Origin of the sequence: Nocardioides caldifontis (assembly GCF_008087345.1) — a bacterium.
Taxonomy (GTDB): domain Bacteria; phylum Actinomycetota; class Actinomycetes; order Propionibacteriales; family Nocardioidaceae; genus Marmoricola_A; species Marmoricola_A caldifontis.
Genome location: NZ_ML701736.1, coordinates 57,672 through 115,342 on the forward strand (window position 1 = coordinate 57,672; position 57,671 = coordinate 115,342).

Consider the following 57,671-nt stretch of genomic DNA (forward strand, 5'->3'; position numbering starts at 1 on the left):
TGCCGTCCTCGCCGGCCTCCACCGTCCCGCCGTACGGCGCCACCCGCTCCTGCATCCCGACGAGCCCGTGCCCGGAGCCCGGCCGGGGGACGGTGCGCCGCGGCCCCGGGTCGACGACGGAGCACCGAAGTGTGCCGGCGGAGGCCGTGACGTGGACGGACACCGCCTCCGCGTGGCTGTGCCGCAGGACGTTGGTGAGCGCTTCCTGCACCAGCCGGTAGACCGCGTTGCCCAGCCCCGGCGGCAGCACGGCGGACGAGGGGACGTCGAGCTCCAGCGAGACGGAGAGCCCCGACCCGGACAGCAGCGAGGTCAGCGCCGGCAGCTCCGACAGCTCGGGGGCCGGCAGGTCCAGCTCGTCCTCCCGGAGCACGTCGATCAGCCGCCGCAGCTCGGCGAGCCCACGGCGTCCGGCGTCCTGCACGTTGGTCAGGGACTCCCGGGCGCGGTCCGGCGAGTCGAGCAGCTCCTCGGCCTCCTCTGCCTGCCAGACCATCACCATCACGGTGTGCGCGAGGACGTCGTGCAGCTCGCGTGCCAGCCGGATACGCTCGCCCGCCACCGCCAGCCTCGCGGTCGTCTCCTGGTCGCGGGCGAGCACCTCGTTGTAGCGGCGGAGCTGGGCGCTCCGCTGCTCGAGCACCCGCAGCGCCCGGCCCAACCCCCAGGCGGCGGAGGTGTAGAAGAGCGGGAAGAAGAGCTCGGCCGGCTCCTCCCCGATGCTGGACGCCATCGCGACGGCGCCACCCGCCAGCACGGGAAGGGCTCCAGCCAGGGCGTCCGGGGTGCGGGCGACGTGCCGCCCCACGCTGAACAGCGCGACGAGCCCGGCGAGGAACGAGCCGAAGCCGACCGTCCCGCCCAGCCACGCCTGCGCCACCAGCGCCGCCCCGACGAGCACCGCCGCCAGCACCGGCCGGGTCCGGCGTACGGCAAGGGGGAGTGCGAGCGCGAGCCCGGCCACCGCGAGCGACCAGCCGCTGCCGTCCCACGGCTGCTCCAGCCCCAGCCCGGTGCTCGCGACCGCGGCGACCCCGAGCACGACCAGCCAGTCGACCGTCGCCGCGACCACCGGGTCGCGCGCCGCGCCGGGCGCGGGCGCGGTGCTGGTCAAGGGAGCCACCCGGCACAGCGTAGGGCGCGGACGGCCCCCGGGGACCGTCCTCAGGTACCGGCAGGTCGGCACCTGAGGACCACCCGACGGCCCCCGCGGCCGAGGCGGCGGGACGGGCGCGGCCGCGAGGGTGGTCACGTCGGCTCCGCAGGGGAGCCGGGACCAGGAGGACCCAGATGGACACCAGCACCGTTCCCGCACGTGCCGCAGCCCTCGCCGGCGCGCTGGCGACCGTCGGCGTCGTCGGCGTCGTCGCCGGAGAGGTCACGATCGGCACCGACTTCATGGAGACCACCGCAGCCCAGCTGCTCGGCTGGTGCGGCTTCGCCGCTGCCTGCGCCCTGGTCCTCGGGGTGGCCGGGCTCCGCGACCACCTCACCGATGCGCGGGAGCAGGGGTGGGCGGCCGTCCTGCTCCTCGGCACTGCCGCCACCACCGGTGCCGCGGCCACCCTGGCGTTGGTCGTGCCCGCTCTCGCCGAGCGGGCCCCGGACGTCGCCACCGACCCGCCGGCCGCGGTGCCGGCGACGTTCATCCTCAGCGGCGTGGTGATGGGGATCAGCGGGATCGCGATGACGCTGCGGATCCGGTCGGCGGTGCCGTCGCTGCCCCGGCCGGTGTTCCTGCTGATGCTGGTCGGCTCGGTCGTCGCGATCCTCCCGCTGCCGTCGCGGTTCTTCCTGCTGGCGTTCGGGATCGCGGCCCTGCTCGGCCACCTGGGGACTGTGCATGGGACGCACCTCACGTCGGGTGCGCGTGTCCACCCGGACACCGCGGGCACGCTCGCCCCATGACCCACGACAAGGACACCGCAGCAGAGGCACGCGAGGGGCTCTTCGACAGCGTCGCCGGCAAGGTCAAGGAGGTCGCCGGGGCCGTCGGCGGCAACAGCGACCTCGTCCAGGAGGGCCAGCTCCAGCAGGAGGAGGCCCGCAACCGCAAGGAGGCCGTCGCCGAAGAGGCGATCGCCGACGCCAAGCGCGAGGAGGCCACCGAGGAGTACCGCCAGGAGGCCCGCGAGGCCGCCGGGACGAGGGACGCCGCGCGCGCGCACGCCGAGCGGGCCGGGGCCGAGGCCGACCGGCAGCGCGCCGCCGACCAGCAGGCCGCCGAGCGCGAGGCGACGCTCCAGGAGGCTGCGGGACGCGAGGCGGCCGAGGAGCGGGCGGACGACCTCGCCGAGGCACGGCTGCGCGAGGCGGAGCGGATCGAGGCCGGCGCCGACCGCACCGCGGCACAGGGTGCCGCCGAGAGCGGGCGCCTCGAGCGCGAGGCGGCGGCGGCCGAGCAGCAGGCGGCGCGACTCCGCGCCCAGGACGGAAAGTGAGCACCCAGATGATCAGCAACCTCATCGCCCTTCCCTACGAGATCGCCCGCCGCCCGGTGGCGGCCGTGGGGGAGCGGCTCCCCGAGACCGTCGCGAACCGGGTCGGGCTCGCCCTCGGCTCCGCCGACAAGGTTGCCGGCGCCCTGCTCCGCAACCCCGCGCTCACGCGCCGAGGCGGCGAGGAGATCGACCGGGCGAGCCGGTTCCTCGAGGCCACCCGCCTCGAGGAGGAGGCAGAGCGGAAGCGTGAGCAGGCGCAGGAGACCGCGGCAGCGACACGCAGTGAGGCGGCCGCGAAGCGCGCGAGCGCCCAGGAGCGCGCTGCGGACGGGCTCGAGGACGCCGACGCCGTCGAGGCCCGTGGCAAGCAGGAGGCCGAGCGGCGCGCCGACGAGGCCGCCGCGAGGAAGAAGGCCGCCGCCGCGAAGCGGGCCGCCGCCCGCAAGACGGCAGCCGAGCAGCGCCGACAGTCCGCCGAGTCGGCCGCCGACGCGAAGCAGAAGAGCGCCCAGCGGCGCGCGACGGCCCAGCTCGACGACGCCCGCGAGGACCAGCGCAGCGCCCAGGAGACGCGGGCCGAGGCCGACCAGCTCGACGAGCTGGTCGACGCCAAGAAGGGGGAGCGCCGCCAAAGGTGAGCTGAGCTGACCGACAGTCAGATCCGACCGTCAGCCCACCGAGCGCCCGTGCCACACTCACGCCGTGGCCATGGCACTACGGGAGGTGCTCGACCTGCCGGTTCTCAGACGAGCCAGCCCTATCGTCGTGGCCGGCGCAGACCGGCTGGACAATGCGGTCCGCTGGCTCCACGTCTCTGAGCAGGTGGACGTTGCAACCTTCCTCTCCGGCGGAGAGCTGCTGCTGACTACCGGGATGCTGCTGGGCCACGACCTAGACCTGCAAGAGCGGTTCGTCACGCGCCTGGCCGAAGCGGGAGTCGCCGGTGTTGCGGTCCGCCTCGGGGGCGCGCTTCATGACGTGCCGTCCCTCATGCGCGAACGTGCCGATCAACTGGGGGTGCCGCTCGTCGTCTTGCGGCACCGCATCGCGTTTGCCGACGTCATGGAAGAGGTCCACCGAGCGCTCGTGGGCGAGCAGGCCACGCTGCTACGTCGTGCCGCCGACCTCCGGAACGAGTTCAACGACCTGGTGCTGCAGGAACGCAGCGTCGAGGAGGTGATCGATCGGCTCGTGGAGCTGGTCGGGGGGAGCGTTGTCGTCGAGGATGCGGCCCGCCGGCCCCTGCACGCGGCGGGGAACCTCGGTCGGGAACTGGACCCTGACTTCTGGAGGCGGCACTCACGGGTGGGGCACGCAGACGATCCGGCGCCGCTCACGGTGTCCATCGTCGAGGAGGACGGAGGCTGTGTCTGGGTGCCGTTGCAGATGCGGCAGGAGGAGCCCTGGGGTCGGCTCCACCTGCTTCGTGCCGGGCCTCCTTTCGACGAGCTGGACCGGATGGCTGTCGAGCGCGCCGCTACCGCCGTGGTGCTCTCGGCGAGCTCTGCTCGCACGACGGTCCTCGGGCAACCGGCGGCAGACGCCTTGTTCAGCGACCTCATCGATCACGGTCGCGGCGGCGCCGAGCGGTTCAGGCGACGGGCACGGAGCCACGGCTTCTCACTCGACGCAGCGACGGCTGTGCAGGCTCTGGCCATGACACGCGTCGCAGGCGCCCGGTGCGCCGCGACGTCCGCGGACGAGACTTCACCGAGCCGGGCCCTCGAGGCTGCGGCCAGGTCGTTGCCCGGCGACGAGGAGCGGCTGACGGGCTGGTACGGCGACACGCTGGTCGTTCTCACGGCCGACCCAGCCTCGGGCGACATCACATTTCTGGACGATCTCGAGGGGGCCCTCGGTCAGAGGATCGGCGTCGGGATCAGCGACATTCTCCCCAACGGATCTGCCCGTGAGGCGGTACTGCAGGCGTTGGAGGCCTCGCGGGTAGCGGTCCAGCCGCTCGCCGGCTCGCGGCTGCGGCGCTTCGGTGACCTGGGCCTCGACGGGCTTCTCTCTTCCGCGGGAAGTGACCCTGCCCTGGCCCGTTTCGTCGAGGGCGAGCTCGGTCCTCTGCTCGCGTGGGACGCCTCTCGAGTAGACGGGGAAAGAGCCACCGCCGAAAGACCACTCCTGCCCGTGCTCGACGCCCTCCTGCGCGCGAACGGTCGAGTGGCTCGCGCCGCGGCGGAGCTCGGCGTGGACCGCCGTACGCTGGCGTCCCGGGTGCGGGTGCTCGAGGAGCTCCTTGACGCAGACCTCGAGTCCTACGACTGTCGGCTCCGGCTGGGCGTCGCCCTCCGCTCCCTCCGGATGCTGGAGACGCACGACATGCCGCAGGGGGGCCAGCCGCCTACGACGTGACCGCGGTCACGAACGTGACGCGGCGGGCGGGCACCTGTCACACCTGGGTCATCTCGGGCAGGTCGAGTCACAGGTACGGTTCCGGCGGAACCGACGACCGGCGCCCTTCGGAAGGGCGAGACGCTGGGGCGTCGCGCGGGAGAGGAGAGCTCGTGACGGGTGCACAAAGGCGAATGGTCAACCGGCGGTCCGTCCTCCTGGGAGGGCTGGCGGCAGCGGCCACCATGGGGCTGGCGGCGTGCGGAGACGACACCAAGACGGCGGCCGCAGGGAAGAGCGCGAAGGCGACTGTGAAGCCGAAGCCCGACGGCGACCTCACCTGGTTCAGCTGGGCCGACTATGTGGCACCCGAGGTCGTCGAGGGCTTCGAGAAGGAGTATGGCGTCAAGGTCACCTTTGACGCCTTCGACTCCGACGACACCATGCTGCAGAAGCTCGCCGCGGGGCTGCCGTACGACCTGGTGACCACCAACAGCGCCTACATGTACCGTGCGATCCAAGGTGGGCTGCTCCTTCCTCTCGAGATCTCGGCCCTCAAGAACGGCGGCGAGATCCTCCCGTACTTCGAGAAGCCGGCCTACGACAACGGTGATCAGCTCCACTCCGTGCCCTACAGCGGTGGACCGACCGGGATCGTGTACCGGACCGACCAGCTCACCGGGACCGAGTCGTGGGACGACCTCTGGGAGCTGGGCGAGGACGGCAAGGTGTTCGTCCTCGACTACGTGGAGGATGCGATCGGCGCGTCCTTGCTCCGGCTCGGCTACGACCTCAACTCCGCCGACGCGGCTGAGGTCGAGGAGGCCACCAACGAACTCGTCGCGCTGAAGCCGCGACTCGGCGGGATCTCGAACGACACGCGCAACAACATGAGCACCGGCAACGCCTATATCCACCAGGCATGGTCCACCGACGCATACGCGGTGATGACCGACGGCAAGTACGCCGACAAGATCGCCTTTCAACAGACCACCGAGGACGGCGTGCCGTTCGGCATGGATCTGTTGTCGATCGGCGCGAACGCCAAGGCGCCGGGAACTGCGATGGCGATGATCGACTGGCTGCTCCGTCCGGAGAACCAGGAGAAGAACGTCACCTACATCGGTCAGCTCGCCGGCACCCGGACCGGTGACGAGGTCTACCGCGACGTCGTCAAGGACATCCCGAGCCTGCAGGTCCCCGAGAACTTCTACGAGACGGCTCAGTGGCGCGACTCGTTGGAGGGCGAGCGCCTCCAGCTCTGGACCCAGAGCTGGAACCGGTTCAAGGCTTCCTGACCGGTCTTGACATGACGAGGCGTGACGGGAGGGGACTCTGGGCCGCGATGCTGGCGCCGAGCTCCCTCGTGCTGCTCCTGCTCTTCCTGGCCCCCTTGGCCATGCTGGCGGCGTACTCGTTCGGCACCGTCGACGTCCTCGGCCGGCCTCAGCTGGGCTTCACCCTGGACAACTACGAGCAGGCGGTTCAGGGATACAACCTGGCGATCGTGGCCCGTACGGTCTGGTACGCCGCCGCGGCGACCGCGATCTGTCTGGTGCTCGGCTACACGGTCGCGTACACCGCGGCTCGGTTCGCGGGCCGGTTCAGTGCGCTCCTGGTTGCGCTGGTAGTGGTTCCCTGGCTGGTCAGCTACGTGGTGCGCATCTACGCGTGGAAGCAGCTGCTCGGTGACGACGGCATCGTCAACAGCGCCATCGGGATGTTCGGGGTCACCCCGGTCAGCTGGATCGGGACGCCGTACGCAGTGATCGGTGGTCTTGTCTACAGCTATCTACCGCTGATGATTCTCCCGCTCTACGCCTCGCTGAAGGACATGGACCCTTCGCTCATCGATGCCGGCAAGGACCTCTTCGGGACGCCACGCAAGACGTTCTGGTTCGTGACCCTGCCATCGACCCGCACCGGTGTGATCGGTGGTTGCATGCTCGTGTTCCTACCGGCACTAGGTGACTTCGCCACGGCTCAGTTCCTCGGCGGCGCCCAGACCACGATGGTGGGGAACATCGTTGCTGACCAGTTCGTGGCGTCAGGTCAGCAGACCTTCGGAGCCGCGCTGTCGATGGGTCTCGTGCTGCTGCTGGTCGTCACCGTCCTTCTGGGCTCACTGCTGAACCGGCGTCGCCGGGGTCGTCTGTCGGACGTGGTGGTGTGATGGGCACGCGTCGTGCGGCATTCGATCGCCCGCGGACCCTCTGGGGTGTCACCGCGCTGGTGTTGGCCCTGCTCTACCTGCCCCTGGGTGTGGTCTTCCTCTACTCGTTCAACAGCAGCAGCTCGTTGGTGCAGTTCGACGGGTTCAGCTTCCAGTGGTACCGGGCCGTGCTCGACAACGGTCAGATGCTCGACTCCCTGAGGGTCAGCGTCGAGGTCGCGGTCGTGACCACGGTCGTCTCCGTGGTGCTCGGGACGCTGCTGTCCTTCGGCGTCGTGCGGGGGATGGCGGCGCTGGGGCGGCCTGTGCAGGCGTCGGTGCTCCTGAGGGTGGTCACGCCCGAGACTGCTACCGGGGTCGCACTGCTGCTGATGTTCACGCAGCTGGGGGTGACGCTCTCCCGCGTCACACTGGTCCTTGCCCACGTCTCGCTGTGCATCGCCTTCGTCGCCGTGGTGATCACGAGCCGGTTGTCCCAGCTCAACCATGAGGTCGAGGAAGCCGCGATGGACCTGGGGGCGACCCGACTGCAGTCCGTGTGGCTGGTCGCGATCCCTGCCCTCCGACCGGCCATCGTCAGTTCAGCCCTGCTGTCCTTCGTGCTCAGCTTCGACAACTTCATCACCTCGTTCTTCACGTCCGGCATCGGAGTTCCGCCCCTGCCGGTGCGCATCTACTCGATGATCCGCTACGGCGTCTCCCCGGAGGTCAATGCCATCGGTGCCTGCATGTTGGTGATCACGGTGCTCGTGATCGTCCTCGCGATGCTCGTGGCCCGGCTCGGCGGGCGCAGGCGCACGCCCGATTTCCGTCAGGAGGACGCGACCATTGTCTGAGTCGCCCACCGTCCAGCTCGTCGACGTCTCCAAGCGGTACGGCGACGCTGCTGCGGTTGACCACGTCGACCTCGACATCGCCACCGGGGAGTTCTTCTCGCTGCTGGGTCCCTCGGGGTGTGGCAAGACGACAACCCTGCGGATGCTTGCCGGGTTCATCGTCCCGGACGAAGGAGCTGTGCTCCTGGACGGCACGGACGTGACCGACGTGCCGCCGTACCGACGCGACGTGAACACCGTCTTCCAGAGCTACGCATTGTTCGACCACCTGACCGTCGCCGACAACATCGCCTTCGGGCTGAAGCGGCGCGGGGTGAAGAAGCAGGAGATCCGCCGAAGGGTCGGTGAGGGGCTGGAACTGGTCGACCTTCTGCCGCGAGCCGGGGCCAGGGTCAAGGAGCTTTCCGGCGGGCAGTGCCAGCGGGTCGCACTTGCGAGGGCGCTGGTCAACCGTCCGAAGGTGCTGCTCCTCGACGAGCCGCTCGGTGCACTGGACCTCAAGCTGCGCCGGCAGATGCAGAGTGAGCTCAAGCGCATCCAGCGGGAAGTAGGGATCACGTTCGTGTACGTGACCCACGACCAAGAGGAGGCGCTCACGATGTCCGACCGGATCGGCGTCATGAACCACGGCCGGTTAGAACAGGTGGACGCCCCGGAACAGCTCTACGAGGCTCCGTCGACCGCTTTCGTGGCCGGGTTCATCGGCAACACCAACCTGCTCCGGGGTCGGCGCAGTGGCGACATGGTGATTCTGGAAGGAGGGACCAAGGTGCCTGTCGGAGCCCGGGTCGCCTCGGACGCCATCGACCGCGTGCTGGTCTCGGTGCGTCCCGAGAAGGTGCAGCTGGGCGCAGCTCCGGAGGCGGGCGACGTGGTGGCGTTCACCGGGCGGGTCACCGAAGCGGTCTATCTCGGAGCGTCCACCAGGTACAGCGTCCGTTGTGACGATGGCCTGCTCGTGACCTCCGACCAGCCGCATGCAGCCGGTGCTGAAGATCGTGCACATGTCGTGGGGGCACCGGTCACGGTGGGCTGGCGCCCACAGGACTCCGTGGTGCTCGCGGACTCCGACTGATACCGAGAAGACAGGAAGGATTGCACTGTGGGCCTGCTGATTGGCATGGACAACCACGACATCGTCTGCGAGGACGTGCAGAGGATGTATGACTTCTACGTGGGCACTCTCGGCATGCAACCGGCATATCCGTTCGTGCCCGAAGACGAGTGGTTCGCCGCCTCTGCCGGTTCCACGACCTTGTACTTCTTCAAGGGCACTGGAGCTCATCCGCCGAGGTTCTCGCACGACACCGGGCAGAATCCGCCGGGCATCGAGTCGTTGAGCTTCCTCGTCGAGGACATCCATAAAGCGGTCGCCGCGCTCGACGGCAAGGTCGAGTGGGCCGCTCCTGCGGAGAAGTGGGAGCACCCCAACGGCGCCTGGTTCCACTACCGGTTCTTCTACGATCCTGAGGGGAACAAGATGGCGGTCAGCGAGGCACATCCGGTCCGCCCCTGAGCATCCGGAGGAGACGGGCATGGTCCTACCGGTCGGTCCGACCGAGCCGATGACCGTGCTGTCCGTGCTCGAGGACCCGGTGGTGCGCCGCGGAGGCCCCGAGGTCCTCGCCGGCGGGGACAACCTCCTGCGACGGGTGCGTTGGGTGCACGTCTCGGACCAGCCCGACATCGCGGCGTACCTCCGCGGCGGGGAGGTGCTGCTGACCAGCGGGACCGGGCTACCTCCCGGTGCCGAGGCGCTGCGCCGCTACGTCGCCAGCCTGGCGCAGGTAGGTGTCGCGGCGCTGGTGGTCCGAAACGAGGGATTCCGGACGTTGCCGGAGCCGATGGTTGCGGAAGCCGGCGCCCGGGGACTGCCCCTGGTTCGGCTGAACCACAGGATCGGTTTCGCAGAAGTGACCCGGGCGTTGCACGGCCGGCTCCTCGACGCCGAACTGTCGTTCCTCCGGCGCGCAGACCTATTGCGTAACGAGCTGATGAGCCTGTTGGTGTCCGAGGCGCCACTGATCGAGCTCGTCGAGGTCATCGCCAGGTCGCTGGACCGAGGGGTGATCGTGGAGGATGCGTCGGGCCGGGTGGTCGCATTGCGCTGGCCAGGACATGATGAGGACGCCCTCCTTGAGCTCTGGGAACGCCGCTCTGGGGGCTCCGCAGGCCAGGTGGTCGGAGGCTCGTCGGTGCACGCGGAACCCGGCATGTGCTGGAGCCCGCTCATGGCTCGTGGCGCACCATGGGGCAGGATCCTCGCCCTCGACTACGGACCGATGCCGACTGAGGACGCGGCCGGGCTCCTCGAGGTCGGAGCAGTGGTCCTCAACCTCGCTGTCACGCGGGAGCCAGGGAGCAAGGTCATCGCACAGGCGCACGACGAGCTGTTGGAGCAGCTGTTCGACGCCGACAGCACCTGCGAATCGCGAGTACGCCGCCGCGCTGCGAGCCTTGGCGTCGCGCTGGCCGATGCGCCTCTGGTCGGCTTCGCGATCCGTCGCCGACGTGGCTCCGCGGCCGGCCTGCGCAGCCGCGTGGAGCAGCTCTTCCGCTCCACGAGTTCGCCTGCCTTGGTCGGAGTGCACGAGGAGCAGGTTCTCGGGCTGCTGCAGGTCGATGATGCCGAGCACCGGTTGCGTCACGTGGTGGCCGAGCTCGACGCGACCGACCCGGACAAGAGCTGGACCTCTCGACGCCCCGTCGTGGCCGGTGTCAGCACCCGGTTGCCGGTCGCGGCTGTCAGCCGGGCACTGCGCCAGGCTGTTGCGGCCGCTGAGCATGCCTCAGCCGGCTCCGGGGGCGTCGTGGTGCACCGCTACGGCGACCTCGGGTTGTTCCGTCTCCTCGCCCATCTGGGCGCTGAGGGACGGCTCGCGGGTTACGTCCGTGCCCAGCTCGGGCCGCTGCTGGACCACGACCGTGAAGGTCGCTCGCCACTGGTCGAGACCTTGCGCTCCTACCTCGAGCACAACGGTCGGGCCACCGAGACCGCGCAAGCGCTTTACATCGAGCGACGGACCGTCTACCACCGGCTGCGCGCCGTGGAAGAGCTGCTCGGGTGCGACCTGGGTGATCACGATGCCCGGCTCCAGGTCGGCGTCGCCCTGGCGGGGCTCGAGGTCCTCGAACGACAGACGACCTAGGAGCGACCGTCCGCCAGGAGAGCCAGGATCGCGTCGCCGGCGGCCTCGGTGCCCGCACGGCCCCCGACGTCGACCGTGCGGGTGGCGGGATCGAGCAGGGACATGGCGATGGCAGCCCGCACCCGGTCACCCCATTCCCGGTGCCCCAAGTGGTCCAGCATCAGTGCGGTGCTGGCAATCGAACCGACGGGATTCACCACCCCGGCTCCGCGGATGTCAGGCGCTGAGCCATGGATCGGCTCGAAGGTCGACGGGAATCGGCGGTCGGGATTGAGGCTGGCGCTGGGCGCCATACCCATGCCACCGATCAGAGCGGCACCAAGGTCGGTGAGAATGTCGGCGAACAGGTTGGACGCGACCACGACCTGGAACCGGCGCGGGTCACGGACCATGAACATCGCCGCTGCGTCGACCAGCAGCTCCTCGGTCTCGACGTCGGGATAGTCCGCTGCGACGTCTGCGAACACCTCGTCCCACAGCGCGCCGGAGTACTGGAGAGAGTTCGCCTTGCTGACGCTCGTCAGTCGCTTTCCTTCTGCTCGCGCCAGCTCGAAGGCCCAACGGATCACCCGTTCGGTGCCGAACCGCGAGAAGCTCGCTGTCTGCAGGGCCACCTCGCGGTCAGTGCCGGGGTAGAGCCGGTCACCGAGACCGGCGTACTCGCCTTCGGTGCCCTCGCGGACGAAGGTCATGTCGATGTCGCCGACCCCCCACCGGGAGAGCTCGCTGCGCACACCGGGCAGCAGGCGGAGCGGACGCAGGTTGACGAACTGGTCGAATCCGAACCGGAGCCGAAGAAGCAGGTCCCGCAGCGTCACGTAGTCCTTGACCTTCGGTGAGCCCACGGCGCCGAAGAGGATCGCATCGTGGTCGCGGATCAGGTCCAACCCATCCTGAGGCATCATTTCGCCGGTCGTCAGGTAGTGCTCCGTGCCCCACGGAAGCTCGGTGAACTCGAAGGAGACCGCGGGGTCCTGGGACGCCACCAAGTCGAGGACGCGACATGACTGCGCCACGACTTCTGGGCCGACGCCGTCGCCGGCGATCACTGCGATGCGGTGCACCCGTCCTCCTTCTGAACACGACAACCCGAGCCACTTTCGACGCCTGCGCCGACGTTACGCAGAGCCGCTCGTCCACGCCCGGTTGCCCGTGTGACGAATGCCCGGGACTCGTGTCCCGGTTGTGACATGGAGGCAGCCGCCTCGCATGGTTAGCCTCCCTGTGGCTGTTGTGAGCACATGCGACGACCTGGGTCGGGCGGCGAGGAGCGTGAGGGAGCGTGCGTATGAAGGGCAAGATCGCTGTGGTGACGGGCGCCGGCCGAGGCAACGGCCGAGCAATCGCCTCACGGCTGGCGGCGGAGGGCGCCACCGTGGTCGTCGGTGACCTAGACGAGGGTGCCGTCAAGGAGCTCGCAGCGGAGGCGGATGCAGCTGGCGCCGGGAAGATCGTGGCGATGCGTTGCGACGTCTCCCAGGAGGATGACGTCGAAGCTCTGTTCGCCGAGGCAGAGCGGCTCGGGGGCCCGCACGCCGTGGTCGCGCAGGCAGGCGCGATCCTCGAGGCCACCTTGGAGGAGACGACCCCTGAGCAGTGGGACCGGTTCTTGTCGGTCGACCTCCGCGGCACGTACCTGTGCGCCCGTGCCGCCATCCCGCGGATGCGCGCGCTCGGCGGCGGCTCGATCGTCAACATGTCAGGCACCTATGCCTACCTGCCGGAACGCGGAGTGGCGGTGCAAGCCGCTGCAAAGGGGGCCATCATGAGCCTTACCCGGGCTCTCGCTGTCGAGCTCGGACCAGACAGGATCCGCGTCAACTGCATCGTCCCCGGCTACATCGAGACCCCGATGGTGGCTCACTGGGCTGACAAGCACCCTGACCCGGCCGCTGTCCGCGCCGCGGCGGGAGGGCTCCACTCACTCCGTCGTATGGGGACGCCGGAGGAGATCGCCGCGATGGCGTTGTTCCTCTGCTCCGACGAGTCCTCGTTCTCGACTGGTCACCCCTACCACGTGGACGGTGGTCTGGCCGCCGGTATGAACTACACCGGCAACCGGCCCGAGGACGCCTGAGCGCGATGGGGCCGACGACCGCAGATGTCGCGTTCACGTTCGACTTCGACGCCGACGAGGTGTGGTTGGGCGAGGACCCGGGCAACGCCCGGTTGCCTGTGGTCCTGTCTCAAGGTGAGTACGGCGCACGAGTCGGCCTAGGAGCCGTGCTCGAGGTTCTGCGACGCACTGCCGTGGTGGCTACCTTTTTCGTTCCCGGACGCGTGGCGGAGCGCTACCCCGGTCATGTGGACCGCATCCTCGAGGCTGGCCACGAGGTCGCGCACCACGGGTACACGCACCGCTCACCTGCGACGCTGTCACCGGACGAGGAGCGCCTCGAGCTGGAGCGGAGCATCGAGGCGCTCGACCGCCACGGTGTCGCGCCGCACGGTTACCGCGCCCCTTCCTGGGAGCTCACCGACCAGTCACTGCGTCTCCTCGAAGAGGCCGGATTCGGCTACTCCTCGAACTTCATGACCGACATCCGTCCCTACCGGCACGAAGGACACGACCTGGTCGAGCTCCCGGTGCACTGGGCGCTCGACGACGCCGCCCACTTCTGGTTCTCCGGGGACACCTGGGAGAAGAAGATCTCGACCAACAGTGAAGCCGAGGAGATCTTCCTGGCGGAGGCCGACGGCATCACTGCGATGGGCGGCTGCTGTGTCTACACCTTCCACCCACAGATCATCGGCCGACCGGGCAGGTTGGCGCTCTTGGAGCGGCTGGTGGTAGCGGCCCAAGAGGACCGCCGAACCAGGATCGCTCCGTTGGGCGTGCTGGCCGTGGAGGCCAGGGACGTCTTTGCCGCCGAAGGTGCAGTTCCAGTGCAGGAGCCACACAGATGACCGAGCGCAGGTATCCACGGATCCGGGTCTCCGGAGCCGCCTACGAACGCGGGGAGCAGTACGGGCGTGCGGCCCGCGATCGCGTGCTCCGCAGCAAGCAGGGCTATGAGAGGGCGTTCGCGCATGCTGCCGGATGGAGCTGGGACCACGCCGTGGAAGCGGCAGGCGCGATGGTCTCCGCCGTGCGGAGCGCGTTCCCGACGTACGTGGAGGAGATGCAGGGGATCGCGGACGGGGCCGGACTCTCGTTCGAGGACGTGTTCGCGATGAACGCACGCACCGAGGTCATGTGGGCCGCCACTGTCCGACAGAGCGACCAACTGCGTGGTGCCCTCGCTCGAGAGTGCAGCTCATTCGCGCTAACTCCTGAACGCACGGCCTCCGGGCACACCTACGTCGGACAGACGTGGGACTGGCTGGTGCAGGGCTTCGAGACGGTGGTCGTGCTCGAGGTGGAGCAGGATGAGGGTCCGAACTTCGTGACCGTCGTGGAGGCCGGCCTGCTCGCCAAGTCGAGCCTGAACTCCTCCGGTCTCGGTGTTTGCGTCAACACACTGGTCACGTCGGAGGACCGCGGTGAGACGGGCGTTCCGTTCCATGTGCTGATCAGGGCTCTGGCCGATTGCCACTCCGTCACCGACGCGGTCTACGTCCTCTCCAAGAACCGGCGCGCGTCGTCGGGCAACTTCATGATCGGCCACGTGGACGGCACGGTGCTCAACCTGGAGACGTCTCCTGGTGACGCGCGGGGTGTCACCCCCCAGCTGCCCGACCGAGGAGCGCTCGTCCACACCAACCACTTCGTCGATCCCCCGGGGTACGGCACGGAGCTGGCTTCCTATGCGATGGCCGACAGCTATGTCCGGCTGCAACGCGTGCGCACGTCGATCATGGAAGACCCGTCGCCGGCGACGGTCTCGTCGCTGCACGAGGCGATGTGCGACCACGCGGACTACCCAGCGTCGGTGTGCTGCCACCCCGACGCACGCGAGGACGACGCGGAGCAGTGGGCCACCGTGATGGCAGTCGTGATGGACCTCGACGAGCGGACCCTCCACCTCAGTGAAGGCAATCCGTGTGAGGCGCCGCCGGCGCCAATGACCTTCGGCGACCTCCTGCACAAGGAGTCGCCGCTCGTTGCGCTGCAGCGCCAGCGGGGCGAGGAGGCGAAACGATGAGGATCGTTGACATCAAGGAGATGTCCGTGGGCATCTCCTCGTCGATGCGCAACGCGGTCATCGACTTCTCGGAGATGACGGTGTCGGTCGTCGCGATGGTCAGTGACGCGGTGGTCGACGGTGAACCGCTCGTCGGCTACGGCTTCAACTCCAACGGGCGCTATGCCCCGAGCGAAGTGATCCGCCGCCGGTTGGCGCCGCGCGTCCTTGCCGCCGATCCCGACGAGCTGCTCGACCCGGCGGGGCTCCTCGAGCCGGCGCAGGTCGCGGCTGCCGCGATGCGCAACGAGAAGCCAGGCGGGCACGGCGAGCGTGCCGTCGCCGCCGGGGTTCTCGACATGGCTGCCTGGGACCTCCGGGCCAAGCTCGAGAACCGGCCGTTGTGGCGGACGATCGCCGACCGGGTCGGCAACGATGACGCGCGGCCCGCGGTGCCCGTGTACGCCGCCGGCGGTTACTACCACCCTCGAGGTGGCACCTCGGCGCTCGTCGACGAGCTGTCGGGGTACCTCGCGCTGGGGTACACCGACGTCAAGATGAAGATCGGCGGAGCCGACCTGGCCACCGACGTGGCTCGGATCGAGGCGGTGCTCGCTGCGCTTCCCGAGGGCGGCACGTTGGCCGTCGATGCCAACGGCAGGTTCGACCTCCGACGGGCCGTGGAAGTCGGAGGCGCTCTCGAGTCCTACGACCTTCGCTGGTACGAAGAGCCCTGCGATCCCCTGGACTACGCGGCCATGGCAGCGCTTGCCGACGTCTACGAGGGGCCGCTGGCCACGGGCGAGAACCTACTGTCCTCCCAGGACGCCTTGAACCTTCTCCGCCACGGAGGGATGCGCCCCGGCCACGACGTCCTCCAGATGGACCCAGTGCTGTCGTACGGACTCGTGGACTATCTCCGCACCGCGCGGCACCTCACCCGCCATGGCTGGAGTCTCGGCGACTGCTGGCCCCACGGAGGCCATCAGTTCAACCTCCACATCGCCGCGGGGCTGGGACTCGGCGGCATCGAGTCCTACCCGGGGCTCTTCGAGCCCTTCGGCGGCTTCGCGGACGACGAGCCGGTTCACGAAGGCATCGTGACGGTCGGCGACGGTCCCGGCATCGGCTTCGAACGAGCCGCCCGGCTCGAGCCAGTGCTCGACAAGGTGCGAACCTCATGACGACAGGACGGGATCCAGCCGTGACACGACGCTTCCAGATCGCATGCATCCCCGGTGACGGCGTGGGCCCCGAGGTCGTCAATGCCGGTCGCGCGGTGCTGGACGCGCTGGCAGCCGAGTCCGGAGGAGAGTTCGCCTTCGACTGGACCTCGTTCGACTGGGGGAGCGAGTACTACCAGCGTCACGGGCAGATGATGCCCGACGACGGTCTGGAACGGCTCCGCGAGCACGACGCGATCTATTTCGGTGCGGTGGGCTGGGAGAACGTTCCCGACCACGTCAGCCTCTGGGGGTTGCGTCTCCGGATCTGTCAGGGGCTCGACCAGTGGGCCAACATCCGACCGGTGCGGTTCCTCCCCGGCGTGACAAGCCCGCTGCGGGTGGCGGACACGGCCGAGCTCGACTGGCTGGTGGTGCGGGAAAACAGTGAGGGGGAGTACGCCGGCCTCGGAGGTCGTAACCTGTCCGGTCGCGGCCCCGGTGGGGAGGTCGCCCTCCAGTCTTCCCTGTTCACCGAGGTCGGTTGCGAGCGGATCATACGGTTCGCGTTCGAGCAGGCCCGGATGCGGTCACGACCCAAGGTCACGAGCGTGACGAAGAGCAACGCGCAGCAGTACGGCATGGTGCTGTGGGACGAGGTCTTCGCCCGCGTCGCGGCCGATTACCCCGACGTGGAGAGCGACAGCTGCCTGGTCGACGCCATGGCTGCCCGCTTCGTGCTGGCACCCGAGGAGCTGTCGGTCGTGGTGGCGTCGAACCTGAACGCCGACATCCTCTCCGACCTCGGCAGTGCCTTGGCAGGGAGCCTGGGCTTGGCCGCCAGCGCCAACTTGAACCCGGAGCGGCGGACCCCGAGCATGTTCGAGCCGGTCCACGGCTCGGCCCCGGACATCGCCGGCCGGGGCATCGCCAACCCGATCGGCGCGATCGAGAGCGCAGCGTTGATGGCAGAACACCTCGGACTCGGAGACGTGGGACGCCGGGTTCGTGCGGCCGTCGAGGCCACGACTGCGAGCGGAGTTCTGCCGCGCGATCTCGGTGGAGGTGCGGATACGCAGGTGGTCACCAAGGCGGTGGTGGCGAACCTGGCGGACTGACGCAGCACACATCGGGCGGGCTGTCAGCCGAACGGCGCAGGTCGGGACCACCGTCCCGATCTGCGCCGCTCGTCGCTTTTCCCTCAACGTCGGCTCCGGGCGGTCGATCCATTTCCTTGGCTCGTCCAAGATTTTGCGCACCCCACCCCTGGAGCTTCTTTTGCCCTCGCCTGCTCGCAAACCGCTCGCCCTCGCGGCGATCGCGGCGACCACCCTGTCCGCGCTCTCCTTGATGCCGTCCGCGTACGCCGCGACGGCTGCAGAGCTCGCCCCCGTGATCCTCAACAACCCCTCGTACGTCACCGGGTCGCACCTGCTCGACCCCTCGGCCGGCCAGTCGACGATGGTGGCGACCACGCCGATCGCTGGGTTCCCGCGCGACGGCGGGTCCTTCGCGATCCTCTCGACCGGCAAGGCGGCCGACGCCTACAAGGCGAACTCGTCCGGCGACCTCGGCACCCAATTCGGCGGCAAGTCCCGCGGCACCGGGAACGACCAGGACGTCACGGTCCTCCGGATCGACCTGAACGTTCCGGCCGGCGTGAACTGCTTGACCGGCGTCGACTTCCGGTTCTTCTCCGAGGAGTTCCCGGAGTACGTCAACCAGGGCTACAACGACGCGTTCATCGCCGAGCTGGACACCAGCACCTGGACGGCGCAGGGCGACACGATCAACGCTCCGAACAACTTCGCGTTCGACAGCCAGGGCAACGTGATCAGCATCAACGCCTCCGGTGCGGCCACGATGACCGCGGGGAACGCGGCAGGCACGACGTACGACGGCGGCAGCGACCTGCTCACCGCAGCGACGCCGATCACCCCGGGCGCGCACAGCCTCTACCTGTCGATCTTCGACCAGGGCGACGACGCCTACGACTCGACCGTCTTCATCGACAACATGCGGTTCGGCAAGGTGGCCAACGTCGCGACCGACTGCAAGCCGGGCGCCCAGGCGGCCTCCGACGAGCCGGTCGAGGAGGCTCCCGAGCCGACCCACGTCACGGCCGGCCCGATCGCCCACACCGACGAGTTCGGCACGATCGACGACACGTACACGATCCCGGCGACCACCGGCGTCACCTACCTCGTCGACGGCGAGCCGAAGGCCCCCGGCACCTACGCGGGCACGGGCACCGTGACCGTCGTGGCGCAGCCGGCGGACGACACCTTCGTGATCGACGGCGAGACCTCCTTCGAGATCACCTTCACCGCGGACCGGGCGAGCGACCGGAGCACCAGCGGCGTGGGCCGCGCCGAGCAGTCGGTCACCGTGCCGCTGCCCACCGAGGGCACCGTGCACCTCGTCGACGGCGACGGCCACTCCGTGAACGCGCTGTCGACCCCTGCCGGTGAGTACACCGTGGAGCCCACGTCCGGGAAGATCACCTTCCTGCCGGCCGTCGGTTTCAGCGGCGACGCGCAGGTCACCTTCCGGGTCACCGAGCGCGACGGAACGCCCTCCACCGCGACGTACACCGCGACCGTCACCAAGCCCGCCGGGCCGACCGCGGCGCCCCTGACCAGCCACGCCGGCATCGGCGTGACCCAGACCGTCGAGGTCGACGGCGAGGACCTCACGCTCCTCGACGGCGAGGGCACCCCGACCGACGAGGTCGAGGTCGACGGCGAGGGCACCTACGCCCTCGGGGAGGGGACCCTCTCGTTCACCCCCGAGACCTGCTTCTCCGGCGTGGCCACCCCCGCCGAGTACCAGGTGACCGACAGCTACGAGCAGAGCAGCACCTCGACGTACACCCCGACCGTCGACGCCCCCGCGGCACCCCAGCCGCAGGAGCTGAGCTCCGAGGGCACCGGCACCGAGGTGCAGCACGCCACCGCCGACGTCCCCGAGTGCGGCCGTCTCGCGCTGGTCGACACCGAGGGCGACGAGGTCCTCGAGGTCGCCCGCGACGGCGAGGGCAGCTACGTCCTCGACCCGGCCACCGGCCCGATCACCTTCACCCCGGTGTTCGGCTACTCCGGCGTCCCGGCGCCGGTCGAGCTCGCCGAGCACGACGGCCACGGCAACCGCGTCGTGGGCTCGTACGCCGTCACGGTGCACGCACCGGCCGCCGTGGTCCCCGACGTGCTGACCTCGACCGGTGTCGGCGCCCAGCCGCAGAGCCGCTCGGTCACCCTCCGCACCGGTGACGTGCTCACCCTCCTCGACGGCGACGCCGAGGTCGGCGAGGTCGTGGTGCGCGGGCAGGGCACCTACCTGATCGACCCGGCCACCGGCACGATCAGCTTCGTCCCCGCTCCGGGCTTCCACGGCCAGGCGACCCCGGTGACCTACCAGGTCACCGACGCCTACGGTCAGCGCAGCTCCGCGACGTTCACCCCGACCGTCGAGCTCCCCGCGGCCCCGGCTCCCACGCCGGTCCGCAGCAACGGCCCGCAGCAGAGCCCGCAGCAGGTCCAGCTCGACGTCCCGGCCGGCGGCTCGGTCAAGCTCCTCGACAACACGGGCGCGACCAAGCGACGCGTCGTGGTGAAGGGCCAGGGCGTCTACGAGCTCGACGCGGCCACCGCGACGATCACCTTCACACCGCGCAAGGGGTTCCACGGCAAGGCGCAGCCGGTCACCTTCGCGGTGACCGACGGTTACGGCCAGGTGTCGAAGGCGTCCTACCGCGCGATCGTCGCCCAGGCCACCTCGGTGCACCTGACCGCCCCGAAGCAGGTGCGCACCACCACGACGCTGCCCACCACGTGCCGCGTCACCGCCGGCAAGGCGAAGCGCTGCTCGGTCACCGCCTACGCCTCGGTCAACGGCACCCGCACGGTGGTCGGCAAGGGCAGCGTGAAGGTGCGGACCGCAGCGAAGCGCGTCTCCGTCCCGGTCCGGCTCAACACCGTCGGCCGTTCGCTGGCCGCCCAGCCGGGCGGGTTCAAGGTGGAGCTCGCCTCCGTCACCCGCACCGTCGACGGTCGCGACTACGCCGCCGACGCGCGGTCCCTCGCGGTCGCCCCGACGATGCAGCTGCGCCCCCTCTACTTCGCCACCGACTCGGCCGTGCTGAGCAAGGCGGACCGGCGGTACCTGCTCCAGGTGCGTCGCCAGCTCGGCGGCGTGGCGCGGATCGTGTGCACCGGCTTCGCCGACGCCCGCTCCACGGTGGACTACAACGCGCGGCTCGGCATGGCCCGGGCGCAGGCGGTGTGCGAGGTCCTGGCCCACGGCGTCCGCGCCAAGGTCGCCAAGGTCAGCCGTGGTGAGACCCGGCCGGCGGGCGACAACGCCACCGAGCGCGGCCGTGCGCTCAACCGGCGGGTCGAGGTCACGCTGAAGTACTGATCCGCGGCACGTACCGGAGGAGCTCACGCCACGCGTGGGCTCCTCCGGTCGTTTCGGACGCGGCGCAGCCCGCACCACCCGGCCACCTAGGATCCCTGCGCATGGACGACGTGGTCATCTGTGCGCCCCTCCGGACCCCGGTCGGCCGCTTCGGCGGCGCGTTGTCGTCGTTGAGCGCGGCCGACCTCGCCTCCCAGCTGCTCCGCGAGCTGGTACGCCGCACGGGGCTCGGCGAGGGCGACGTGGACGACGTGGTGCTCGGCCAGGGGTACCCGAACGGTGAGTCGCCGGCCATCGGTCGCATCGCGGCCCTCGACGCCGGGCTCGGCACCGGCGTCCCCGGGCTCCAGGTGGACCGGCGTTGCGGCTCCGGACTGCAGGCGGTCCTCCAGGCCGCCGCGCAGGTGGCCACCGGCGGCGCACGGCTGGTGGTCGCCGGCGGCACGGAATCGATGTCGAACGTGGAGCACTACGCGCTGGGGCTGCGGACCGGCGTGCGCAGCGGGGGCGTCGAGCTGGTGGACCGGCTGTCGCGGGCCCGCGAGACCGCGGGCGGCTGTCACCACCCGGTTCCCGGCGGGATGCTGGAGACCGCCGAGAACCTCCGCCGTGACTACGGCATCACCCGCGAGGCTCAGGACGAGCTGGCGTTGCGCTCGCAGCAGCGCGCCGTCGCCGCCCACGACAGGGGTCGCTTCGCCGACGAGCTCGTGCCGGTGACCGTCTCCGGCCGGCGCGGGAAGCCGGACGTCGTCGTCGACCGCGACGAGCACCCCCGTCCGGGCACGACGCTCGAGGAGCTCACGGCACTCCCGCCGGTGCGCCGCAAGGTCGACCCGGAGTCCACCGTCACCGCCGGCAACGCCAGCGGGCAGAACGACGGCGCGGCGATGTGCGTCGTGACCACTCGGGCAGAAGCCGAGCGACGTGGGCTCGAGCCGCTCCTCGCGCTGCGGTCGTGGGCGGTCGCCGGCGTCGGCCCGGAGACCATGGGGATCGGTCCGGTCCCGGCCACCGCCGCGGCGCTCGAGCGCGCGGGGCTGACCCTCGACGACGTCGACCTGGTCGAGCTCAACGAGGCCTTCGCCGCGCAGGTCCTCGCCGTCCTGCAGGAGTGGAAGCTCGACCCCACCGACGAGCGGCTCAACCCCAACGGCTCCGGGATCTCGCTGGGCCACCCCGTCGGCGCGACCGGCGCGAGGATCCTGGCCACGTTGGCGCACGAGGTGCGGCGGCGCGGGAGCCGGTACGCCGTGGAGACGATGTGCATCGGCGGCGGCCAGGGGCTCGCCGCGGTCTTCGAGCGCGTGGTCTGACCGCCCGCTCCTGGTCACAACGGAACGGTCACGAGGCCGTCCGTCCCTTCACAGGACGGTGCCTCCCGTGCAAGGGTCCCGGTCACCCGTCGTACTCCACGACGGGGAGGCCACGCGAAGGAGCCCACGTGCACGTCCGTCGTCTCGCACCGCTCGCCCTGCTCACGGTCCTCGGGCTGCTCGCCGCCTGCGGCGACGCCGAGCCGGAATCCGGCAGCGGAGGCGGCGGTGGCGGTGGGTCGAGTGCCGACCCTGCAGGTGGCACGGTCTGCGAGACGACCGACGCCGAGGGCGACCTGCTCGCCCAGATCTGCGACAAGGGCGTGCTCACCGTGTCGACCGACGCGGCCTACCCGCCCCAGTCGAGGTACGTCCCCAAGGAAGACAAGTGGGAGGGGTTCGACATCGACGTCGCGACCGAGATCGCGAACCGGCTCGGCGTCGACATCGCCTGGGAGACCCCGTCCTGGGACGTGATCACCGCCGGTGGCTGGAACGGCCGGTGGGACCTCAGTGTCGGCTCGATGACACCGACGAACGACCGGCAGGAGGTCCTGCACTTCACCGAGCCGTACTACTTCACGCCCTCGGTGGTCCTGGTCCACGAGGACAACAGCACCATCCAGGACCTCGAGAACGACCTCGACGGCAAGACGATCGGCGTCTGCGCCGGCTGCACCTACGAGCAGTTCCTCGACAAGAGCCTGGACATCCAGGGGTTCGAGTTCGACTTCGTCGTCGACGACGCGACGATCAAGGGCTACGACACCGACACGACCGCGCTGCAGGACCTCGCGCTCGGTGACGGCACCCGTCTCGACGCCGCGATGACGTCGCTGACCGTCGCTCAGGGCTACGTCGACGAGGGCAACCCGGTGAAGATCGTCGGCGACCCGCTGTTCTACGAGCCGCTGTCCGTCGCGATCGACAAGAGCGCCGACCTCGACCCGGCGTCACTGGTCGAGGCGACCGACCAGATCGTCCAGGAGATGCACGAGGACGGCACGCTCACCGGCTTCTCCGAGAACTGGTTCGGCGGCACGGACCTCACCAAGCAGCAGCAGTGACCTCCTGGGGCGACCGGCGCGAGCGGGTCGCGCTGGCCTCCGCGTCGGTGCCGTTCCGGCTCAAGGTCGCGATCGTCTGGGCCTGCATCTTCGCCCTGCTCGTCGGCTTCTTCGCGCTCGCGGCCTACGACACGGAGTGGATGGGCGAGAACTTCGAGTTCATCCTCAGCGGCGTCCGCTACACGTTGCTGATGGCGTTCGGCGGCATCGTGATCGCGGTGGTCCTGGCCACCCTGGGCGCGCTCGCGCGGATCTCGCGCAACCCGGTGGCGTACGGCGTGGCCGGGTTCTACGTCTCGTTCTTCCGCGGCACCCCGCTGATCGTGCAGATGTTCCTGATCTACCTCGCGCTCCCGCAGGTGGCCGGGAACCTCGTCGACCGCTACCCGTGGATCGGCACCAACGTCGAGCAGCGGCTGATCCTCAGCGTCGCGGTCGCCGGCACCCTCGCGCTCGGGTTGAACTACGGCGCCTACATGACCGAGATCTTCCGCGCCGGCATCCAGTCGGTCGCCCAGGGCCAGGGGGAGGCGGCCGACGCGCTCGGGATGAGGTACTGGACCAAGATGCGCCGCGTCGTGCTCCCGCAGGCGCTCCGGGTGATCATCCCGCCGACCGGCAACGAGTTCATCGCGATGATGAAGGACACCGCGCTGATCTCCTTCCTGGGCACGACCGCCGCCAGCGCGGAGATGTTCCGGCGGGCGCAGCTCGTCGGCAAGGCGGACTTCAAGAACCTCGAGGCCTACGTCATGGTCGCGGCGATGTACTGGGCGCTCACCGTCCTCTTCTCCTTCTTCCAGCAGCGGCTCGAGGCGCGGATGGCCACCGGCTACGTGCGGGAGGCCGCCCGGGTGGAGGGTGCCGGACGCTGGTTCGGCGGCCGCGACCGAGGAGGCCTCGGTGCGTGACGTCGTCGTCCGCGTCCGCGGGCTCTCCAAGACGTACGGGCGGCACCAGGTGCTGCGCGACGTCGACCTCGACCTGCACAAGGGCGAGGTGATCGTGATCTTCGGCAGGTCGGGGTCCGGCAAGTCGACGTTGCTGCGCTGCGTGAACTTCCTCGAGGACCCGACCGCCGGGACCGTCGAGATCGGCGACCAGAAGCTCGGCGGCGGCCACCGCACACGCCGCAAGCGCGAGCAGATCCGGCAGCTGAGGCTGCGGGTCGGGATGGTCTTCCAGCAGTTCAACCTCTTCCCGCACATGACCGCGCTGGAGAACGTCATGTCGGGGCCGCTCGGCACGGGCCGGCCGAGCACGGCCGAGCGTGCCCAGATCCGGGCGAGGGCCGAGGCGCTCCTCGCCGAGGTGGGGCTGGCGGACAAGGCCGACCAGCACCCGATCCGGCTCTCCGGCGGCCAGCAGCAACGCGTGGCGATCGCCAGGGCGCTCGCGATGCAGCCGGAGGTGATGCTCTTCGACGAGCCGACCTCCGCCCTCGACCCCGAGCTCACCGGGGAGGTGCTCGGGGTGATGAAGCGGCTCGCCACCGAGCACCACATGCCGATGCTCGTGGTCACCCACGAGATGGGGTTCGCCCGCGAGGTCGCCGACCGGATGGCGTTCTTCCACGAGGGCGTGATCCTGGAGGAGGCGACGCCGGAGGAGATGTTCGGCGGAGCGCGGAAGCCGGAGACCCGGCAGTTCCTCGACGCGATCCTCTGATCGTCCGGTCAGAACGCCGGCTGCACGGCGCCGACGGGCTCCCCACCGCCGTACAGCAGGGAGCGGCCGGTCGCGGCGAGCGCCTCGGCGTCGACCCCGGGCAGCTCGTCGACCCCCAGCCGCTGCAGGGCTGCGGCCATCACGACCGGCCGGGCGCGGTCCGAGCCGTCCTCGACCTTGCACGCCACCGCGCGGCCGTCGGGGAGCGCCACGACGTAGCACGCCTCCGCGCCCAGCTTCGCGATCGCTCCCGGCACCGCGCGGAGCAGGGCGGCCTCGTCGCGACGGGTGCCGGAGACCAGCTCGGGGTGGGTGCGGATCGCGTCGGCGACCGCCCGCTCCGGGCCGGTGCCCGCTACCGCGAGGGCCTGGAACGCATGCGCCAGCCCGGTCAGCGTCGTCGGGAGCAGGGGAGCACCGCAGCCGTCGACAAGGACGGTGTCGACCACGATCCCCGTCAGCTCCTCCACTGCTTCACGCACCGCCTGCTGCAACGGGTGGTCGGGGTGCAGGTAGCCGTCGAGGGGCCAGTCGTTGACGACGCAGGTGGCGAGCATCGCGGCGTGCTTCCCCGAGCAGTTCATCCCGATCCGGCTCGGTGTGCGGCCGCCCCGCACCCAGGCGTCGCGCTCCTCGCGGTCGAACGGCCAGTCCTCGGTGTTGCCCAGGGCGTCCTCGCCGAGCCCGGCGCCGGCCAGCACCCGGCGTACCGCGTCGAGGTGGAGCTGCTCGCCGGAGTGCGAGGCGCACGCGATCGCCAGCAGCTCGCCCTCCAGCGGCAGCCCGTGGCGCAGCATCGCCACCGCCTGGAGCGGCTTGAGGCAGGAGCGCGGGAGCATCGGCGCGTCGAGGTCGCCGAGGGCCCACTCCACCGAGCCGTCGGCCGCCAGTGCGACGACGGAGCCGCGGTGCCGGCCCTCCACGAACCCGCTGCGGACGACCTCGGCGAGCACGGGGGACGACATGCCCGCGAGTGTGCCAGGCGGTGCCGAACGTCCCGATCCGCCCTACCATGCGAGGAAGCCGGCTCCACCTGCTGCGGGAGGTCGCATGAGCACCACGGTCCACGAGCAAGCCGAGGCACGTCGCGGCGCGTTCTCGTCACGGCGGGTCTTCGTGCTCGCCGCCATCGGGTCCGCGGTCGGGCTCGGCAACATCTGGCGGTTCCCCTACGTCGCCTACGAGAACGGTGGTGGCGCCTTCGTCATCCCGTACCTCGTCGCGCTGCTGACGGCCGGGATCCCGTTCCTCTTCCTCGACTACGCGCTCGGCCACCGGTCCCGCGGGTCCGCTCCGCTGGCCTTCGCGCGCACCCGGCGCGCGACCGAGGGGCTCGGCTGGTGGCAGGTGGCGATCTGCTTCATGATCGCGGTCTACTACGCGGCGGTCATCGCGTGGGCGCTGCGCTACACGTTCTTCTCGTTCGACGAGGCGTGGGGGGACGACCCCGAGGGGTTCCTGTTCGGGGACTTCCTGCAGGCCGGCGACCCCGGGGTGGACGCGACGATCGTGCCGGGCGTGCTGGTGCCGCTCGCCCTCGTGTGGATCGCGGTGCTCGTGGTCATGGTGCTCGGCGTCCAGAAGGGGATCGGCGCGACGTCGGTCGTGTTCATCCCCGTGCTGGTGATCGCCTTCGCTGCCCTCGTCGTGCGCTCCCTGTTCCTGCCGGGGGCAGGCGAGGGGCTGGACGCGCTGTTCACCCCCGACTGGGGTGCCCTCGGCGACGCCGCGGTGTGGGCGGCGGCATTCGGGCAGATCTTCTTCTCGCTGTCGGTCGGCTTCGGGATCATGATCACCTACGCCTCCTACGTGCACCGGCGCACCGACATGACGGGCTCCGGGCTCGTGGTGGGGTTCGCGAACTCGGGTTTCGAGCTGCTCGCCGGCATCGGGGTCTTCGCCGCCCTCGGCTTCATGGCCCAGGCCAACGGCGTCGCCGTCGGCGAGGTCGCCACCGACGGACTCGGGCTGGCCTTCATCGCCTTCCCGACGATCATCAGCGAGGCCCCGGCCGGCGCGCTGATCGGCGTGCTGTTCTTCGGCTCGCTGGTGTTCGCCGGCATCACGTCGCTGATCTCGGTCATCGAGGTCGTGGTCTCGGCGGTGCGGGACAAGTTCGAGATGACGCGGCGCAACGCGGCGCTCGTCGTGACGATCCCGTCGGCGCTGCTCAGCCTGGTCTTCTTCTCCACCACCAGCGGCGTCTACGTGCTCGACATCGTCGACCACTTCATCAACCGGTTCGGGATCCTCCTCGTCGCGGTGGTGAGCATGCTGGTGCTGGCCTGGGTGGTGCGGGCGATGCCGATGCTCGCCGACCACATGAACAGGAACGGCTCGGTCCGGCTCGGTCAGTGGTGGCTGGTGCTGGTGTCGGTGGTGGCGCCGGCGGCGCTGGCGTACGTGCTGGTGCGAGAGCTGATCGACAACGTGCAGGAGGCCTACGAGGGGTACCCCGGGTGGATGCTCGGCGTGTTCGGTTGGGGCGCTGCCGCTGCGGTCCTGGTGGTCGGCTTCGTCGCCGCGCGGCTGCGGTGGCGGCACCCGGAGGCCCTCACCATTCCCGACGACAGGGTCGTGACCGAGGAAGGAGGTCAGCCATGAGCGCCGAGGCGATCGTGATGATGGTGGTGGCGATGGTCGTGCTGTGGGGCGGGCTGGCGCTGGCGCTGCTCAACCTCGCCCGCAGCCCCGACCTTCCCGAGAGCAGCGAGGTCCATCGCGACCTCTGAACGGTCGCTCAGCCGCGGATCGACGCGAACGGGCGGGCCTCCTCGAGCTCGTACGCGAGCTCCAGCAGGGTCCGCTCGTCACCGAGGTCGGCGGAGAGGTGCACGCCGATCGGCAGCCCCGTGCTGCTCGCGGCGAGGGGGAGCGACATCCCCGGCCCGCCGGTGACGTTGTTGAGCGGGGTGAAGCCGACGTAGGTCCGGAGCCGCTCGAAGAGCTCCTCGAAGTCGAGCGTCGGGGAGAGGTGACCGAGCAGCGGCGTCGTGTGGCCGAGCACGGGGGAGAGCACCACGTCGCGGCCGGCGAAGGCCCGGCGGTACTCCCGCGTCGAGCGGCGCAGCCGGAGCACCATCCCGGGAGTGCGCGCGAGCCGCTTCTTGTACGACGCCGCGAGCCCCCGCGTGAGGTTGTCGGTCCTCGCCGGGTCGAACTCGGGGCCGAGCGCCCGCTTCCCGCCGGCGGTGATCGCGAACCCGAGCATCCCCCAGTAGAGCGAGAAGTCCTCGGCGAACTTGGCCGACACCGGCAGGTCCATCTCCTCCACCTCGTGGCCGAGGGACGCCAGCAGCGCGGCGGTGCTCTCGACCGCGGCCCGGGTCTCGGCGTCGGTCGGCGTGCCGGTCACCGAGTCCAGCACCACCCCGACCCGCAGCCGGGTGGACGACGGCCCCAGCACGCGGCGTACGGGCGGCAGCCCGCGCGCGGGTCTCGCGGCCTCCATGGCAGCGAAGAAGCGGGCGGTGTCGCGGACCGTGCGGGTGACCACGCCCTGACCGATGATGTTGACCGGCATGGCGCGTTCGTTCGGCTCGAGGACGAACCTGCCACGAGTGGGCTTCAGCCCGACGAGCCCGCAGGCCGCAGCCGGGATCCGGATCGACCCGCCCCCGTCGTTCGCGTGCGCCACCGGGACCACGCCGCTCGCCACCAGGGCCGCGCTCCCGCCGCTCGACGCGCCCGCGGAGAAGTCGGTGTTCCAGGGGTTCCGGACGGGGTCGCCCTCGGCGTACTCCGTGGAGGCGCTGAAGCCGAACTCGGGCAGCCGGCTCTTGCCGAGGAAGGTGAAGCCGAGCGACCTGAGCTGGGTGACGAAGGGCCCGTCCTGGGCAGCCGGTCTGGCCGTGAACGCGGTCGTGCCGTGGTTCGTCGGGAGCCCGGCGAGGTCGACGTTGTCCTTGACGAACGTGGGCACCCCGTGGAACGGGCCGTGAGGCGTGCTGTCCGCGGTCGCCAGCGCGCGCTCGTAGTCGGCGACGTGCACCCCGTTGAGCAGCGGCTGCACTGCCTCTGCGCGCGCCACCGCGGCCTCCGCGAGCTCCGCCGGGGAGACCTCCTTCTGCTCCACGAGGGAGGCCAGTGCGGTGGCGTCGTGATCGCCGAGGGCGTCGTCGGTGAAGGCGTGCACTCGTTCCGGCATGGGGTGGATCATGCCGGACGGGCCGTTCGTCCTAGGGGTGGTCTCCGTCGGCTGCGTGGGGAGGAAATCCCGATGCGGCGGTGGCGCAGGTCGGCGCACGCTGGTGGTCCCACCGACCAGGAGCCGACATGTTCACCACCTTCGCCGCGCAGCGACGTCCCGAGGAGCAGACCACGACCACGGCCGTGGCGACCCTCGCGGACCGGCTCGCCTACGCGGCCGTGATCGAGCAACAGCGGCGCTGGCTCGAAAGGACGTTGGGCGTCCCCATCCACGAGCTGCGGCCGGAGGCCGCGGCCGAGCAGGCAGACCCTGTCGCTGCGCTCGCCGAAGCGGGCACGACACCGCTGCTGGCGCGGACCGGGGGCAGACCGTCCGGCGTCGCCGCGGTCGGGCCGCTGCACGGCGACGACGGCGGCTTCGAGCTGACCCGGGTCTTCGTGACGCCGGCCGCGCGTGGCAACGGTGTCGGCCGGGCCCTCGTCGCGGCCGCGGCCGACGTCGCCCGCGCCGCGGGCGGGGAGCGGCTGGTGCTCGAGACGCACGAGCCGACGATGGGCCCGGCGGTGCGGCTCTACCGCAGCCTCGGGTTCCGCGACCGGGAGCCGCTGGGCCACCACACGCACGCCGGCGTGATCACGCTCGAGCTGGAGCTCGCGCCGGGCCGCGTGCCGGCCCTGGTCTGACATCGCGGCACCCTCGCCCGTGTCGGTCGCCGAAATTGTCGGACCCGCCGCGTATCACAGAAGCAGGACAGGGCTCGTTGTCCACAAGGGCACACGAAGCCTCAACCAGAGCGGCACCCGGCCGATGAGATCGGCAGGAGGCAACCGTCTCAACAGGGACGGGGCTCGACTTCCACCAGGAGGCGCCATGTGCGCGACACGATCGCCAGGCGGACACCTCGTCTGCGCCAACCCCCACTGCAACGGCCGGAGCCACGTGTGGATCCACGAGTCCTCCGCGCCGGACTCCAAGCGCGACCAGGACTCCGCGGAGAGCGCCGCGGCCTGACGCTCACGCGGCCCTCGGCTGCTCCGGCGGCCGCTGCACCGGAGCCGGCGGGCCGGTGACCGCACAGTGGTGCGCCGCCGGTTCGCTCCGGCAGGGGCGCCGGGCCCGCGGGTCACGCGTCCCGACGGCGGCGACGAGCGAGCCGAGCACCAGCAACCCGGCGCACCCCCAGGCCAGCACCTCGAACCCGGCGAGCACGGCGTCGGGGTCGATGAGCCGGTCGCCGCTCAGTCCAGCCACGAGTGGGACCGCTGCGACGCCGAGCAGCCCGGCGGTGCGCGCCACCGCGTTGTTGACGCCGCTGGCCAGCCCTGCCTGGTGGTCGGGGACGGCGGCGAGCACGGTGGCCGTCAGCGGGGCGACCAGCGTGGTGAGCCCCGCGCCGAAGACCAGCGCCGGGCCGAGCACGTCGAGCACGTAGGAGGTCGAGGAGTCGATCCGGTGCAGCATCGCGACCCCGACGGCGGCGACGAGCGGACCGATCGTGAGCGGCAGCCGCGGGCCGGTCCGCTCGACCAGTGCCCCGGCGCGGGACGAGAAGAGCAGCATGACCGCGGTGACGGGCAGGAGGGAGAGCCCCGCGGCGAGGGGTGAGTACCCTGCGCCGACCTGGAGGGTCACCCCCACCGCGAAGAAGACGACACCGAGCGCGGCGTACACCACGAGCGTGACGAGGTTGGCCACGCCGAAGAGCCGCGAGCCGAAGATCGACGGCGGCACGAGGGGCCGGGCGGTACGCCGCTCGTGCGCCACGAACACGGCGCCGAGCACGAGCCCGGCCAGCAGGGTGAGGGCGACCGGCCACGTCCAGGAGGACGCCCCAGCCGCGGTGAGCGCGTAGGTCGCCGCCGCGAGCGAGGCGGCGAGGAGGACCGCTCCGGGAACGTCCAACCGGCCGGTGGCGTCGGGGTCCCGCGACTCGGGCACGTAGCGGACCGCCAGGGCCAGGACCATGGCGGCCACCGGCAGGTTGACCAGGAAGACCCACCGCCAGCTCGCTGCCTCGACGATCCAGCCGCCGAGGAAGGGGCCGACCGCTCCGGCGACCCCGCCGAGCCCGGACCACGCCCCGATCGCGCGCCCGCGGTCGTCGTGGGCGAACGAGGCCTGGAGGATCGCCAGGCTGCCCGGTGTCAGGAGCGCGCCGCCGACCCCCTGGGCGGCCCGCGCCGCCACCAACGTCCCGATGTCGGGAGCCAGGCCGCAGACCGCCGAGGCGACGGCGAACAGCACCGTTCCCGCGACGAAGACCCGGCGTCGTCCGAGGCGGTCGCCGAGCGCTCCGCCCAGCAGCACCAGGGCGGCCAGCGTCAGCGTGTAGCCGTTGACGACCCAGGTGAGCCCCGCCGTGCCGGCGTCGAGCGCGCGGCCGATGCGGGGCAGCGCGATGTTGACGACCGTGGCGTCGACGAAGCTCAGCGACGAGCCGAGGACGGTGGCGGTGAGCACCAGCCGGGCCCGTGGTGTGCCCCAGACCAGGGGAGCGGCGGTCGTCACCCGTGCACGGTAGGGCGGTGGTGCGCCCGGCGACACCCTCGCGGTCGTCAGCGGACGAAGGCGGTGGTGCTCTCGTGCGGGTCGGCGCCGGCCTCGATCCGCCCGCCGGGCCGGGTCCGGACGATGCCGACGCCGCCCATGACGTGGTCCCAGCGGTCGACCTTCCGGACCGTGTAGCCGCGCTCCTCGAGGTCGGCGTGGAGGGCGTCGTACAGCTCGCCCTCGAGCTCGACGGTGCGCGGCTCGATCTCGTGCGGGGCGAACGAGCTCGGGAAGTTCAGCGAGCGGAACCGGGGTGCCTCCACCGCCTCCTGGGGGTTCATGCCGAAGACGAGGATGTCGAGCAGCACCTGCACGTTGGTCTGCGCCTGCACGTCGCCGCCCGGGGTGCCCATCGAGATCCAGCCGCCGTCCTTCTCCTCGACCATGACGGCGTGCGGCGTGATCCGCGGCCGCTTGCCCGGCTCGAGCGCGGCCGGGCTGTCGGCGTCGAGACGAAACTGCGTCATCCGGTTGCCGAGGTTGAGCCCGGTGCCCGGGACCATAGGCGTCAGCGGGAAGTCGCTCGGGGTGAGCGTCACCGAGTTGCCGTCGGCGTCGACGACGGCGAGGTGCGTGGTGTCCTTGCCGACCAGGGGGTCCGGGTCCTGGGTGCCCACCTCACCCGCGTCGGGCATCCCGTCGTACGCCTCGTCACCCATCTCCAGGCGCCGTTGCTGCGCGTGCTCGTCGGACAGCAGCTGCTCGACCGGTACGTCGACGAACTCCTCGTCCCCGACGTACTGCTCACGGTCGGCCATCGCCAGGTCGATCGCCTGGAGCACGGTGTGGACGTACTGCGCGGAGTCGCGGCCCATCGCCTCGAGGTCGACGTCCTCCAGGATCTTGAGGACCATGGGCACGACGATCCCCTGGCTCCACGTGCGGTTGGTGAGGATGCGGTGGCCGCGGAAGGTGCCGACGACCGGCTCCTCCCAGCCGCCTTCGTAGGTGGCGAGGTCCTCGGCGGTGAAGAGGCCGTCCTCCTCCTCGTGCAGCGTGAGGATCTGCTCGGCGATCGGCCCCTCGTAGAAGTAGTCGCGGACTGCCTCCAGCCCGGCCTCGCGGCCGCCACCGTCGGCAAGCGCCTCGGCCTCGGCAGCCGCGAGCCGTTCGAAGGTCTCGGCGAGGTCGGGCCGCTTGAACCGGTCGCCGACGTGGATCGGGCGCCACCACTCGCCCTTCGTGTAGACCTTCGCGTTCTCCGGGAGGACGAACTGGAACCCGATCCGTTCCACGAGCGAGAAGTCCAGGTTGGAGGCCATCACCGCGTGGACCGGGAAGCCGTCACGCGCGAGGTCGATCGCCGGTTGCGCCAGCTCGCCGAAGGTCATCGTGCCGCGGTCGGCGAGGAGGGAGACGAGCACGTCCGGGGACGCCGGCAGGAGCTGCGCCCAGATGTCGCGCTCGGGGACGGTCTCCCACCCGCGGTCCCGGAACTTCTCGAGCGTCGCGCCCGCGGGTGCGGTCCCCGCTCCGGTGTAGCTGCGCACCTCACCGGTGCGGCCGTCGCGGTGGAGCAGGGGAGCGACCCCGGGGAAGCTCGCCGCCTCGCCGAACGTCACGTTGAGCGCCAGCAGGCCGGCGACGGCGGCGTCGGCGGCGTTGCCGCCGCGCTCGAGGACGTCCCGCATCGCCTCGGCAGCCCAGGGTGTGCCGGCCACCACGGCGTAGTCGCGGCCGGTGGCGAGCGGGCGGCTCTCGCCCTTGGGGCTGTCGAAGTCCATGGGGTCGCGAGGCCCCTTCGGCAGCGCCCAGTAGACGCAGCCGAGGAGCACCACCACGACGAGCAGCCCGACCCCGAGGCGGCGGGCCCACCGTCGCCACCCCGACCGCTTCGGGCTGTCGTCGGCTGACCGGCGTCGTCGCACCCCTGCTCCTCCCGTGACGGTTGAGGGCGCAACTGTGGCACGTGGCGCCGAGGGTCCCGTGCAGGACACCCGGGGCTGTCGGTGGGGGGTACTAGCGTGCACGGCAAGGAGAGGACGGGGTGCCGATGAGACTGGTCGACGGACGGATCTGCTGGAGCCCCAGCGACCTGACCGCCGCCGCGACGTGCGAGTTCTCCGTGCTCCGCGCGCTCGACGAGCTGCTCGGCCGGGGGTGTGCACGACCGGACGACGTCGACCCGCTTCGCGTGCAGGTCGCCCGCGTCGGTGACCTCCACGAGCGCGAGGTGCGCGAGCAGCTCGAGAGCGGGGCTGCCCGGTTCGTCGAGCTCCCGCGGCCCACCGGCTGGTCGGCGGACGAGCTCGCCGCCATGCACCAGCGGACCCTGACGGCGCTGCGCAGCGGGGCCGACGTCGTCTACCAGGCAGGGTTCTTCGACGGCGAGCTCGTCGGCTTCGCCGACTTCCTCGTCTCCACCGACGAGGGGTGGGTGGTCAGCGACGCCAAGCTCGCCCGCCAGGCCCGGCCCACGGCGCTGCTGCAGCTCGGCGCCTACGCCGACCAGGTCGCGGCGGCCGGACTCCCTCTGGCGCGGGTGGCGCGGTTGCTGCTCGGCGACGGCAGCGAGGACGTGTTCCCGCTCGTCGACGTGTTGCCGGTGTTCCGCGAGCGGCGGGCCCGGTTGCGGTCCCTCCTCGACGCGCACCGCGACGCGGGGCCGGTGGAGTGGGGCGCGCCCGGCCACCTCGCCTGCGGACGGTGCGCGGACTGCCAGCACGCGGTGGAGGAGCACCGCGACCTGCTGCTCGTGGCAGGGATGCGGATGTCGCAGCGCACCCTCCTGCGGGACGCCGGCGTGACCACGCTCGACGGCCTGGTGGCGATGGAGGAGCCGCCCGAGGGGATGGTGCGGGCGACCTTCGACAAGCTCGTTGCGCAGGCGCGGCTGCAGGCCCGGCAGCTCGCCGCGACGGCCCCGGGCGAGGAGCCGGTCGTGCTCCACGAGCTCGTCGACGGCGGAGCGGCGCTGGCGCGGCTCCCGGAACCGTCTGAGGGCGACATCTTCTTCGACTTCGAGGGCGACCCGCTCTACCGGGAGGCGGATCCGGCGGTCTGGGGGCTGGAGTACCTCTGGGGCGTCATCGAGGCGCCGGTCGACGGGAGGCCGCCCGAGTTCGTCCGCTGGTGGGCCCACGACCGGCGGGAAGAGCGCAAGGCGTTCGTCGAGTTCATGGAGTACGTCGCCGAGCGGCGGGCGAAGCACCCGGGGATGCACGTCTACCACTACGCCCCCTACGAGACCGCGGCCCTGAAGCGGTTGGCCGGCCGCTACGCGACCAAGCAGTCCGAGCTCGACGAGCTGCTGCGGTCGGCGGTGTTCGTGGACCTGTACTCCGTGGTGCGCTCCTCGGTGCGGGTCTCGCAACCGTCGTACAGCATCAAGAAGCTGGAGCCGCTGTACATGGGCGCGGAGACGCGTGCCGGGATGGCGGTGGCAGCCGGTGACGCGTCGGTGGCGGAGTACCACGAGTCGCGGGCGCTCCGGGCCCGCGGCCTCGTCGCCGAGGCCGACGACAAGCTGGCCGCGCTCGAGAGCTACAACCGCTACGACTGCGTGTCCACGCTCGAGCTGCGCGACTGGCTGGCCCGGCTGGCCGCCGAGCAGGGGATCACGCCGGTTCCCGCTCCGGTCGTCACTGCGCCGGTCCCCGCTGCGGTCCCGGCTGGGCCGTCGGGTGACGACGAGCGGGCCCGCGCCGCCGAGGAACGTGACCGCGTCGTCGCGGCGCTGCGCGCACGCTCCGGGCCGGACGACCGGACGCAGCGCACCGCCGACGAGCAGGTCCACGCGATGCTTGCATCGGCGATCGGCTACCACCGTCGCGAGTCGCTGCCCCACTGGTGGGAGCACTTCAACCGGCTCGCCACCCCCGATCTCGACGACTGGCGGCCGGACCGCGACGTCTACCGGGTCGAGGGCGTCGTGGTCCTGGAGGACTGGCACGTCCCCGAGGGCAGGCAGGTGCTGCACCGCCGGTTGCGGCTCCGCGGGGCGTGGGGACCGGGGAGCACGCCGGGGGAGCGGGCCGGTGTCGTCTACCGCGTCCCGTGCCCGGAGGGCGCGACGGTCCCGGAGAAGTGCGACTACGGCTACTACGGCGACCGGGAGATCGAGGTGTCGGAGGAGGACCAGGACGACGTCGTCCTCACCGAGAAGCTCGCCCGCGGCGCGGAGGGCCACGCCGCCGTGCCGGTCGCGCTGGTGCCGGCGTCGCCGCCCAACGACGCTTCGATCACGGGCGCGATCACGGAGGTGGCACGGCAGGTGCTCGCGTCACCGTCGCTTCCGGAGCACCCGGCGCTCGACGTGCTGCGGAGACGGCCCCCGCGGTTGCGTTCCATGGCTGCCCTGCCGCACACCGGTCATGCGATCAACGACCTCGTCGCGACTCTGCTCGACCTCGACCGGTCGTACGTGCCCGTGCAGGGGCCGCCGGGGACCGGGAAGACCTGGACGGGGTCCAGGGTGGTGAAGGAGCTCGTCGAGCAGCACGGGTGGCGGATCGGCGTGGTGGCGCAGTCGCACGCGGTCGTGGAGAACATGCTTTCCGCGGTCTGCAAGGCGGGCCTCGACCCTTCGAGGATCGGCAAGAAGGGCACGAAGACCGATGGCGCCGTCTGGGTCGAACTCGACGGCAAGCAGGGGCGGACCCACGCGGCGTTCCTGGAGGAGCACGACGGGACCGGGTGCGTGCTGGGCGGGACGGCTTGGACGTTCACCTCCGACAAGTCGGTGGCCAGGGGGTCGCTCGACCTGCTGGTGATCGACGAGGCGGGGCAGTTCGCGCTCGCCAACACGGTGGCGGTCTCCGTCGCGGCGAAGCGGCTCCTGCTCCTCGGCGACCCGCAGCAGCTGCCCCAGGTCAGCAAGGGCACCCACGACGAGCCGGTCTTCGTGTCGGCGCTGCGGTGGGTGATGCACGGGGCGGACACGCTTCCCCAGGAGCTCGGCTACTTCCTCGAGATGACCTGGCGGATGCACCCGGCGCTGTGCGAGAAGGTCTCGACGTTGTCCTACGCCGGCGAGCTGCGCTCCGCACCTGCGACGGCGGCGCGCCGGCTCGAGGGCGTCGCTCCCGGCCTCCGCACCGTGTGCGTGGCGGGTGTCTCCGGCACCTCGGTGGAGTCGGAGGAAGAGGCGCTCGCGGTGGTCGAGGAGGTGCGGTCGCTGGTCGGGAGGAGCTGGCACGACCCGGGGTGCGACCCGGCCGACCGTCCACTTGCCCCGGAGGACGTGCTCGTCGTCGCGCCGTACAACGCGCAGGTGCAGCTGGTCAGGCAACGGCTGCGCGAGGCGGGGTTGCCAGGGGTGCGCGTCGGCACCGTCGACAAGTTCCAGGGTCAGGAGGCTCCGGTCGTGATCGTGTCGATGACCGCGGCTTCTGCGGCCGAGGTGCCGCGGGGGATGGGGTTCCTGCTGAGCCGCAACCGGGTCAACGTGGCGATCTCCCGCGCGCAGTGGCTCGCGGTGCTGGTCCGGTCGAAGGAGCTGACCTCCTACCTGCCCAGGTCGCCGAAGGGAGTGCTCGAGCTGGGGGCCTTCATCGGGCTGAGCGGCGATATCTCGGCGCGATAACCACGTTCTGCCGGAGCGGTGCACTAGCCTCGAACACATGTTCGAGGGAGCCGAGCTCAGCACCGCGCAGCTGGCGGAGGTCGTGGGTGCGCTTGCCCGGCTGGACACCTCCGTCGACGATGCCGAGCGGATCGACCAGATCCGGCTCCTCGAAGAGCTCAAGTCCGCCGCCGCGGCCGCGCAGGCACGGGTGACGACCGCCTTCGTGACCTCCCAGGAGGCGGCCCAGCGCCACGCAGGGGTGCCGGCGAAGGACGTCGGCAAGGGCGTGGTCGCCCAGGTGGCGTTGGCGAAGCGGGAGTCACCGGCACGGACGCGGCGGTACGTCGGCTGGTCGCGCGTGCTGACCAACGAGCTGCCTCGGACCTTCACCGCCCTGAGCGAAGGTCGGATCTCCGAGTGGAGGGCGCAGATCGTCGCCCGGGAGACGGCGTGGCTGAGCCGCGAGCACCGCGAGACGATTGACGAGGAGCTGGCACCCCACCTCGAGGGATGGGGCGACCGACGGATCGAGAGCGAGACGAAGAAGCGTGCCTACCGGCTCGATCCGCACGGCTACCTCGCGCGTTGTCGACGGGCGGAGCAGGACCGGACGGTGACGCTGCGTCCGGCGCCCGACACGATGACTTACCTGACCGGTCTCCTCCCGGTGGCGCAGGGTGTCGCGGTGCTCGCGAGCCTGAAGCGCCATGCGGACTCGGCCCGAGCCCAGGGCGACGAGCGTAGCCGCGGCCAGATCATGGCGGACACCCTCGTGGAGCGGGTCACCGGGCAGTCGTCGGCGGCCGCGGTGCCGGTCGAGGTCAACCTCGTCATGACGGACCAGGCGCTTCTCAACACCGGGGACGCGCGGGACGAGCCGGCCCGGCTGGAGGGGCACGGCACGATCCCTGCGGAGCTGGCTCGGAGGCTGCTCCTGAAGGGCGAGGAGGCAGCCGCAGCGTGGGTGCGCCGGCTCTACCTCCAGGGCGGACAGCTCGTGGCGATGGACTCCCGCCGGCGCGAGTTCGACGGTGGGCTGCGCAAGCTCCTGGTGCTCCGTGACGAGCTCTGCCGGACGCCGTGGTGCGATGCGCCGGTGCGGCACGGCGACCACGTGGTCCCCGTCGAGGAGGGCGGCGCGACGTCGGCGGACAACGGGCAGGGGCTGTGCGAGGCGTGCAACTACGCCAAGCAAGGGTGGGGATGGCGGGCCCGTGCCTCAGGTGGCGCTGGGCGTGAGGTCATCACGACCACGCCCACCGGGCATCGCTACCGGAGCAGACCGCCCGAGCCTCCACGCACCCGAAGACTCGTCCGCGGCGACGTCCAGCTCAGGCAGCTGTTGGTCGAGGTCGCGTGAGTTCTTGGCGCCGGCGCCCTACATGGAGGACCCCGCACGTCATTGACGTGCGGGGCCCCGGTGCTGCAGCCGCTCAGCGGACGGTCACGGCGTCTGGTCCGGCGTGCGCGGGTCCGTCCCGTTGACCATCAGCTCGACGTAGTCGTTCACGCCGTCGTCGTCGGTGTCTGCTTTCTTGGGATCCGTGAACCATTCCTCGACCTCGTCGCCGTCGGACAACCCGTCGCCATCGTTGTCCTTCACGAGCGGTGAAGTTCCGACCAAGTGGACCTCCTGCCCATCCTCGAGGCGATCTGCATCGCTGTCAGCTGAGTGAGGATCGGTTCCCGCTGCAATTTCGGATCCATCTGTCAGGCCGTCGTCGTCGCTATCTACATCCTTCGGATTGGTGTTGTGTAGATCCAACTCGTTGCCGTCAGTCAGCCCATCACCATCTGAGTCGACGTCCTTCGGGTCCGTGCCCAGCTGGACCTCGTGTCCATCGCCGAGCCCGTCACCGTCGGAATCGAACGCCGAGGGATCAGTAGTGCGGTGGAGGACTTCTTCGCGGTCGTCGAGTCCGTCGTCGTCGGAATCGCTCTTGGTGGGGTCCGTGTTGAATGTGTTGAGTTCAGCACCGTCGTTCAGCCCGTCCTCGTCCGTGTCAGCCGCCAAGAGATTGGTGCCCGCGGATACCTCTTCACCATCCGCGACGCGGTCCCCATCCGTGTCAACAAGCAGCGGGTTGCTGTTGTACGTGTGGACTTCGGCGCCGTCGTCAACACCGTCCGAGTCGCTGTCGCGCCGGTTGGGGTCGGTGGCCCGGTCCAGCTCCGCCGAGTCGGACAGACCGTCGTCGTCGCTGTCGGTGTCGGTCGGGACGGTGTGGCGCTCGGTCACCTCGGCCCAGTCGCTGAGGCCGTCGCCGTCGGTGTCCTTCGACAGCGGGTCGGTGCCGTAGTGGTCGACCTCGTCGCCGTCGTCCAGGCCGTCCTCGTCCGTGTCGCGCACGCGGGCGTCGAAGCCCTGCTCGATCTCCGTGAAGTCGTCGATCCCGTCGGCGTCGGAGTCGGTCGCGAGCGGGTCGGTGTCGTGGTCGCGCAGCTCGGCGTGGTCGTCGAGCCCGTCGCCGTCGGAGTCCTTCGACAAGGGGTCGGTGCCGTGCGTAGCGAGCTCTTCCGCGTCACCGAGGCCATCCATGTCGGTGTCCGTCGACGTCGGGTCCGTGCCGTGGTCGTCGACCTCCACGGCGTCGTGGAGGGTGTCGCCGTCGCTGTCGACGTTCGTCGGGCGGGAACCGTGCACATCGACCTCGACGCCGTCGGTCAGCCCGTCGCCGTCGCTGTCCCGCTCGAGCGGGTCGGTGAGGTGCGTCAGCACCTCTGCGCCGTCGCGGAGCCCGTCGCCGTCGCTGTCGGCCCGCTTGGGATCGGTGTCGTGCCGAAGGAGCTCGGCACGGTCGGAGAGCGCGTCGGCGTCGGTGTCGGACTTCGTCGGTGACGTGCCGTGCTGGTGCACCTCCACGCCGTCGCCCAGCCCGTCGCGGTCCGTGTCGACCACCTTCGGCTTGGTGCGCAGGGTGAGGACCTCCAGGCCGTCGCCGAGCCCGTCGAGGTCGCTGTCCGTGCCGAGCGGGTCGGTCCGGTGCTGCTTCAGCTCGCGGCGGTCGGAGAGACCGTCGCCGTCGCTGTCCGCCTTCAGCGGGTTGGTGCGGTGCCGCCGGACCTCACGGCCGTCCCGGAGTCCGTCGCGGTCGGTGTCGGGCTTGCGCGGGTCGGTCCGCTCGCGCAGCACCTCGCGGCCGTCCCACAGCTTGTCGCCGTCGGTGTCGCCGACCCGCGGGTTCGTCCGCCACTTGCGCCGCTCGGCGGCGTCGGACAGGCCGTCGCGGTCGGTGTCCTTCGCCCGCGAAGGCCGGCGCGCCTGGACGGTCCCGGCGGCCCGGTCCGCCGCTGCGGAGGCGACGGCGCGGTGCCACGAGGCTGGAACGGTGGACTGGTGCTCGACCGTTGACGCCGGCGGGAGCAACAGGACGGAGGAGCCGACCGCCATGGCGGACAGCGAGAAGACGGCTCGAAGTGGCCGGGTCATGCGGAAGTACCTTTCAGGGGAAGGGCTCGCTCGCGCGGATCTCGCACAGGGAGCTGGAGCCTCTGACGACGCCCCGCCGGGTGCGGCGGCGCTGGGAGCCCCAATCGACGGAACCGCAACGGTCCTGACGTTCGAGCCGTGTGGCCTTCGCCTCACCCGCGCAGGGAGGCGTCTTCGAGCGGCGTCGAGAGCGCGGCATGCTTGGCCGCATGCGCTTCACCGAGCACGAGCTGACCGCAGCCTTGCACGCCGCCGCCAAGACGGTGCTGGCCTCGCAGCGGAAGGACGTCCGCAAGGGCAAGGTCGACATCGACACCGTGTGGGACGAGATGGACCGCCTGCAACGGTTCCAGCTCCTCGACGGCCTCGGGGGGCAGCTGCTGCCGATCCTCGTCGCACTGCCCGACGTCGACGTGGAGCCGGGCACGCGGCCGACGTTCACCGACGAGCAGATCACGGCGGCCGTCGAGGAGCGGATGGAGGACTCAGGCGGGCGGATGCGTCGCAAGGTCACGGTCGCCGCGCGCGTCGCCCTGGTGAAGGCCGCGTTGGCGCAGCTGCCCCCGCGGAGCGACCCCGACGCGCTCACGGTGCCCGACCACCTCTGAGCTCCGGGCCGTTCCGGCGGTCCGCCGAAAAGTGTCGGCGGTCACCTCTACCGTGGTTCTCACCGGTGGGGGTCTGACGAAGGGGGGCCGGCATGAACGGGGACGACACGCTGGAGGGGAGCACGACCGCGGGATGGCGGCAGTTCCGCGCGAGGCTCGCGGACCACGTCGCCGCGATGGACGACGACGACCTGTTGTTGATCGAGGTCGAGTGGCAGGACGACCAGGAGGACGGCGCCGCACCCTACGTCCAGCTCTGCGGCTGGGGCGACGACCAGGTGCGGCTCGAGGCGGTGAGCAACCACTACCTCGCGCCCGCGGTGAGGCTGGACGACGAGGGCGAGGCGACCTTGCTGGCGCTCGGCTACGAGGCGCCCAGCCACGGTCCGGAGGACGGTCCGGACGGAGGCTCGGCCAACTTCTACGTCGACCTCGACCGCGGTTGCGCGGACCGGGCGGCGGAGATGGCGGTCCGTGCCCTGCGGGACGTGTACGGCGTCGTGCACCCCGCGTTCCTCGACGTCGGCGCCCTGACGCTCCCCGAGCCGGAGGTCACCGAGCCGGGAGAGGAAGGCGAGGGGCCGGAGGTGGCGTACCCCGGGGGCCGTGACCACCTGCAGTCGTTGGTCGACGCGGCGCTGGTGCCGTTCCTCGGCCACTCGCCGGAGCACGACGAGGACGGGGACATCCCCGTCGTCCTGGACAGCACGGTCGTGTTCGTCCGGGTCCTCGACGAGGTGCCCGTGGTGCGGATGTTCGCCCTCGTCGTGCGCGACGTCGAGCACCCCGAGCGGGCCGCGTTCGAGGTCGGAGTGCTCAACCGCGACACCCGGCTGGTCAAGTTCGTGTGGACCGGCCAGAGCGTGATGGCTTCCGTCGAGCTGCCTGCATGGCCGTTCGTCGGTGACCAGCTGCGGTCGGCGCTCGCGATGACCATCGGGGTGCTCGACCAGGTGGCCCCGGACCTGGCGGTGCGGCTCGGTGGCCGGACGGTGATCGAGGCGAGCCCCGAGGTCGGTGCGGCACCGGCGGAGGACCCGGAGCCCGAGCGGTCCAGCCCCTACGTGGCCGTCCTGCGGGTCCTCCACGAGCTCGACACGGAGTCCCCGGGCGAGGTCGACCCGGTGCTCGCCGCCGGTCTCTGCGAGGACGACCGCGACCTCATCCTCGAGGTGCTGTCCCGCGCGACCGACCGGGAGGCATCCTGGCGCGTCGGGCTGGAAAACGCCCTCGACGAGGGTGACGACGACGAGGCCGAGCTCTGCGCGGAGGAGCTGGAGCGCGCGGTGCGGCTCATCGCGTTGCTGCGCGCGGCCCTGCGCCGCACCGTCGAGCGGCAGGTCGAGGCGACGCGGGCGGCGCAGCACGAGCGGAGCCGGCGGCGGGGACGTCGGCGGCGGGTCCCGGACCCGACGCTCGACGAGGTCGACCCCGGCATGTGGGGCTGAGGCCGTGCCGCGCCTCCTCGACGACGAACCGTCCTTCACGACCAACTCCGAGAGGCTCGTCCACGAGCTGCTCCGTGACCAGCTCGGCCCTGACGACCTGCTCGGTGCCGGCATCCGCATCACCCGCCGCGGCCAGGACCGTGAGATCGACATCCTCGTCGGGCTCGCCGGGCACGGCGTCGTCTCGCTCGAGGTGAAGGGCGGCGCGGTATGGCTGGCCGACGGTTCCTGGCACCAGAAGTGGAAGGGCTCCACGAGACGGATCGACCCGGTCGAGCAGGTCCGCCAGGCGACCTACGCCCTCCGCGACTACGTCGACGCCGACACTCGCTGGGAACGCCGCCGGATCCGGTGGACCCACGCCGTCGTGCTCCCGCACACCGACGTGCCCGACGACTTCGCGACGCCGACCTGCGCCCGCGAGGCGGTGTTCGGCCGCGACGACCTGTCGGGCATGGTCAGCGGGCTGCGCCGGCTCGTCGATCAGCAGCGCAACCCCCCGGCCACGGCCGGGGACCTGCTCGACCTCCGCGACGTGCTCGGCGGGCGGTTCCCGCCGCAGGCGGACCGGATCGCAGAGGCGGGGGAGCGCGAGGAGCGCGCCGACCAGCTGACCGAGCAGCAGGGGATGATCCTCGACGCCGTCCGGATGCTCCACCGGGTCGAGGTCCGCGGCGGGGCCGGCAGCGGCAAGACGTGGCTCGCGGTCGAGCAGGCTCGCCGCCTCTCCGCGCGGGGACAGCGGGTGGCGCTGGTCTGCTACTCGCGCGGCCTCGCGGCGTACCTGGAGCGCAGCATCGCCGCGATCCCGAACCGTCGGCACCGCCCCGCCTTCGTCGGCACCTTCCACGCGCTGGGGGAACGGTGGGGCGCGGTGCTCCCGGAGACCACCGACGACAAGGAGGGGTGGGAGGTCCGGCTCCCGGCGGACATGACCGGGCTCGCCGCGCAGCTCCCCGACGGCCAGCGCTACGACGCCGTCGTGGTCGACGAGGCGCAGGACTTCTCCGACACCTGGTGGCCGGCCCTGCTCGGCGCGCTCCGGAGCGAGGAGGAGTCCGGCGTCTACGTGTTCTCCGACGAGAGCCAGCGCGTCTTCGCCCGGTACGGCGGTCCGCCGCTGGCCCTGCTACCGCTGATGCTCGACACCAACCTGCGCAACACCCGGCAGATCGGCGAGACGTTCACCGACCTGGCGCCGTTCCGGATGCGGCTCAAGGGCGGCGACGGCCCCGACGTGCGGCTGGTGGAGTGCGCGCCCGGCGAGGCGGTCGACCGGGCGGACGACGTGGTCGACGAGCTCCTCGACCACTGGCGGCCGCAGGACATCGCGCTGCTGACCACCGGCAGCCGCCATCCGGAGCAGAAGGAGCGGCAGGAGCGGGGGCAGGACCACTACTGGGCGACGTTCTGGGACGACGACCAGGTCTTCTACGGCCACGTGCTCGGGTTCAAGGGGCTCGAGCGCAGGGTCGTGGTCCTCGCGGTCAACGAGAAGGAACGGACCGAGCGCTCGCGTGAGCGGCTCTACGTCGGGCTGAGCCGCGCCCGCGACGAGCTCGTCGTCTGCGGCGACCCGGACTACCTGAAGGAGGTGGCCGGGGCTGCGCTGGTCAGGTCGCTGCGGTGAGGAGGCTGACCGGTGGCGGTCACTCGCAGAGGTCGCAGATCCCCGTCGCGGGCAGCTGGGTGAAGTGCACCGGACACACCGCGAGCGGCTTCGCCTGCTTGCGGGCGGTCGCCTCCTCCGGGGACCGCGATGCGGCACGGCTGAACGCACTCGACGTCGCACGAGCCTTGCGCGGCGCCGCGGAGGAGGTCACGCGCTCCCGGCGGACCGGGGCGCGGCGGGTGACCACCGGCTCGCCGCCGTCCGGTGGGAGGGGTGCGCGGAAGTACCGGTGGCAGTCGAGCCGCTCGTGCGCGGCGTGCTCGTCGGGGTCGTCGACCCGTTCGCCGCGAAGCGCGGTGACCGTGGCGGCGTAGGCCGGGAGGACGCTGCCGCTCGCGTCGATGCAGAGCGCGCCGAGGATCGGCTCGCCGCGGGAGACGCACTCCTCGGCGACCCGGCCCAGGACGTCGCCGAGCCAGTAGCGCGGCTGCTGGTTGGTGTGGATCAGCGACCGCTCCTGCACGTACTCCGCGAGCTCGCTGCTCGACACCGTGGCCCGGTAGGTCCCGGCCGCCTCGAGCAGCCGGCCGCGGGCGGCGAGCGCCCAGGTGGCGATCGAGTGGTCCCGACCCACCGTCGAGGCGGACACGGCGTCAGGCCGCAGCCGCAGCGGCGTGACGACCTCGAAACCCAGCCCGCTGAGCCGCCGGGCCGCGACGTCGCGGCCGCCGGAGAAGTCCGAGGGGCGCAGCGGCGTGCCGGTGGCGTAGCGGTGGGCGACACCGAGGACGGCCTTGGAGTCGTAGTCGCGGCCGTCGTGACGGAGGAGGAAGCCGGTGGCGTCCGGGAACCCGTGCCGCGCGAGGAACGCGCTCCGACCGATCTGGTCGTGCTCCTCGATGGCCTGTAGGACGTGCTCGGGTCGAATCGCGTCGAACTGCGCCATACGTCCACCCTACGGTTCTGCTCGTTTCGACGTGAGCGCGGATCCGCCCTACGGTAGACGCGCAGTTCATCCGCCCGCGACGGAGAAGACAGCATGAAGCGAGCCCGAGCACGCGCCCTGCTGGCCGGCGTCCTCATGACGTCCGGTCCGATGCTGGGTGCTGTCGCGACGGTCGCCCCGGCGCACGCGCAGCCGCCCGTGCTGGCCCCCGACAAGCCTGACCGCCCCGGCGGTTCCGAGGCGCAGGCCCGGCCCGGGAAGCCGGGGAAGCCCGGCAAGCCGGGCAAGGGCGGCAAGAAGAAGGCCAAGCCCGACCGGCAGCCCCCGGGCACCCCGGCGGTCGGGGGCACCTACTCGGGTCCCGGCGGCTACGTCTCGGTCTCGGTGAGCGCCGAGGCCGGCAGCCGCGTCGTGGTCCGCGCCAAGGGCGGCGGCGTGGTCGCCGTCGGCAGCGGCACGGGGGGCTACAGCTCGGTCGGCTGGACCACCTCGACCGGCAACCACGTCTACACGGTCCGCGCCGTCGACGGCGCCGGCAACGCCAGCCGCTCGGCGACGTTCTCCGTGTACGCCGACGCCAACCCTCCGGCGCTGAGGCGTGTCGACACCAAGGCCGGCAACGCGAAGGACACCCGCACCCGCGTCCGGTTCACCACCGACGCGGGCTCGGCGTACCGCATCCTCTCCGGAGGCAAGGTGCTGCAGAAGGGGACCACCGGCACCGCGCGGGTCAACGAGCGCGTCGACCTGCCGAACGGGCGCCACGGCGTCACCGTCGAGGTCCGCGACAAGGTCGGCAACACCCGCACCGCTACCGACTCCGTGCGCGTCGCGGTCAAGGAGCTCGCGGTCCGCGCGGAGCTGGTCAGCGAGCCGACCACCGGCACCCAGGTCCTCGCCGTGGAGGCCACCCCCAACGCACGACGCGCGGTCTTCCGCCTGCCGGGCGAGGACAAGCAGAAGCTCCGGATGCGCTACGGCTCGGGCGACTTCAAGCTGCGGCTTGAGGACGGCACCTACGAGGGCGGCGTCGTGCGGGTGCGCGACAGCCAGGGGCGCGTCGGGCGCGTCGAGGTGCCGGATCTGGTCGTCGACACCACACCCCCCAGCCTGAAGGTCGACACCGACACCGTGGCCGCGTCCCGCGGGTCGCTGGAGATGACCGTGACCGCCGACGAGGGCGACGAGGTCACCTGGCAGCTGCTCGACGACGACGAGGTCGTCGAGGAGGGCTCGTTCACCTCGGACGGCGAGGCCCGGACCGTCGAGGAGGACGTCGAGGCCGGTGCCTTCCGGCTCGCCGTCAGCGCCACCGACGGGTTCGAGCGGACCACCACCGACGTGACCACCACCCGGATCGGCGCCGACGCGACGCCGTACGGGGTGATCGCACTGGTCGTGCTGGGTCTGCTCGCGCTGGTCGGTGGGATCGTCGCGGCCGTGCTCCGGGTGCGCACCCACCCCCCGGTGTGGGCGCAGCGGCTCGGCAGGCGGCTCTCCGCGACCACCGAGACCGTCACCTCCAAGGCGAAGGCCGTCGCCTCGATCCCGCAGCAGCGGCGTGCTCTGGAGCTCGAGGAGGAGGAGTGGTACCGCCGCGACGAGGAGCTCGTCACCCTCCTCGCCGCCGCGACCGGCGAGGCCGCCCCCGGCGGCGAGATCGAGCTCCCCGAGGTCGGGCCGCTCCCGCACGAGCAGGTGCTCTACACCGCCCCGGCACGGCTCTTCGAGCACGGTGAGGGGCCCGAGTCGGTGGTGACGGTCGACGGCGAGCTCGTCGTGACGACGATGCGCATCGCGTTCGTCGGCGGCGGCGAGCAGCGCGACTGGTGGCGGGCGCTGGTGGAGGAGCTCCGCCACGACGGTGACGACCTGACCGTGGTCAAGCGGTGGCACGACGACGCGTGGACCGGGTTCGAGTACGCCGACCCCGAGCTGACGCGGCTCTACCTCGACCTCACCGTTGCCGAGCGCCACGGCGCCAAGGAGCACTTCGTCGAGCGAGTGCAGCGGCTCGTGGACGAGCACCGGGCCGGGCGTCCGGAGGCGCCCCGCACGCAGGTGCCCGCCGACGCCTGAGGCGTCACCCGACTACCGACAGGTGGACCTTCGCGTCCTGGAGCCGGACCGCGCCCGGGAGCCGGCTTCCCATGACGAGGAACGTGTCGCTGATCGGGCTGACCATCAGGAACAGCCGCTGGTGCTCCGGCACGTCCACGGCCACCGCGGGCAGCTCGATGCGGCGCTGGACGCGGGAGACCGGCTTCGGCTCGTTGAGCGGCATCACGTTGTTCTGCACCAGCGTCGCGTCCAGCGGGCTCCGGCCGATGGCGAGCCCGAGGAAGGCACGGCTGTCGGGCAGCAGGGTACTCACCTTCGCCGAGAGGTACGCCGACCCGGCGATCCGCAGGGGGCCCTTCGCGACCTCCACGGCGATCGGCAGCCCGACGCCCGTCGACGTGGCCACGTCGCGCACCGGGAACGCGGTGTCCGGGGCGACCGAGCGCACCGTCGTGCAGGTGCTGTAGCGGGTCGCGAGATGCACCTTGCCGTAGCCGCGCAACTCCCAGTCACGGCCCTTGAGCACCTCGTCGAAGAACTTCAGGGACAGCGCCGTGAAGTCGCCGCCACCCAGCCGCTCGCTGCACGGGTCGGAGGTGACCTCGACGCCACGGGGGAGCAGGGTCGGCAGCACGTGGCCACCGTTGTAGCCGACGAGCATGCTCCGCTTCCGGGCCCGCGGCGTGAGCGCCGTACGCCAGTTGGTCAGCCCCTGCTGGAGGTTGAACAGCGAGTCGGTGGTGCCCTGGCCGAAGAGGACCGGGATGTCGAGGCGGCGGCCGTCGCGGACGTGCCACGACGGCCCGTTGCGGTCGAAGAAGGTCTCCATGTCCTCGCCGAGCGGGAAGCGGCCGTCCGGCCAGTAACCCGTGGCCGCCCCTTCGACGAGCGCCTTGTAGACGTTGGCCGGCAACGCGTCGAACGGCAGCGACGCGGCGCTGAGTGCCAGCGCCCACTCGGTGCGGACCACGCCCTCCGGCGCGAGGCTGTCGTTGAGGTCGTTCCAGGTGATCTCGGGGGCGAGCGCGTCGAACACCGGCTTGCCGCGCGTGCGGAGCTCCTCGAACGCGCCGAGGAGCTGGTAGCCGCCGCCGTAGCTGCCGCCGACCGCACCCATCCGCGGGTCGCCCGGTCCGTCCTGGCGCACCCAGCGCAGCTTGCCGACGACGCCGACGAGCGCGCGGACGTCGTGGCCCTCGACCGCCGGGTTCTCGACGTGGGCGTGGCCGCCGCTCTCGCCCCAGCCGCGCTGGTCGTAGGAGAGCACGCCGTAGCCGGCGTCGAGGTACCGCTGCACGTCGGCCACCTTCGTCGCCCGTGACCCGCCCCAGCCGTGGCTGTGCATCAGCAGCGGGACCGGGGCACGTCGGCTGGCGCCGGCGGGCTTGAAGACCGTGTAGCAGATCTCGACGGGCCTGGAGGTGCCAGGATCGGGGACGCTGGTCAGGCACCCGTCGCGCTGGGTGTGTCCGGGGCCGGGGAGGGGCGGCGCCGCCTCCGCGGTGCTGCCGGGTACGACCTGGGTGGCGGCGAGGGTGGCCAGGGCGGCGAGCCCGGCGGCCAGCGTGGTGCGCAGCGGCATGCCTCCCCAACGGCCGACCTGCGCGGCCGGTTACGAAGCGGCCCCTGGGTGGCCATGGTCACCGAGTGACCAATGAGGCGATTTACGCAACTTCATCCGTTTCCTGCCGATACCGTGTGCAGACGGTCGTACGCGAGGAGAAGGCAGTCGGGATGAAGGGTCGCAAGCGCGCCCAGCTGGTCGGTGCGGCGCTCACAGCAGGGATGGTGCTGCTCGGGACGGCCGGTGCGGCCACGCCGGCGTACTCCGCCCCGGACGACTCCACCCGCACACCGTCCACCCCGGGAAAGCAGAAGCCGGGCGACGACAAGGGCGGGAAGCGCGACCAGGACGACTCGTCGACCAAGCCCGGCAAGCCCGAGAAGGAGAAGCCGGAGAAGGACACCGAGGCGCCTGCTGCTCCCCGGCTGGGTGAGGCGACCGTCGCTCCCAAGGGGGCCGTCGAGCTCCCCGTGACCGCCGAGAAGGACGCCAAGGTCGTCGTGCGCGAGGACGGCGGCCGGGTCGTCGGGCGCACCAGGGCCACCGGCTCGCCGCAGGTCCTGAAGTGGCGGACCCGGCACGGCGAGCACGAGTACTCCGTCACCGCGACCGACAAGGCCAAGAACGAGAGCGACGCTGCCACCGTCACCGTCGACGTCGACGCGCGAGCCCCGAAGATCCGCCGGTTCGAGCTCACCCCCGGCACCGCCGACGACTCGCGCAGCTCCATGCTGCTGCGCACCGAGGGCGGAGCGGCATACCGGCTCCTGGTCGACCGCGAGGTCGTCGACGAAGGCACCACCGAGGACGGTCATCTGGACCAGGTGCTCGACCTGGCCAACGGCCGGCACCCGGTCCGCATCGAGCTCGTCGACGAGGTCGGCAACCGCGCCGTCGAGACCCGACAGCTGGTCGTCCGGATCCCCGAGCTCGAGGTCGACGCCGAGGTGCTGAGCGAGGTCACCGACTCGGTCCAGGTGGTCCGGGTCGAGGCGATGGCGGGCACGACCGCGGTGCTCGCGGTGCCCGGCCAGGCCGACCTGCGGTTCAAGCTGCCCAAGGGCAAGGCCGAGGTCGAGCTGCCGCTCGCGGACGGGACGTACGACGACGCGACCGTGACGGTCACCGACCGCCAGGGGCGCACCGGCACGGTCGAGCTGCCCACCGTCGTCGTCGACACCACGCCGCCCGACCTCTCGGTCTCCGTCGACCGTGCGGTCGCCGCCGAGGGCCGGTTGGACGCCGAGATCACCGCCGACGAGGACACCGTCGTGGACTGGGAGCTCCTCGACGCCGGCCGCGTGGTCGAGTCCGGGAAGTACGTCGCGCTCGGCGGGCCCCAGGCTCTCGAGCGGGACGTCGAGGAGGGCTCCTACGAGCTCGAGGTCACCGCGACCGACACCTTCGACCGTACGACCGTGGACCGCGTGAAGGTGGCCGTCGCCGCCGACCCGATGTCCGCCTCGACGATCGCCCTCCTCGTCCTCGCCGCGCTCGCGGTGGTGGGTGCGGCCGTGGGAGGCACCATCGCCTACCTCCGTCACCGCCGCCGCACGCTGGGCGTGGTCCGCAAGGAGAAGGTGCGCAAGGTCAAGGGACGCAAGGCGAAGGCCCGCGTCGCCGAGATCAGTCGCGAGCAGGAGGTCGCCTTCGCGGAGGCCTCGGAGCTGTGGCGCCGTCGTCACGAGGCGCTGACGACCTTGCTGGACATCGCCAACGGCGCCGCTCCCGTGGTGCCGGTGCTGGAGGGGCTCGAGCCGCTGCCGGACGAGCAGGTGCTCTACATGGTCGGCGCCGACCTGACCGACATGATGGACAGCGACCGGCTCGACGTGACGCTCGGCAGCGCCGACGGCGAGCTCGTCGTCACCACGCACCGCTTCGCGTTCGTCGGCCCCGAGCAGCGCCGCGACTGGTGGCTTCCGCTCGTCGAGCAGCTCCGTCACCGCGACCACCGGCACACCAGCATCAAGCTGCGGGACAGCGACACCCGGTCGTGGCTGGAGTACGACGACCCCGAGGTCACCCGGCTCTACCTCGACTTCGCGATGGCCGGGCAGAACGGCACCCGCACGGCGTACGTCGCCGGGCTGGCCCAGGGGCTCCGGGACCACGAGATGCGTCGTCCCACCCCGCCCGGCCAGCAGCCCGTCCGCGCCTGAAGTCCCTTCTCGCGCTTGGGTCTGGCTCGACGCGGAAGTCGATCTCGCCCTCCGGGCGCAGGGTTACGCCGGGGGCGCACCGCCGGTCGACTCCCGGACCACCAGCTCGAAGCCGACCGTGACGTCACGGGCCGGGTGCGGTGGCTCCTCGACCCGGTGGCGGAGAAGGTCGAGCGCGGTGGTCGCGATACCGGCCTTGTCCGGGGCGACCGTGGTCAGCGAGGGCGTGCTGAACCGCCCGTCCTCGATGTCGTCGAACCCCACGACCGCGACCTCCTCCGGCACCCTGACCCGGCGGACGGCCAGGGTGCGCAGCGCGCCCAGCGCCAGCACGTCGGAGAAGCAGAAGACCGCGTCGGGCGGCTCGGGGAGGTCGAGCAGCCGGTGCATCGCTTCGGCCCCCTCGGTCCGGCCGTAGCTCGCGACCGTCGGCGCGAGCGCGGCGTCGACCGTCATGCCGCGCGCCGCGATCGCCTCCTCGTAGCCGGCCTGCCGCAGCGGTGCCACACCGGACAGGGCCCGCTCCGGCTCCTGGTAGCCGATCGCGGCCACCCGCCGCCTGCCGAGCCCCAGCAGGTGCTCGGTCGCGGCCCGGGCGGCCGCGACGTTGTCGACCGCGACGTGGTCGAGCGCGCCCCGGGTGATCCGCTCGCCGAGGAGCACCATCGGGACGCTGCTCGCCGCGCGCTCCAGCTCCTCGGCCCCGAGCCCGACCGGGCTCAGCAGGAGCCCGTCGATGAGGTGGCCCTTGAGCCCGGCGGCGACCTCGCGCTCGCGGTCGGGGTCGCCGCCGGTCTGGTCCACCAGGACCGTCCAGCCGTGGGTCGCGGCGGCCGCCACCGTGACCCCCGCCAGCTCGGCGAAGTAGGGGATGTCGAGCGCCGGAAGGGCCAGTGCGATCAGTCCGGAGCGCCCCCGCCTGAGCGTGCGGGCCGACAGGTTGGGGCGGTAGCCGAGCTCGTCGAGGGCGGCCTGGACCCGCTCACGGGTTTCGGGGCGGACATGTGGGTACCCGTGGACCACGTTGCTGACCGTCTTGACCGAGACGCCCGCCCGGTCGGCCACGTCCCGGAGCCGAACCGTCATGACATGTCACGGAACCACCTCTTTACAACGTTGTAAAGCACGGGTTAGAAACAACCATGATTGTGGCCGCCGTCACACTTGACCCGACCTTCCGGATCGGGCCGGTGGACCCCCGACTCTTCGGGACCTTCGTCGAGCACATGGGGCGCTGCGTCTACACCGGGGTCTACGAGCCGGAGCACCTCACGGCCGACGCCGACGGCTTCCGCGGCGACGTGGCGGCGCTGGTCCGCGAGATGGGGCCGACCGTCGTGCGCTACCCCGGAGGGAACTTCGTCTCCGGCTACCGGTGGGAGGACGGCATCGGCCCGCGCGACCAGCGACCGGTCCGGCTCGACACCGCCTGGAAGGCGTTCGAGACCAACGCCGTCGGGGTGGACGAGTTCGTCACGTGGAGCCGCGGCGTGGGCATGGAGCCGGTGATGGCGGTCAACCTCGGCACCCGCGGGGTGCAGGAGGCGCTCGACCTGCTCGAGTACACCAACATGCCGGGCGGCACCGCGTGGTCCGACCTGCGCCGCCGGCACGGCCACGCCGCCCCGCACGGGGTCAAGGTCTGGTGCCTCGGCAACGAGCTCGACGGCCCGTGGCAGATCGGCCACAAGACCCCGGAGGAGTACGCGCGGCTGGCCGCCGAGACCGCCCGTGGCATGCGGATGGTCGACCCGACGATCGAGCTGGTGGCCTGCGGGAGCTCGCACAGCCAGATGCCGACCTTCGCGGCGTGGGAGGCCACGGTCCTCGAGCACTGCTACGACCTCGTCGACTACGTCTCGCTGCACTCCACTACGACCCGCTCGACAAGGAGCCCGCGACGTTCCTCGCCAGCTCCACCGACCTCGACCGGGCGATCGACGGCATCGTGGCCACCGCCGACCACGTGGGCGCGAAGCTCAAGTCCCGCAAGAAGATCCACCTCTCGGTCGACGAGTGGAACGTCTGGTACCAGTCGCGCTTCTCCAGCCAGGACGACCTGAGGTACGGCGACCCCCGCGGCCTCATCGAGGACGTGTACGACGTCACCGACGCCGTCGTCGTGGGCTCCCTCCTCATCACCCTGCTCCGCCACGCCGACCGGGTCCGCATCGGTTGTCAGGCCCAGCTGGTCAACGTGATCGCCCCGATCATGACGCGCGCCGGCGGCGGTGCCTGGCGGCAGACGATCTTCCACCCGTTCGCCCAGGCCGCCCGCCACGCACGCGGCACCGTGCTCCACCTGACCCCCTCCGTCGAGGGGTACGACGACGCGGTGCACGGCCACGTGCCGTGGGTGGAGGCGACCGCGACCCACGACGAGGGGTCGGGAGAGGTGACCGTGCTCTGCGTCAACCGCAACCTCGACGAGCCCGTCGAGCTCCGCGCCGTGACCCGGGCCCTCGGCGGCTGCACGGTCGTCGAGGCGACCACCCTGACCGACGCGGACACCACGGCGTGCAACACCGAGGAGCAGCCGGACCGCGTCGTACCGCGACCCCTCACCGACGTGACCGTCGAGGACGGCGTGCTCAAGGCGCTGCTCCCGCCGGTCTCCTGGACCGTCCTCCGCCTCTCCACCGGACCGCAACCGACCAGCACCTCCAGCAGCACCTCGACCACACAGGAGTGATCCGCCATGGCACGCACCACCAGCTCCCGGTTCCTCACACCCGGCCTCAGCCGCCGGGGGTTCCTCCTCGCGGGCGGCAGTGCCGCCTTCCTGACCGCCTGCGGGGGCGGTGAGGGCGTCGGCGGGAACCGTGAGACCGCCGGGAACTTCACGGGGGAGTACGAGGGTCCCGCGGTGACACTCGACTACTGGAACGGCTTCACCGGTGGTGACGGCCCGACCATGCAGGCGATGTTGAAGGCGTTCAACGACAGCCAGGAGAACATCACCGTCAAGAACAACACGATGGAGTGGGCCGACTTCTACCAGCGGCTCCCTGCCGCGGCGAACGCCGGTCGCGGTCCCCACGTGGGGGTGATGCACCTCGACCAGCTCGCCACCAACGCGGCGCGCCAGGTCATCGTGCCGCTCGACGACGTCGCGGACGAGATCGGGCTCGAGGAGTCCGACTTCATCTCGGCCGTCTGGGGGCCCGGGATCTACAACGACCAGCGCTACGGCATCCCGCTGGACGTGCACTCGTTGGCGATGTACTACAACGAGGAGCACTTCGAGAAAGCCGGCATCACCGAGCCGCCCACCGACGCCGCATCCCTCGAGGACGCGATCAAGGCGCTCCAGGAGGCGGGGTACAAGACGCCGTTCTGGATGCCGGGTCAGTGGCCGGCGCACCTGATGTTCTTCAGCCTGCTGTGGCAGAACGGGGGCGAGCCCTACAACGAGGACGGGTCGGAGGCGCTCTTCGGCTCCGAGGAGGGCATCGCGGCGATGACCTGGATGCGCGAGCAGGTCGACAAGGGGTACAGCCCGCCGAACGTCGACCGCGACGCGCAGTACCTCGCCTTCAAGAACGGCCAGAACTCCATCACCTGGGACGGGATCTGGCAGATCAACGACCTCAACGCCGCCGGCATGGCCTACGGCATCGCACCGATCCCGACGATCGGCGACCAGGAGGCGGTGTGGGCGAACAGCCACCACCTCTTCATGACCTCGCAGGCCGCCGACGACGAGGACCTGTCGAACGCGTCGAAGATGTTCATCAGCGAGATCAGCCAGCAGTCCGGCGAGTGGGCCAAGGCCGCGATGATCCCGGCCCGCAACTCCGCGCGTGAGGACGCCTCGTTCACCGACTCGCCCCAGGCGGCGCTGGTGGACCAGCTCGAGCTGTTCCACTTCCTGCCCTCGATCCCGGGCGTGGCCGACACCATCGCGCAGACGGTCGAGGTCGCGGTCAACGAGATCGTGCTCGGCAAGGCGACGCCGGAGGAGGCGCTGACGCAGCAGCAGTCCAACGCCACCGAGCTCCTGAAGCAGAACCAGGAGAAGTACGGAGGCTGAGGGTGACCACACTGGGAACGCAGGCGACGCCTGCCGTGGCGAGCGGGGTGGAGGTGGCCCCGCCGTCGCGCCGCCGCAACGACAAGGTCGCCTGGCTGTTCCTGGCGCCCTACCTCGTCCTGTTCGGCGCGTTCGTGCTGCTCCCGATCGGGCTCGGCGTCTGGATCAGCCTCCACGCCTGGGACTTCACGCTCCCCGGCAAGCCTTTCGTCGGGCTCGACAATTACAAGGACCTGGTGACCCCGGGCTCCATCGCGTTCGACCCGTTCTGGAACGCCATGCAGGCCACCGGGATCTTCACGGTGCTCAGCGTGCCGCTGCTGATCGTGGTGCCGCTGGCCGTGGCGCTGGTTATGAACCAGAGGTTCCGGGGTCGCAACCTCTTCCGTGCGGTGTTCTTCGCGCCGTACGTCCTCGGCGTCGCGGTGGTCGGCGTGATGTGGCGGTTCCTCCTCGACGCGAACATCGGCGTGGTCAATTACCTGCTCGGGGTGGTGGGGCTCCCCGACGACACGGCCTGGCTCAGCTCGCTCCCGGCGGCCTGGGTCACGCTCGTCGGGGTCACCGTGTGGTGGACGCTCGGCTTCAACGCCGTGATCTTCCTCGCCGGCCTTCAGGACGTCCCCAAGGAGCTGTACGACGCCGCCCACGTGGACGGCGCCGGCGCCTGGTCCCGGTTCCGCCACGTGACGCTGCCGGGGCTCCGGCCGGTGATGGTGTTCGTGCTGCTGACGACGATCATCGCGTCGGCCAACATGTTCGGTCAGTCGTTCATCATGACCCGCGGCCAGCCGGGCCAGGAGACCAGGACGGCGATCTACTACATCGCCGAGACCGGGCTGCAGAACTTCCAGATGGGGTCGGCGGCCGCGGCCAGCTGGGTGCTCACGCTGATCCTGATGGTGACGTCGTTGCTGCTGTTCGCGTTGCTGCGCGAGCGCGGGGGGAGGGCCCGGTCGTGAAGACGGTCCGCTACACGGTGCTGTCGGTGCTGGCGCTGCTCTTCGTCAGCCCGCTGCTGTTCATGATCTCGACGTCCTTCAAGTCGCGGACCGAGTCGGCCAGGACCCCACCCACGTGGATCCCGGAGCAGTTCACCGTCGGGGCCTACGAGACGGTGCTCAACGCCGCGGACACCCCGGTGCTGCGCTGGTTCCTCAACTCCATGGTGGCGGCGACGGCGAACTCCGCGATCGTCGTGGTCACCTCGGCGCTGGCGGCGTACGCCCTGGCCCGCATGGAGTTCCGCGGCCAGAAGGTGGTCTTCGGGCTGATCATCGCGACGCTCTTCGTGCCGCCGGTGATCCTGGTGATCCCCAACTACGAGATCGTCGGCCGGCTCTACTGGCTGGACACGCTCACCGCGGTGATCATCCCGACGGCGGCGAACGCGTTCGGCGTCTTCTTCCTGCGCCAGTTCTTCATCTCGCTCCCCAAGGAGCTGGAGGAGTCGGCGTCCCTCGACGGCGCGAACATCTTCCAGACGTTCTGGAGGATCGTCCTGCCACTGTCGAGGCCGGCGCTCGCGACCCTCGCCCTGCTGGCGTTCCTCACCAACTGGAACGACTTCCTGTGGCCGGTCTACGTCCTGTTCGACCCGGAGATGCAGACGTTGCAGGCCGGGCTGAGCACGCTGCAGTCGGCGAACAGCGTCCGCTACGACCTGCTGATGGCAGGCGCGGTCGTCGCCAGCGTGCCGGTGCTGCTGCTCTACGTCTTCGCGCAGCGGTTCGTGATCGAGGGCGTGTCGCGCTCGGGGATCAAGGGGTGACCGGTGCGCCACCCCGCCTCACCCGACGCTTCCTGCTCGCTGCCGCCCTAGGCGGCACCACCGCCGGCTGCTGGTCCGACGAGCCGCCGGGCCCCGACCCCGCCCCGTCCAACCCGTCCAACCCGTCCAACCCGTCAGAGGAGGCCGCGATCTTCGAGCTGTCGTTCACCACCGAGAGCCGCTACCGCCCCTTCGCGCTGGTCGGCACGGAGGCCGGCCGTGCCACCGCCGCCGCACCCGGGGTGCAGCGGTCCGAGGACGGCCCGGTGGCGCCGTTCTGCGCGGTCGAGGCGGGCGTGTCGGGCTCCGACCGGCCGGCCGGCCGGGTCGTGCTCGGGCTGGTCGGGGACCAGGAGCACGTCGTCGCGTTCCACGACCCCGAGGCCCGCCGGGTCGGGATCGAGGTGCGCGCCGGAGGGCGGACCCGCGTCGTGCGGCGCAAGAAGGTCGACCTGCCGGCGGCGTACCGCCTCGCCTTCGCGCTCTGCGAGAACCAGGTGACCGTGCTGGTCGACACCGGCGACGGCTGGCGGCCCGTCGTGACCGAGCGCGACCGGGTGCGTGCCCGCACCGACCTGCGCCGGCCGGAGACCCTCGAGGGGATGCGGTACGGCTACGGCACCACCGAGGAGGGCGCCGGCCGGCTCGAGGACGTGCGGTGGGGGCTCTTCGGGATGACCGGGCTGCGCGACCAGCACCTGGTGCAGCACGCCGACGGGACGCCGTACGTCCAGGACGGCAAGGCGTACTTCACCGCCACCTGCGCGGGGCTCGGCTTCTTCCAGCAGGCGCACTGCGGCGTCTTCTCGCTCGACCTCGCAGGCCCCGAGCGGCTCGAGCACGTGGGGCAGCTGTTCTTCCACCGCGACGGGCTGCTGCTGGGCGACCACGCCGGTCAGCTGGTCCGTGACGGCGACCGGTGGCTGGTGGCGATGAGCTCCTGGGGCGACTTCGACTTCGACGGCGTGCACGTGCGGCACACCGAGTCCACCGAGGACCTGCTCCACGGGGTGCACGTCCTCGGGTCCACGCCGACCGCACTGCCGACATCGGTCAGCTCGTGGGACCCCGGCATCACCAGGATCGACGGGCGGTGGCACGTCAGCTTCGTCGAGAGCCCGTCGCAGGACCCCTTCGACTTCCACCCCGCGCTCGCGGTCGGAGGCGACGGCCCGGAGTGGCACGAGCGGCTCGAGC

General features: G+C 71.2%; 47 protein-coding genes (2 of these 47 cut by a window edge). 37 read left to right on the plus strand and 10 right to left on the minus strand.

From position 1 onward, the window contains the following. Positions 1 to 1,123, minus strand: the 5' portion of a protein-coding gene (locus FIP57_RS03150; RefSeq protein WP_148571917.1) for a sensor histidine kinase. Its footprint begins 38 nt before the window's first position; 1,123 of the gene's 1,161 nt are visible here — the first part of the coding sequence; its start codon is at positions 1,121 to 1,123; its stop codon lies beyond the left edge, outside the window. A 167-nt stretch (positions 1,124 to 1,290) separates the two neighbouring features. Here FIP57_RS03150 and FIP57_RS03155 point away from each other — a divergent pair, with 167 nt between their 5' ends. The 10 genes from FIP57_RS03155 to FIP57_RS03200 all read left to right on the plus strand — a co-directional run bounded on the left by FIP57_RS03155 (position 1,291) and on the right by FIP57_RS03200 (position 10,939). After that, positions 1,291 to 1,908: a hypothetical protein gene (locus tag FIP57_RS03155; RefSeq protein WP_148571919.1), complete on the plus strand. Its 618-nt coding sequence runs from the start codon at positions 1,291 to 1,293 to the stop codon at positions 1,906 to 1,908. After that, positions 1,905 to 2,441, plus strand: coding sequence for a hypothetical protein (locus FIP57_RS03160; protein ID WP_148571921.1), 537 nt, complete (start codon positions 1,905 to 1,907; stop codon positions 2,439 to 2,441). The genes FIP57_RS03155 and FIP57_RS03160 overlap by 4 nt, the downstream gene beginning before the upstream one ends. Further along, the gene (locus FIP57_RS03165; RefSeq protein ID WP_148571923.1) at positions 2,438 to 3,079 is read left to right on the plus strand and encodes a hypothetical protein; all 642 of its coding nucleotides are present in this window, start codon (positions 2,438 to 2,440) and stop codon (positions 3,077 to 3,079) included. Before FIP57_RS03160 ends, FIP57_RS03165 begins: the two co-directional genes overlap by 4 nt. Positions 3,080 to 3,149: 70 nt before the next feature. Continuing rightward, positions 3,150 to 4,802, plus strand: a complete 1,653-nt coding sequence (locus tag FIP57_RS03170) for a PucR family transcriptional regulator (RefSeq protein ID WP_238993298.1) — start codon at positions 3,150 to 3,152, stop codon at positions 4,800 to 4,802. 152 nt (positions 4,803 to 4,954) lie between these two features. After that, positions 4,955 to 6,079 carry an ABC transporter substrate-binding protein gene (locus FIP57_RS03175; protein ID WP_148571927.1) on the plus strand — a complete coding sequence of 375 codons (1,125 nt, stop codon included), beginning with the start codon at positions 4,955 to 4,957 and terminating at the stop codon, positions 6,077 to 6,079. A 68-nt stretch (positions 6,080 to 6,147) separates the two neighbouring features. Further along, on the plus strand, positions 6,148 to 6,954 hold the full coding sequence (locus FIP57_RS03180) for an ABC transporter permease (RefSeq protein ID WP_162529667.1): 807 nt from the start codon (positions 6,148 to 6,150) through the stop codon (positions 6,952 to 6,954). Next, complete coding sequence (locus tag FIP57_RS03185; protein ID WP_148571931.1) at positions 6,954 to 7,790, plus strand: ABC transporter permease; 837 nt, start codon at positions 6,954 to 6,956, stop codon at positions 7,788 to 7,790. Before FIP57_RS03180 ends, FIP57_RS03185 begins: the two co-directional genes overlap by 1 nt. Further along, the gene (locus FIP57_RS03190; RefSeq protein WP_148571933.1) at positions 7,783 to 8,865 is read left to right on the plus strand and encodes an ABC transporter ATP-binding protein; all 1,083 of its coding nucleotides are present in this window, start codon (positions 7,783 to 7,785) and stop codon (positions 8,863 to 8,865) included. Before FIP57_RS03185 ends, FIP57_RS03190 begins: the two co-directional genes overlap by 8 nt. Before the next feature lie 27 nt (positions 8,866 to 8,892). Further along, positions 8,893 to 9,306 carry a VOC family protein gene (locus FIP57_RS03195; RefSeq protein ID WP_148571935.1) on the plus strand — a complete coding sequence of 138 codons (414 nt, stop codon included), beginning with the start codon at positions 8,893 to 8,895 and terminating at the stop codon, positions 9,304 to 9,306. 19 nt (positions 9,307 to 9,325) lie between these two features. Next, complete coding sequence (locus FIP57_RS03200) at positions 9,326 to 10,939, plus strand: PucR family transcriptional regulator (RefSeq protein WP_148571937.1); 1,614 nt, start codon at positions 9,326 to 9,328, stop codon at positions 10,937 to 10,939. On the opposite strand, the gene FIP57_RS03205 is transcribed toward FIP57_RS03200, so the two are convergent. Next, positions 10,936 to 12,003 carry a 3-isopropylmalate dehydrogenase gene (locus tag FIP57_RS03205; RefSeq protein ID WP_148571939.1) on the minus strand — a complete coding sequence of 356 codons (1,068 nt, stop codon included), beginning with the start codon at positions 12,001 to 12,003 and terminating at the stop codon, positions 10,936 to 10,938. The two genes, FIP57_RS03200 and FIP57_RS03205, sit on opposite strands and share 4 nt — an antisense overlap. A gap of 224 nt (positions 12,004 to 12,227) precedes the next feature. Between FIP57_RS03205 and FIP57_RS03210 the strand changes: the two genes are divergently transcribed. The 10 genes from FIP57_RS03210 (at position 12,228) to FIP57_RS03255 (ending at position 24,633) form a co-directional block, all read left to right on the plus strand. After that, on the plus strand, positions 12,228 to 13,016 hold the full coding sequence (locus FIP57_RS03210) for an SDR family NAD(P)-dependent oxidoreductase (protein WP_148571941.1): 789 nt from the start codon (positions 12,228 to 12,230) through the stop codon (positions 13,014 to 13,016). Positions 13,017 to 13,021: 5 nt separating this feature from the next. Then, a complete protein-coding gene (locus tag FIP57_RS03215; RefSeq protein ID WP_148571943.1) occupies positions 13,022 to 13,846 on the plus strand; it encodes a polysaccharide deacetylase family protein in 825 nt (274 codons plus the stop codon). Next, entirely contained in the window at positions 13,843 to 15,024 is a 1,182-nt protein-coding gene (locus FIP57_RS03220) for a C45 family autoproteolytic acyltransferase/hydrolase (RefSeq protein WP_148571945.1), read from the plus strand. Before FIP57_RS03215 ends, FIP57_RS03220 begins: the two co-directional genes overlap by 4 nt. Continuing rightward, positions 15,021 to 16,187: an enolase C-terminal domain-like protein gene (locus tag FIP57_RS03225; RefSeq protein ID WP_148571947.1), complete on the plus strand. Its 1,167-nt coding sequence runs from the start codon at positions 15,021 to 15,023 to the stop codon at positions 16,185 to 16,187. The genes FIP57_RS03220 and FIP57_RS03225 overlap by 4 nt, the downstream gene beginning before the upstream one ends. Beyond that, entirely contained in the window at positions 16,184 to 17,284 is a 1,101-nt protein-coding gene (locus FIP57_RS03230; protein ID WP_148571949.1) for a tartrate dehydrogenase, read from the plus strand. The genes FIP57_RS03225 and FIP57_RS03230 overlap by 4 nt, the downstream gene beginning before the upstream one ends. Before the next feature lie 160 nt (positions 17,285 to 17,444). Next, complete coding sequence (locus FIP57_RS03235) at positions 17,445 to 20,582, plus strand: Ig-like domain-containing protein (protein ID WP_148571951.1); 3,138 nt, start codon at positions 17,445 to 17,447, stop codon at positions 20,580 to 20,582. A 101-nt stretch (positions 20,583 to 20,683) separates the two neighbouring features. Further along, the gene (locus FIP57_RS03240) at positions 20,684 to 21,898 is read left to right on the plus strand and encodes an acetyl-CoA C-acetyltransferase (protein ID WP_148571954.1); all 1,215 of its coding nucleotides are present in this window, start codon (positions 20,684 to 20,686) and stop codon (positions 21,896 to 21,898) included. A 128-nt stretch (positions 21,899 to 22,026) separates the two neighbouring features. Further along, positions 22,027 to 22,965: a transporter substrate-binding domain-containing protein gene (locus tag FIP57_RS03245; protein WP_162529668.1), complete on the plus strand. Its 939-nt coding sequence runs from the start codon at positions 22,027 to 22,029 to the stop codon at positions 22,963 to 22,965. Then, the gene (locus FIP57_RS03250; protein ID WP_148571958.1) at positions 22,962 to 23,876 is read left to right on the plus strand and encodes an amino acid ABC transporter permease; all 915 of its coding nucleotides are present in this window, start codon (positions 22,962 to 22,964) and stop codon (positions 23,874 to 23,876) included. The genes FIP57_RS03245 and FIP57_RS03250 overlap by 4 nt, the downstream gene beginning before the upstream one ends. Then, complete coding sequence (locus FIP57_RS03255; protein ID WP_148571960.1) at positions 23,869 to 24,633, plus strand: amino acid ABC transporter ATP-binding protein; 765 nt, start codon at positions 23,869 to 23,871, stop codon at positions 24,631 to 24,633. The genes FIP57_RS03250 and FIP57_RS03255 overlap by 8 nt, the downstream gene beginning before the upstream one ends. An 8-nt stretch (positions 24,634 to 24,641) precedes the next feature. Here FIP57_RS03255 and FIP57_RS03260 read toward each other — a convergent pair whose 3' ends face one another. Then, positions 24,642 to 25,598: an asparaginase gene (locus FIP57_RS03260; RefSeq protein ID WP_148571962.1), complete on the minus strand. Its 957-nt coding sequence runs from the start codon at positions 25,596 to 25,598 to the stop codon at positions 24,642 to 24,644. A gap of 85 nt (positions 25,599 to 25,683) precedes the next feature. Here FIP57_RS03260 and FIP57_RS03265 point away from each other — a divergent pair, with 85 nt between their 5' ends. Further along, complete coding sequence (locus FIP57_RS03265) at positions 25,684 to 27,237, plus strand: sodium-dependent transporter (protein ID WP_148571964.1); 1,554 nt, start codon at positions 25,684 to 25,686, stop codon at positions 27,235 to 27,237. Further along, positions 27,234 to 27,365, plus strand: a complete 132-nt coding sequence (locus FIP57_RS03270) for a methionine/alanine import family NSS transporter small subunit (RefSeq protein WP_148571966.1) — start codon at positions 27,234 to 27,236, stop codon at positions 27,363 to 27,365. Before FIP57_RS03265 ends, FIP57_RS03270 begins: the two co-directional genes overlap by 4 nt. An 8-nt stretch (positions 27,366 to 27,373) precedes the next feature. Here FIP57_RS03270 and FIP57_RS03275 read toward each other — a convergent pair whose 3' ends face one another. Continuing rightward, the gene (locus FIP57_RS03275) at positions 27,374 to 28,780 is read right to left on the minus strand and encodes an amidase (RefSeq protein WP_148571968.1); all 1,407 of its coding nucleotides are present in this window, start codon (positions 28,778 to 28,780) and stop codon (positions 27,374 to 27,376) included. Between the two features lie 128 nt (positions 28,781 to 28,908). Here FIP57_RS03275 and FIP57_RS03280 point away from each other — a divergent pair, with 128 nt between their 5' ends. Both FIP57_RS03280 and FIP57_RS23045 read left to right on the plus strand, forming a co-directional pair. Further along, entirely contained in the window at positions 28,909 to 29,466 is a 558-nt protein-coding gene (locus FIP57_RS03280) for a GNAT family N-acetyltransferase (protein WP_148571971.1), read from the plus strand. A gap of 187 nt (positions 29,467 to 29,653) precedes the next feature. Next, positions 29,654 to 29,794, plus strand: a complete 141-nt coding sequence (locus tag FIP57_RS23045) for a hypothetical protein (RefSeq protein WP_162529669.1) — start codon at positions 29,654 to 29,656, stop codon at positions 29,792 to 29,794. A 3-nt stretch (positions 29,795 to 29,797) separates the two neighbouring features. Here the strand turns inward: FIP57_RS23045 and FIP57_RS03285 are convergent, their stop codons facing one another. Both FIP57_RS03285 and FIP57_RS03290 read right to left on the minus strand, forming a co-directional pair. Further along, positions 29,798 to 31,291 carry an MFS transporter gene (locus FIP57_RS03285; protein ID WP_148571973.1) on the minus strand — a complete coding sequence of 498 codons (1,494 nt, stop codon included), beginning with the start codon at positions 31,289 to 31,291 and terminating at the stop codon, positions 29,798 to 29,800. A 47-nt stretch (positions 31,292 to 31,338) separates the two neighbouring features. Then, positions 31,339 to 33,201: a gamma-glutamyltransferase family protein gene (locus FIP57_RS03290; RefSeq protein ID WP_203231032.1), complete on the minus strand. Its 1,863-nt coding sequence runs from the start codon at positions 33,199 to 33,201 to the stop codon at positions 31,339 to 31,341. Between the two features lie 125 nt (positions 33,202 to 33,326). Here FIP57_RS03290 and FIP57_RS03295 point away from each other — a divergent pair, with 125 nt between their 5' ends. Together FIP57_RS03295 and FIP57_RS03300 are read left to right on the plus strand one after the other, a co-directional pair. Next, positions 33,327 to 36,857, plus strand: a complete 3,531-nt coding sequence (locus FIP57_RS03295; protein WP_148571975.1) for a TM0106 family RecB-like putative nuclease — start codon at positions 33,327 to 33,329, stop codon at positions 36,855 to 36,857. Positions 36,858 to 36,894: 37 nt separating this feature from the next. Then, positions 36,895 to 38,199: an HNH endonuclease gene (locus FIP57_RS03300; protein WP_148571977.1), complete on the plus strand. Its 1,305-nt coding sequence runs from the start codon at positions 36,895 to 36,897 to the stop codon at positions 38,197 to 38,199. Between the two features lie 84 nt (positions 38,200 to 38,283). Here FIP57_RS03300 and FIP57_RS03305 read toward each other — a convergent pair whose 3' ends face one another. Next, positions 38,284 to 39,972 carry a hypothetical protein gene (locus FIP57_RS03305; RefSeq protein WP_148571980.1) on the minus strand — a complete coding sequence of 563 codons (1,689 nt, stop codon included), beginning with the start codon at positions 39,970 to 39,972 and terminating at the stop codon, positions 38,284 to 38,286. Between the two features lie 506 nt (positions 39,973 to 40,478). On the opposite strand from FIP57_RS03305, the gene FIP57_RS03310 reads away from it, so the two are divergent. From FIP57_RS03310 to FIP57_RS03320, 3 genes are all read left to right on the plus strand, one after another. Continuing rightward, the gene (locus FIP57_RS03310) at positions 40,479 to 40,877 is read left to right on the plus strand and encodes a hypothetical protein (protein WP_148571982.1); all 399 of its coding nucleotides are present in this window, start codon (positions 40,479 to 40,481) and stop codon (positions 40,875 to 40,877) included. Between the two features lie 92 nt (positions 40,878 to 40,969). Next, on the plus strand, positions 40,970 to 42,325 hold the full coding sequence (locus FIP57_RS03315) for a T3SS (YopN, CesT) and YbjN peptide-binding chaperone 1 (RefSeq protein WP_148571984.1): 1,356 nt from the start codon (positions 40,970 to 40,972) through the stop codon (positions 42,323 to 42,325). A 4-nt stretch (positions 42,326 to 42,329) separates the two neighbouring features. After that, complete coding sequence (locus tag FIP57_RS03320) at positions 42,330 to 43,955, plus strand: ATP-binding domain-containing protein (protein ID WP_148571986.1); 1,626 nt, start codon at positions 42,330 to 42,332, stop codon at positions 43,953 to 43,955. A gap of 19 nt (positions 43,956 to 43,974) precedes the next feature. Here FIP57_RS03320 and FIP57_RS23535 read toward each other — a convergent pair whose 3' ends face one another. Further along, positions 43,975 to 44,883 (minus strand): ScoMcrA-related endonuclease, encoded by a 909-nt coding sequence (locus tag FIP57_RS23535; protein ID WP_203231033.1) that lies wholly within the window; start codon positions 44,881 to 44,883, stop codon positions 43,975 to 43,977. A 93-nt stretch (positions 44,884 to 44,976) separates the two neighbouring features. On the opposite strand from FIP57_RS23535, the gene FIP57_RS03330 reads away from it, so the two are divergent. Next, positions 44,977 to 46,962 (plus strand): hypothetical protein, encoded by a 1,986-nt coding sequence (locus FIP57_RS03330; RefSeq protein ID WP_148571988.1) that lies wholly within the window; start codon positions 44,977 to 44,979, stop codon positions 46,960 to 46,962. 4 nt (positions 46,963 to 46,966) lie between these two features. Here FIP57_RS03330 and FIP57_RS03335 read toward each other — a convergent pair whose 3' ends face one another. Next, a complete protein-coding gene (locus FIP57_RS03335; protein WP_148571991.1) occupies positions 46,967 to 48,526 on the minus strand; it encodes an alpha/beta fold hydrolase in 1,560 nt (519 codons plus the stop codon). A gap of 152 nt (positions 48,527 to 48,678) precedes the next feature. On the opposite strand from FIP57_RS03335, the gene FIP57_RS03340 reads away from it, so the two are divergent. Beyond that, a complete protein-coding gene (locus tag FIP57_RS03340) occupies positions 48,679 to 50,670 on the plus strand; it encodes a hypothetical protein (RefSeq protein WP_148571993.1) in 1,992 nt (663 codons plus the stop codon). Between the two features lie 63 nt (positions 50,671 to 50,733). Here the strand turns inward: FIP57_RS03340 and FIP57_RS03345 are convergent, their stop codons facing one another. Further along, a complete protein-coding gene (locus FIP57_RS03345) occupies positions 50,734 to 51,756 on the minus strand; it encodes a LacI family DNA-binding transcriptional regulator (RefSeq protein WP_148571994.1) in 1,023 nt (340 codons plus the stop codon). Positions 51,757 to 51,812: 56 nt separating this feature from the next. Here FIP57_RS03345 and FIP57_RS24395 point away from each other — a divergent pair, with 56 nt between their 5' ends. The 6 genes in view from FIP57_RS24395 to FIP57_RS03370 are tightly spaced (at most 6 nt apart) and all read left to right on the plus strand, a layout consistent with a single transcriptional unit that may run on beyond the window. Further along, positions 51,813 to 52,733, plus strand: a complete 921-nt coding sequence (locus tag FIP57_RS24395; RefSeq protein WP_338039881.1) for a hypothetical protein — start codon at positions 51,813 to 51,815, stop codon at positions 52,731 to 52,733. Beyond that, a complete protein-coding gene (locus tag FIP57_RS24400) occupies positions 52,637 to 53,362 on the plus strand; it encodes an alpha-L-arabinofuranosidase C-terminal domain-containing protein (RefSeq protein ID WP_338039882.1) in 726 nt (241 codons plus the stop codon). Before FIP57_RS24395 ends, FIP57_RS24400 begins: the two co-directional genes overlap by 97 nt. Positions 53,363 to 53,368: 6 nt before the next feature. Further along, on the plus strand, positions 53,369 to 54,703 hold the full coding sequence (locus FIP57_RS03355; protein WP_148571996.1) for an ABC transporter substrate-binding protein: 1,335 nt from the start codon (positions 53,369 to 53,371) through the stop codon (positions 54,701 to 54,703). A 2-nt stretch (positions 54,704 to 54,705) separates the two neighbouring features. Then, the gene (locus FIP57_RS03360; protein ID WP_238993250.1) at positions 54,706 to 55,665 is read left to right on the plus strand and encodes a carbohydrate ABC transporter permease; all 960 of its coding nucleotides are present in this window, start codon (positions 54,706 to 54,708) and stop codon (positions 55,663 to 55,665) included. Then, positions 55,662 to 56,474: a carbohydrate ABC transporter permease gene (locus FIP57_RS03365; RefSeq protein ID WP_238993251.1), complete on the plus strand. Its 813-nt coding sequence runs from the start codon at positions 55,662 to 55,664 to the stop codon at positions 56,472 to 56,474. The genes FIP57_RS03360 and FIP57_RS03365 overlap by 4 nt, the downstream gene beginning before the upstream one ends. Then, positions 56,471 to 57,671, plus strand: partial view of a glycoside hydrolase family protein gene (locus FIP57_RS03370; protein WP_148572000.1) — the 5' portion only. Its footprint extends 299 nt past the window's final position; 1,201 of the gene's 1,500 nt are visible here — the first part of the coding sequence; the start codon lies at positions 56,471 to 56,473; its stop codon lies beyond the right edge, outside the window. Before FIP57_RS03365 ends, FIP57_RS03370 begins: the two co-directional genes overlap by 4 nt.

Bases quoted from the DNA above. Each gene is read 5' to 3' on its own strand.
- FIP57_RS03155 (WP_148571919.1), top strand. From the start codon at position 1,291: ATGGACACCAGCACCGTTCCCGCACGTGCCGCAGCCCTCGCCGGCGCG.
- FIP57_RS03160 (WP_148571921.1), top strand. From the start codon at position 1,905: ATGACCCACGACAAGGACACCGCAGCAGAGGCACGCGAGGGGCTCTTC.
- FIP57_RS03170 (WP_238993298.1), top strand. From the start codon at position 3,150: ATGGCACTACGGGAGGTGCTCGACCTGCCGGTTCTCAGACGAGCCAGC.
- FIP57_RS03185 (WP_148571931.1), top strand. From the start codon at position 6,954: ATGGGCACGCGTCGTGCGGCATTCGATCGCCCGCGGACCCTCTGGGGT.
- FIP57_RS03200 (WP_148571937.1), top strand. From the start codon at position 9,326: ATGGTCCTACCGGTCGGTCCGACCGAGCCGATGACCGTGCTGTCCGTG.
- FIP57_RS03210 (WP_148571941.1), top strand. From the start codon at position 12,228: ATGAAGGGCAAGATCGCTGTGGTGACGGGCGCCGGCCGAGGCAACGGC.
- FIP57_RS03215 (WP_148571943.1), top strand. From the start codon at position 13,022: ATGGGGCCGACGACCGCAGATGTCGCGTTCACGTTCGACTTCGACGCC.
- FIP57_RS03220 (WP_148571945.1), top strand. From the start codon at position 13,843: ATGACCGAGCGCAGGTATCCACGGATCCGGGTCTCCGGAGCCGCCTAC.
- FIP57_RS03225 (WP_148571947.1), top strand. From the start codon at position 15,021: ATGAGGATCGTTGACATCAAGGAGATGTCCGTGGGCATCTCCTCGTCG.
- FIP57_RS03230 (WP_148571949.1), top strand. From the start codon at position 16,184: ATGACGACAGGACGGGATCCAGCCGTGACACGACGCTTCCAGATCGCA.
- FIP57_RS03240 (WP_148571954.1), top strand. From the start codon at position 20,684: ATGGACGACGTGGTCATCTGTGCGCCCCTCCGGACCCCGGTCGGCCGC.
- FIP57_RS03260 (WP_148571962.1), bottom strand. From the start codon at position 25,598: ATGTCGTCCCCCGTGCTCGCCGAGGTCGTCCGCAGCGGGTTCGTGGAG.
- FIP57_RS03265 (WP_148571964.1), top strand. From the start codon at position 25,684: ATGAGCACCACGGTCCACGAGCAAGCCGAGGCACGTCGCGGCGCGTTC.
- FIP57_RS03270 (WP_148571966.1), top strand. From the start codon at position 27,234: ATGAGCGCCGAGGCGATCGTGATGATGGTGGTGGCGATGGTCGTGCTG.
- FIP57_RS03275 (WP_148571968.1), bottom strand. From the start codon at position 28,780: ATGCCGGAACGAGTGCACGCCTTCACCGACGACGCCCTCGGCGATCAC.
- FIP57_RS03280 (WP_148571971.1), top strand. From the start codon at position 28,909: ATGTTCACCACCTTCGCCGCGCAGCGACGTCCCGAGGAGCAGACCACG.
- FIP57_RS23045 (WP_162529669.1), top strand. From the start codon at position 29,654: ATGTGCGCGACACGATCGCCAGGCGGACACCTCGTCTGCGCCAACCCC.
- FIP57_RS03295 (WP_148571975.1), top strand. From the start codon at position 33,327: ATGAGACTGGTCGACGGACGGATCTGCTGGAGCCCCAGCGACCTGACC.
- FIP57_RS03300 (WP_148571977.1), top strand. From the start codon at position 36,895: ATGTTCGAGGGAGCCGAGCTCAGCACCGCGCAGCTGGCGGAGGTCGTG.
- FIP57_RS03310 (WP_148571982.1), top strand. From the start codon at position 40,479: ATGCGCTTCACCGAGCACGAGCTGACCGCAGCCTTGCACGCCGCCGCC.
- FIP57_RS03315 (WP_148571984.1), top strand. From the start codon at position 40,970: ATGAACGGGGACGACACGCTGGAGGGGAGCACGACCGCGGGATGGCGG.
- FIP57_RS23535 (WP_203231033.1), bottom strand. From the start codon at position 44,883: ATGGCGCAGTTCGACGCGATTCGACCCGAGCACGTCCTACAGGCCATC.
- FIP57_RS03330 (WP_148571988.1), top strand. From the start codon at position 44,977: ATGAAGCGAGCCCGAGCACGCGCCCTGCTGGCCGGCGTCCTCATGACG.
- FIP57_RS03335 (WP_148571991.1), bottom strand. From the start codon at position 48,526: ATGCCGCTGCGCACCACGCTGGCCGCCGGGCTCGCCGCCCTGGCCACC.
- FIP57_RS03340 (WP_148571993.1), top strand. From the start codon at position 48,679: ATGAAGGGTCGCAAGCGCGCCCAGCTGGTCGGTGCGGCGCTCACAGCA.
- FIP57_RS03345 (WP_148571994.1), bottom strand. From the start codon at position 51,756: ATGACGGTTCGGCTCCGGGACGTGGCCGACCGGGCGGGCGTCTCGGTC.
- FIP57_RS24395 (WP_338039881.1), top strand. From the start codon at position 51,813: ATGATTGTGGCCGCCGTCACACTTGACCCGACCTTCCGGATCGGGCCG.
- FIP57_RS03355 (WP_148571996.1), top strand. From the start codon at position 53,369: ATGGCACGCACCACCAGCTCCCGGTTCCTCACACCCGGCCTCAGCCGC.